Annotated in this window: 42 protein-coding genes, 1 tRNA gene and 2 pseudogenes; 23 read left to right on the forward strand and 22 right to left on the reverse strand. The window is 70.4% G+C overall.

Features of this window, described 5'->3' with window-relative positions; translation table 11 throughout:
* Positions 1-1,463, forward strand: a 1,463-nt coding sequence (locus ADK36_RS39075; protein ID WP_053200984.1) for a SidA/IucD/PvdA family monooxygenase, incomplete at its 5' end; no start/stop codon positions are given.
* A 26-nt stretch (positions 1,464-1,489) separates the two neighbouring features.
* Here the strand turns inward: ADK36_RS39075 and ADK36_RS39080 are convergent.
* Entirely contained in the window at positions 1,490-3,295 is a 1,806-nt protein-coding gene (locus tag ADK36_RS39080) for a bifunctional metallophosphatase/5'-nucleotidase (RefSeq protein ID WP_048585768.1), read from the reverse strand.
* Between the two features lie 140 nt (positions 3,296-3,435).
* Between ADK36_RS39080 and ADK36_RS39085 the strand changes: the two genes are divergently transcribed.
* The gene (locus tag ADK36_RS39085; protein ID WP_048585767.1) at positions 3,436-4,152 is read left to right on the forward strand and encodes an SIMPL domain-containing protein; all 717 of its coding nucleotides are present in this window, start codon (positions 3,436-3,438) and stop codon (positions 4,150-4,152) included.
* Between the two features lie 176 nt (positions 4,153-4,328).
* Positions 4,329-5,765 (forward strand): pyruvate kinase, encoded by a 1,437-nt coding sequence (pyk, locus tag ADK36_RS39090; RefSeq protein WP_053200986.1) that lies wholly within the window; start codon positions 4,329-4,331, stop codon positions 5,763-5,765.
* A 53-nt stretch (positions 5,766-5,818) separates the two neighbouring features.
* Here pyk and ADK36_RS39095 read toward each other — a convergent pair.
* Both ADK36_RS39095 and ADK36_RS39100 read right to left on the reverse strand, forming a co-directional pair.
* Positions 5,819-6,584: pseudogene (locus ADK36_RS39095) on the reverse strand (transcriptional regulator).
* Between the two features lie 106 nt (positions 6,585-6,690).
* Positions 6,691-6,763: transfer RNA gene (locus ADK36_RS39100), tRNA-Leu, on the reverse strand.
* A gap of 101 nt (positions 6,764-6,864) precedes the next feature.
* Here ADK36_RS39100 and ADK36_RS39105 point away from each other — a divergent pair.
* Positions 6,865-7,521, forward strand: coding sequence for an ANTAR domain-containing response regulator (locus ADK36_RS39105; RefSeq protein WP_048585764.1), 657 nt, complete (start codon positions 6,865-6,867; stop codon positions 7,519-7,521).
* 99 nt (positions 7,522-7,620) lie between these two features.
* Here the strand turns inward: ADK36_RS39105 and ADK36_RS39110 are convergent, their stop codons facing one another.
* The 7 genes from ADK36_RS39110 to ADK36_RS39140 form a co-directional block, all read right to left on the reverse strand.
* The gene (locus tag ADK36_RS39110; protein ID WP_048585763.1) at positions 7,621-8,337 is read right to left on the reverse strand and encodes an ABC transporter ATP-binding protein; all 717 of its coding nucleotides are present in this window, start codon (positions 8,335-8,337) and stop codon (positions 7,621-7,623) included.
* Entirely contained in the window at positions 8,334-9,206 is an 873-nt protein-coding gene (locus ADK36_RS39115; protein WP_048585762.1) for an ABC transporter ATP-binding protein, read from the reverse strand. Before ADK36_RS39115 ends, ADK36_RS39110 begins: the two co-directional genes overlap by 4 nt.
* Before the next feature lie 5 nt (positions 9,207-9,211).
* Entirely contained in the window at positions 9,212-11,023 is a 1,812-nt protein-coding gene (locus tag ADK36_RS39120; protein ID WP_048585773.1) for a branched-chain amino acid ABC transporter permease, read from the reverse strand.
* A gap of 23 nt (positions 11,024-11,046) precedes the next feature.
* Positions 11,047-11,976: a branched-chain amino acid ABC transporter permease gene (locus ADK36_RS39125; protein ID WP_048585761.1), complete on the reverse strand. Its 930-nt coding sequence runs from the start codon at positions 11,974-11,976 to the stop codon at positions 11,047-11,049.
* A gap of 113 nt (positions 11,977-12,089) precedes the next feature.
* Positions 12,090-13,319 (reverse strand): branched-chain amino acid ABC transporter substrate-binding protein, encoded by a 1,230-nt coding sequence (locus tag ADK36_RS39130; protein WP_425315353.1) that lies wholly within the window; start codon positions 13,317-13,319, stop codon positions 12,090-12,092.
* An 849-nt stretch (positions 13,320-14,168) separates the two neighbouring features.
* Complete coding sequence (locus tag ADK36_RS39135) at positions 14,169-14,660, reverse strand: hotdog fold thioesterase (protein ID WP_048585760.1); 492 nt, start codon at positions 14,658-14,660, stop codon at positions 14,169-14,171.
* Positions 14,661-14,745: 85 nt separating this feature from the next.
* Positions 14,746-17,025, reverse strand: coding sequence for an FdhF/YdeP family oxidoreductase (locus ADK36_RS39140; protein WP_053200988.1), 2,280 nt, complete (start codon positions 17,023-17,025; stop codon positions 14,746-14,748).
* A gap of 136 nt (positions 17,026-17,161) precedes the next feature.
* Here ADK36_RS39140 and polA point away from each other — a divergent pair, with 136 nt between their 5' ends.
* Positions 17,162-19,888: a DNA polymerase I gene (gene polA, locus ADK36_RS39145; protein WP_053200990.1), complete on the forward strand. Its 2,727-nt coding sequence runs from the start codon at positions 17,162-17,164 to the stop codon at positions 19,886-19,888.
* A 353-nt stretch (positions 19,889-20,241) separates the two neighbouring features.
* Here polA and ADK36_RS39150 read toward each other — a convergent pair whose 3' ends face one another.
* The gene (locus ADK36_RS39150) at positions 20,242-21,102 is read right to left on the reverse strand and encodes a DUF4184 family protein (RefSeq protein ID WP_053200992.1); all 861 of its coding nucleotides are present in this window, start codon (positions 21,100-21,102) and stop codon (positions 20,242-20,244) included.
* A gap of 377 nt (positions 21,103-21,479) precedes the next feature.
* On the opposite strand from ADK36_RS39150, the gene ADK36_RS39155 reads away from it, so the two are divergent.
* The 3 genes from ADK36_RS39155 to ADK36_RS39160 all read left to right on the forward strand — a co-directional run bounded on the left by ADK36_RS39155 (position 21,480) and on the right by ADK36_RS39160 (position 24,556).
* Positions 21,480-23,234, forward strand: a complete 1,755-nt coding sequence (locus ADK36_RS39155) for a lytic transglycosylase domain-containing protein (RefSeq protein WP_053200994.1) — start codon at positions 21,480-21,482, stop codon at positions 23,232-23,234.
* A gap of 158 nt (positions 23,235-23,392) precedes the next feature.
* Positions 23,393-23,527, forward strand: coding sequence for an SPW_0924 family protein (locus ADK36_RS48465; RefSeq protein WP_107083905.1), 135 nt, complete (start codon positions 23,393-23,395; stop codon positions 23,525-23,527).
* A 36-nt stretch (positions 23,528-23,563) separates the two neighbouring features.
* On the forward strand, positions 23,564-24,556 hold the full coding sequence (locus ADK36_RS39160; RefSeq protein ID WP_048585755.1) for a DUF3068 domain-containing protein: 993 nt from the start codon (positions 23,564-23,566) through the stop codon (positions 24,554-24,556).
* On the opposite strand, the gene hrpB is transcribed toward ADK36_RS39160, so the two are convergent.
* Together hrpB and ADK36_RS39170 are read right to left on the reverse strand one after the other, a co-directional pair.
* The gene (gene hrpB, locus ADK36_RS39165; protein WP_053200996.1) at positions 24,546-27,023 is read right to left on the reverse strand and encodes an ATP-dependent helicase HrpB; all 2,478 of its coding nucleotides are present in this window, start codon (positions 27,021-27,023) and stop codon (positions 24,546-24,548) included. The two genes, ADK36_RS39160 and hrpB, sit on opposite strands and share 11 nt — an antisense overlap.
* A gap of 4 nt (positions 27,024-27,027) precedes the next feature.
* A complete protein-coding gene (locus tag ADK36_RS39170; RefSeq protein ID WP_048585753.1) occupies positions 27,028-27,861 on the reverse strand; it encodes a class I SAM-dependent methyltransferase in 834 nt (277 codons plus the stop codon).
* Positions 27,862-28,269: 408 nt separating this feature from the next.
* Here ADK36_RS39170 and rpsA point away from each other — a divergent pair, with 408 nt between their 5' ends.
* From rpsA to ADK36_RS39190, 4 genes are all read left to right on the forward strand, one after another.
* On the forward strand, positions 28,270-29,766 hold the full coding sequence (gene rpsA, locus ADK36_RS39175) for a 30S ribosomal protein S1 (RefSeq protein WP_048585752.1): 1,497 nt from the start codon (positions 28,270-28,272) through the stop codon (positions 29,764-29,766).
* A 266-nt stretch (positions 29,767-30,032) separates the two neighbouring features.
* Positions 30,033-30,971, forward strand: a complete 939-nt coding sequence (locus tag ADK36_RS39180) for a PAC2 family protein (RefSeq protein ID WP_048585751.1) — start codon at positions 30,033-30,035, stop codon at positions 30,969-30,971.
* Positions 30,972-31,027: 56 nt separating this feature from the next.
* Positions 31,028-31,657, forward strand: a complete 630-nt coding sequence (coaE, locus tag ADK36_RS39185; protein WP_053200998.1) for a dephospho-CoA kinase — start codon at positions 31,028-31,030, stop codon at positions 31,655-31,657.
* An 81-nt stretch (positions 31,658-31,738) separates the two neighbouring features.
* Positions 31,739-32,119 carry a tetratricopeptide repeat protein gene (locus ADK36_RS39190; protein WP_030052524.1) on the forward strand — a complete coding sequence of 127 codons (381 nt, stop codon included), beginning with the start codon at positions 31,739-31,741 and terminating at the stop codon, positions 32,117-32,119.
* Between the two features lie 66 nt (positions 32,120-32,185).
* On the opposite strand, the gene ADK36_RS39195 is transcribed toward ADK36_RS39190, so the two are convergent.
* Positions 32,186-32,479 (reverse strand): DUF6343 family protein, encoded by a 294-nt coding sequence (locus tag ADK36_RS39195; protein WP_199830347.1) that lies wholly within the window; start codon positions 32,477-32,479, stop codon positions 32,186-32,188.
* Positions 32,480-32,534: 55 nt separating this feature from the next.
* Between ADK36_RS39195 and ADK36_RS39200 the strand changes: the two genes are divergently transcribed.
* Together ADK36_RS39200 and ADK36_RS39205 are read left to right on the forward strand one after the other, a co-directional pair.
* The gene (locus ADK36_RS39200) at positions 32,535-33,482 is read left to right on the forward strand and encodes an acyltransferase domain-containing protein (RefSeq protein WP_053201000.1); all 948 of its coding nucleotides are present in this window, start codon (positions 32,535-32,537) and stop codon (positions 33,480-33,482) included.
* 87 nt (positions 33,483-33,569) lie between these two features.
* On the forward strand, positions 33,570-34,025 hold the full coding sequence (locus ADK36_RS39205) for a DoxX family protein (RefSeq protein ID WP_053201002.1): 456 nt from the start codon (positions 33,570-33,572) through the stop codon (positions 34,023-34,025).
* Positions 34,026-34,145: 120 nt separating this feature from the next.
* Here ADK36_RS39205 and ADK36_RS39210 read toward each other — a convergent pair whose 3' ends face one another.
* Positions 34,146-34,598 carry an RNA-binding S4 domain-containing protein gene (locus tag ADK36_RS39210; protein WP_048585746.1) on the reverse strand — a complete coding sequence of 151 codons (453 nt, stop codon included), beginning with the start codon at positions 34,596-34,598 and terminating at the stop codon, positions 34,146-34,148.
* 68 nt (positions 34,599-34,666) lie between these two features.
* Between ADK36_RS39210 and ADK36_RS39215 the strand changes: the two genes are divergently transcribed.
* Positions 34,667-35,371: a uracil-DNA glycosylase gene (locus ADK36_RS39215; protein WP_048585745.1), complete on the forward strand. Its 705-nt coding sequence runs from the start codon at positions 34,667-34,669 to the stop codon at positions 35,369-35,371.
* An 86-nt stretch (positions 35,372-35,457) separates the two neighbouring features.
* Here ADK36_RS39215 and ADK36_RS39220 read toward each other — a convergent pair whose 3' ends face one another.
* Complete coding sequence (locus tag ADK36_RS39220) at positions 35,458-36,120, reverse strand: GntR family transcriptional regulator (RefSeq protein ID WP_053201004.1); 663 nt, start codon at positions 36,118-36,120, stop codon at positions 35,458-35,460.
* A gap of 151 nt (positions 36,121-36,271) precedes the next feature.
* On the opposite strand from ADK36_RS39220, the gene ADK36_RS39225 reads away from it, so the two are divergent.
* Together ADK36_RS39225 and ADK36_RS39230 are read left to right on the forward strand one after the other, a co-directional pair.
* Positions 36,272-37,756: an NCS1 family nucleobase:cation symporter-1 gene (locus ADK36_RS39225; protein WP_053201006.1), complete on the forward strand. Its 1,485-nt coding sequence runs from the start codon at positions 36,272-36,274 to the stop codon at positions 37,754-37,756.
* Between the two features lie 5 nt (positions 37,757-37,761).
* Positions 37,762-38,499: an aspartate/glutamate racemase family protein gene (locus ADK36_RS39230; RefSeq protein WP_048585742.1), complete on the forward strand. Its 738-nt coding sequence runs from the start codon at positions 37,762-37,764 to the stop codon at positions 38,497-38,499.
* A gap of 84 nt (positions 38,500-38,583) precedes the next feature.
* Here ADK36_RS39230 and ADK36_RS39235 read toward each other — a convergent pair.
* The 3 genes and pseudogenes from ADK36_RS39235 to ADK36_RS39245 form a co-directional block, all read right to left on the reverse strand.
* A pseudogene (locus ADK36_RS39235) lies at positions 38,584-39,030 on the reverse strand (GNAT family N-acetyltransferase); the annotation flags it as partial.
* Positions 39,027-39,452, reverse strand: a complete 426-nt coding sequence (locus tag ADK36_RS39240; protein ID WP_048585741.1) for a RidA family protein — start codon at positions 39,450-39,452, stop codon at positions 39,027-39,029. The pseudogene ADK36_RS39235 and the gene ADK36_RS39240, both read right to left, overlap by 4 nt.
* 169 nt (positions 39,453-39,621) lie before the next feature.
* Positions 39,622-40,308, reverse strand: coding sequence for a hypothetical protein (locus ADK36_RS39245; protein ID WP_234330045.1), 687 nt, complete (start codon positions 40,306-40,308; stop codon positions 39,622-39,624).
* An 83-nt stretch (positions 40,309-40,391) separates the two neighbouring features.
* Between ADK36_RS39245 and ADK36_RS39250 the strand changes: the two genes are divergently transcribed.
* Both ADK36_RS39250 and ADK36_RS39255 read left to right on the forward strand, forming a co-directional pair.
* Positions 40,392-41,207: a nucleotidyltransferase domain-containing protein gene (locus ADK36_RS39250; protein ID WP_048585739.1), complete on the forward strand. Its 816-nt coding sequence runs from the start codon at positions 40,392-40,394 to the stop codon at positions 41,205-41,207.
* Between the two features lie 268 nt (positions 41,208-41,475).
* Positions 41,476-42,435 (forward strand): serine/threonine-protein kinase, encoded by a 960-nt coding sequence (locus tag ADK36_RS39255; protein ID WP_234330046.1) that lies wholly within the window; start codon positions 41,476-41,478, stop codon positions 42,433-42,435.
* Positions 42,436-42,772: 337 nt separating this feature from the next.
* On the opposite strand, the gene ADK36_RS49260 is transcribed toward ADK36_RS39255, so the two are convergent.
* The gene (locus ADK36_RS49260) at positions 42,773-43,429 is read right to left on the reverse strand and encodes a hypothetical protein (protein ID WP_159391253.1); all 657 of its coding nucleotides are present in this window, start codon (positions 43,427-43,429) and stop codon (positions 42,773-42,775) included.
* 723 nt (positions 43,430-44,152) lie between these two features.
* Complete coding sequence (locus tag ADK36_RS39265) at positions 44,153-46,594, reverse strand: SpoIIE family protein phosphatase (protein ID WP_078916617.1); 2,442 nt, start codon at positions 46,592-46,594, stop codon at positions 44,153-44,155.
* Positions 46,595-46,923: 329 nt separating this feature from the next.
* On the opposite strand from ADK36_RS39265, the gene ADK36_RS39270 reads away from it, so the two are divergent.
* The 4 genes from ADK36_RS39270 (at position 46,924) to ADK36_RS39285 (ending at position 51,472) form a co-directional block, all read left to right on the forward strand.
* Positions 46,924-48,882, forward strand: a complete 1,959-nt coding sequence (locus ADK36_RS39270; RefSeq protein WP_053201012.1) for an FUSC family protein — start codon at positions 46,924-46,926, stop codon at positions 48,880-48,882.
* A 61-nt stretch (positions 48,883-48,943) separates the two neighbouring features.
* Positions 48,944-50,308 (forward strand): amidohydrolase, encoded by a 1,365-nt coding sequence (locus ADK36_RS39275; RefSeq protein ID WP_048585735.1) that lies wholly within the window; start codon positions 48,944-48,946, stop codon positions 50,306-50,308.
* A 134-nt stretch (positions 50,309-50,442) separates the two neighbouring features.
* Positions 50,443-51,132 (forward strand): DUF899 domain-containing protein, encoded by a 690-nt coding sequence (locus tag ADK36_RS39280; RefSeq protein WP_048585734.1) that lies wholly within the window; start codon positions 50,443-50,445, stop codon positions 51,130-51,132.
* 154 nt (positions 51,133-51,286) lie between these two features.
* On the forward strand, positions 51,287-51,472 hold the full coding sequence (locus tag ADK36_RS39285; protein WP_048585733.1) for a hypothetical protein: 186 nt from the start codon (positions 51,287-51,289) through the stop codon (positions 51,470-51,472).
* A 26-nt stretch (positions 51,473-51,498) separates the two neighbouring features.
* Here ADK36_RS39285 and ADK36_RS39290 read toward each other — a convergent pair whose 3' ends face one another.
* Positions 51,499-53,442 (reverse strand): ABC transporter ATP-binding protein, encoded by a 1,944-nt coding sequence (locus ADK36_RS39290; protein WP_048585732.1) that lies wholly within the window; start codon positions 53,440-53,442, stop codon positions 51,499-51,501.
* Positions 53,443-53,460: the final 18 nt, after the last annotated feature.

Here is a 53,460-nt window from a genome sequence, read left to right on the forward strand (position 1 = left end):
CCTCCCGCCTCAGCCCTGCTCACGTCACCCGTTCACAACCCAACCCCTCACCCTCGCCCCACGACCCCGACACCCCCCGCGACCTCGTCGGCATCGGCATCGGGCCCTTCAACCTCTCCCTCGCCGCCCTGGCCCAGCCCCTCGCCGGACTCGACGCCGTCTTCTATGAGCAGCGGCCCGCCTTCTCCTGGCATCCCGGGCTCCTTATCGAGGGCGCCCGCATCCAGGTCCCCTTCCTCGCCGACCTGGTGACGCTCGCCGACCCCGCCAGCCCGTGGTCGTTCCTCAGCTACCTCAAGACCCGCGACCGGCTCTTCCCCTTCTACTTCGCCGAGCGCTTCCACATCCAGCGCGCCGAGTACGACGCCTACTGCCGCTGGGTCTGCGAGAACCTCCCCGGGCTGTCCTTCGGCCACCAGGTCGACGCGGTCCGCTTCAACCCCGAACGCGATGTCTTCGAGGTCGACTACACCCAGCTCGACCCCGGCGGGGACGCACAGGCCGTCGGCCGTACGTACGCGAAGAACATCGTCCTCGGCATCGGCACCGAACCGGACGTCCCCGACCCGCTCAGGCCCCTCGTCGACGCGCCCGCCGTCCCCGTCATCCACGCCGCCGACTACCTCGACCACCGCGAGACGCTCCTCGCCGCCGAGCACATCACCGTCATCGGCTCCGGACAGTCCGGCGCCGAGATCTTCCTCGACCTGCTCCGCCGCCGCCCCGCCGGACGCGAGCGGATGCACTGGCTCGGCCGTACCGAGGCCTTCGCACCCATGGAGTACTCCAAGCTCGGCCTGGAGCACTTCACCCCCGACTACACCCGCTACTTCCAGGCCCTGGCCGAACCGGTCCGCGACAAGCTCGTCGCCTCGCAGTGGCAGCTCCACAAAGGCATCGACGCCGACACCCTGGCCGCCATCCACGACGAGCTCTACCGCCGCACCCTGGACGGCGGCTGGCCCGACACCGTCCTCACCCCCGGCGTCCAGGTCCGCACAGCCGGCCGGATCGCCACGACCAAGGTCGAACTGCACCTGGAGCACATCCACCAGAACACCCGCTCACGCCTGACCACCGACGCGGTCGTCCTCGCCACCGGCTACCGCGAACGCCCCCTGGGCCGCATCCTCGCCGGCCTCGACCCCTACCTGCGCCGCGACAACCAGGAGCGCCCACGCATCGACGACCAGTACCGCCTGGTCATGGACCCGTCCGTCACGGGCTCCGGCTGCAACGTCTACGTCCAGAACGCCGAACGCCACACCCACGGCGTCGGCACCCCCGACCTCGGCCTCGCGGCATTGCGCAGCGCCAGCATCCTCAACTCCGTCACCGGCAAGGAGACCTACCCCCTGCCCACCCGTACGGCGTTCACCACCTTCGGCCTCGAACAGCAGGAGCCCCGGATCCCGAGGGCGCGTCAGCCGATCGCGCTGACACCGCTCCTGGACGGGATCTGAGGCTCCTGACCGGGACGACGCCGGTCCTAGAACACCGGCGTGCCGTTCCGCGTGAGCTTCCAGTCCACCGACGCGAAGTCCTTCGGGTCCAGTACGCCCTTCGCGGTCACCCACTCCGCGATCCGGGTGCGGATCTCCGTCGACTCGGACCACAACTCCTGAGCCGACGCGACATGCGGGAACGCGCCGCCGCCGTTGGCCCGGTAGTTGTTCACCGCGAACACGAACCGCTGCGCGTCGTCCAGCGCGGCACCGTTGTAGGCCAGGTTCTTGATCCGCGACCCCGCCGCCTGCGCGATGTCGATCTCGTACGACAGCCCCGACACATAGTCGTAGTTGTAGTCGGGGCGGTTGCCCGCGTTCGTCAGCTTGTCCACGTCGACGGCCGCGTCGGCGGCGGTCTGCACGAAGTACTGCGCCGAGTACTCCAGGTACGCCTTGATCTGCGCGCCCGTCATCAGCTTGGCGACCAGCGTGTTGTCGTAGACGTACAGGCTCGACAGATCCCGGATGGTCACGTCGCCGGCCGGGATCTCCGAGGTACGGGAGAAGGGGGAGGCCTGCGAGATGACGGGCAGCGCCGCGTGCTCCGTGCCCGCCAGCGCCGCCTTGACGACATCCTCCTGGACCTTGGTGATCAGGTCGATGATCGGGGCGTCCTTGTAACGCGCCTCGACCGTCGTCAGCTTCTCCGTGGCCGTGCCGACCACCTGGTTGACGTACTCCACCACGATGTCGTGGTCGTCCTTCAGCAGCTTGGTGATCTTCGGGTCGTCGGCGACCGTCTTCGAGTCACGCACCGTCGCCTTCACCGACTCGACCGTCCAGCGGCCCTTGTCGAAGACCAGCTCGAAGTCGAACAGGGTCAGCCGCTGCGCGTAGCACAGCGGCTCCGACAGCACGACCTTCTTGCCCGTCTTCTCGTTCGTGACCAGCAGCTCCGCGATCTCCGTGTGCGCGTGCCCGACGAGGATCGCGTCGATACCCGGCACCTGCTGGGCCACCAGCGCCGCCGAGTTCTCGATGTACGGCAACTGGTCACCGTACGACGACGTTCCCGACGAACCGGAGTGCGCGGACACCACCACCACGTCCGCACCCATCGAGCGCAGCTTCGGCACCCACTTCGCGGCCTGCTCCTCCAGACCCGGGAACACCATCTTGCCCTCGACGTACGCCTTGTCCCAGATCGCGATGCCCGGATTGGTCAGACCGAGGACCGCGACCTTCACTGGCGGGGCGCCCGGCACACAGAACTTCTTGATGAAGTACGGCGGGAAAGCGGGCTTCAGCGTCTTCGCGTCCAGCGCGTTCGCGCCCAGCAGCGGAAAGTGGCACTGGTCCTCGAACTTGCGCAGCGTCTCGATGCCGTAGTTGAACTCGTGGTTGCCGAGGGCCACCGCGTCGTACCCGATCGCGTTCATCGCCGCCGCCATCGGGTGGACCGGACCACCCTTCGCGGTGATCGGATCTACCTTCGCGTAGTAGTACGTCAGCGGGGTGCCCTGGATGGTGTCGCCCGCGTCGATGAGCAGCGTGTTACGGCGGCCCTTCTCCGCACGGACCTGGTTCACCAGCGTCGAGACCCGCGCCAGGCCCTTGGCGTTGCCCTGCGCGTCCGCGTACTCCGCGTCCTTGAAGTAGTCCCAGTTGAAAATGTTGCCGTGCAGGTCGGTCGTGCCCATCACCGTCAGCGCGTACCGCTTCTTCGGCCGGGACCCCTTCGCCGTCTCCGCGGCCTGCGCCGCCGGGGCGGCCACCGCACCGGCCACCGCCACCCCCGCTCCGGTCACGGCGGACTTGGTCAGAAACTTCCGACGGTTCAACGGCATGAGGGCTTCTCCCGGGCGAAAATGGTCAACAACGCGCGTAGATTCTGACCTGGTCATGGCGAGCAGCAACAGACCCCACAGGTTTCGATCTGATGACTCACCGGGTCCGTAACCCAGCAAGCAATGACAGAGTGGGACGTATGACCACCCCTTCAGAGGAACCTCAGCCCGCCGCCCCCTATGGCACCCCCGACGCCCCCCGCATCGCCGTCCGCGGCGAGGCTCACCTCGAAGTCGACCCCGAGATCGCCCGCATCGGCGTCACCGTGGCCTCCCGCGGCAAGGACCGCCGCGCCGCACTGGACGACCTGACCCGCCGCAACACCGGCGTCCTCGACCTGATCAAGACCTACGGCGACGCGGTCGAGCGACTGGAGACCGGCACCTTCTCCATCAGCCCCGAGCTGAAGGAAAAGGGCCGCGGCGAGCGCATCCACGCCTACCACGGCCGCGTCCACATCACGGCCGACCTCACCGACTTCACCGCCCTCGGTGAACTCACCACGCGCCTGGCCGACTTGGACCTCACCCGGGTGGACGGCCCCTGGTGGGCCCTGCGCCCCGACTCACCGGCCCACCGGGAGGCCCGACAGCAGGCCGTACGGGAAGCCGTACAGCGAGCCCGGGAGTACGCAGAAGCCCTCGGGACCTCGCTGGCCGCCCTGGTGGAACTCGCGGACATCGGCGCGGAGAACACCCCGCCCCCCTACCCGCAGGCCCGCGGCGGCCGCATGCGCTCCATGGCCTACGCCACCGAAGAGGAATCCACCGCCGCCCCCCTCGACCTCGAACCCCAGCGTCAGCACGTCCACGCCGAGGTCAACGCACGCTTCACCATGGCGCCACCGCGCCTGTGAAATGGCCCTCTTTTGTGAAAGAGCCTCCGTGAAACAGCCCTTCCGGGGTTCTTCGAACGCTCATCGGAGCACCCGGCCGCGCAATTCAACACTTGTCAACACCCCTTCACGCAAAGGTTGTTGAGTCGTCATGCGCGGCCAATTCACTACCCACCGGTAAGTCATAGAGTCGAAACATGCGCCGAGCGAAAATCGTCTGCACCCTGGGCCCCGCCACCGACTCCTACGACCAGATAAAGGCACTGGTCGACGCCGGAATGGACGTCGCCCGATTCAACCTCAGCCACGGCAGCCACGCCGATCACGAGGAGCGCTACGAACGGGTACGGAAGGCCTCCGACGAGACCGGCCGCAGCGTCGGCGTCCTCGCCGACCTTCAGGGCCCGAAGATCCGCCTCGGCCGCTTCACCGAAGGACCCGTACTCCTTGAACGCGGAGACACCTTCACCATCACCGTCGAGGAGGACGCGGAGGGCGACCGCCAACAGTGCGGCACCACCTACTCCGGCCTGGCCGACGACGTCACCCCCGGCGAACGCATCCTCGTCGACGACGGCAAAGTCTGCCTGGAGGTCACCTCGGTCGACGGCCCCCGCGTCCACACCAGCGTCGTCGAGGGCGGCATGGTCTCCGACAACAAGGGCCTGAACCTCCCGGGCGTCGCGGTATCGGTGCCCGCGCTGTCGGAGAAGGACGAGGCCGACCTGCGCTGGGCCCTGCGCACCGGCTTCGACGTCATCGCGCTGTCCTTCGTCCGCTCCGGCCGGGACATCGCGGACGTGCACAGGATCATGGACGAAGAGGGCCGTAGGCTTCCCGTCATCGCCAAGGTGGAGAAGCCGCAGGCCGTCGACGCGATCGACGACATCGTCGCCGCCTTCGACGGCATCATGGTCGCGCGAGGAGACCTCGGCGTCGAAATGCCCCTGGAACAGGTCCCGATCGTCCAGAAGCGCGCGATCAAGCTGGCCAAGCGCAACGCCAAGCCGGTCATCGTCGCCACCCAGATGCTCGACTCGATGATCGACAACTCCCGCCCCACGAGGGCCGAGGCGAGCGATGTCGCGAACGCGGTGATCGACGGCACGGACGCGGTGATGCTGTCCGGCGAGACGAGCGTCGGCAAGTACCCGATCGAGACGGTCCGCACGATGGCGAAGATCGTCGAGGCGGCCGAGGAGGACATCCTGGCCAAGGGTCTCCCGCCTCTGACGGAGCGGAACAAGCCCCGCACCCAGGCCGGCGCGGTGGCCCGCGCGGCAGCCGAGATCGGCGACTTCCTCGGCGCCCGCTTCCTGGTCGCCTTCACCCAGTCCGGCGACACCGCTCGGCGGTTGTCCCGCTACCGCTCACCGATCCCCCTGCTTGCCTTCACTCCGGAACCGGCGACGCGCTCGCAGCTGAATCTGACGTGGGGTGTGGAGACGTTCCTGGGGCCGCATGTGGAGTCGACGGACGCGATGGTCGACCAGGTGGATGAGCTCTTGTTGAAGTACGGCCGCTGCAAGAAGGGCGACACGGTCGTCATCACTGCCGGATCGCCCCCCGGGGTGTCGGGGTCGACGAACATGGTGCGGGTGCATCACATCGGGGAGGACGACAGTCCGAAGTAGCAGGCGCAGGGCCCCTCTTCAGTTCTTGAGGAGGGGCCCTTTGCTGTGTGGGGTCAGTGCTTGGGGCCTACGTGGGCGTCCATGAGGGCTACGGAGGCTTTGCGGGCGATGGAGATGTTGAACGGGTCGCTGCCGCGCGCGAGGGTGGTCCACTGGACCCCGAACTTGTCGAGGGCGTTAGTGAAGAGCTTCCTGATGTCGTCCGACTTGTTGGTGAAGAAGTAGCGCGGGTACTCGTAGCGCTTGCGCTCACCGGCTACGAGGCGCGTCGTCCAGTTGGTGATGCGGCAGCCGTCGGAGTGGATGAGGCCGCGGATGAACCCCCAAGGGTGGGCGTCGACGATTTCCTGCTGCCACGGTTCGAGGGCGATGGTGCGCTCGTGCTTCTTGCCGGGACCGTGCTGGGGGAGCAGGCAGACCCAGTGTTTGGTGTAGGACTTTACGTCGACGCAGCCTGCCCGCTGGAGACGACTGATACTGGGCTCTGGTAGGACCTTGCGCATGGCGTCCTCGGCAGCATCGACGAGCCCGGGCCAGGAAGCCGTGCACGTGATCATGAGATAGTGCTGCCTCGGCTTGGAGATGATGTAGCCGTCGCCCAGGTAGAGACCCAGTAGATAGGCGTACGCCGCAAGGTCATCGGGGATCTCTGGTGTGTCTTGGCATCGGTTACAGGGCGAAGTTCGAGATAGAGGCTCAAGTCGACTAAGCCAACACGTGATTGCGTGCCGGGATGCCCATCTCTTTACTGACGGAGTTGAGGCTGCGCCCCTGTGCCACTAGAGCCAGTGCTTGCTTGCGTGTGCTGATGTCGTACATACGAACACCCTGTGAGAGTGATCGCGACGACACGCAGCAAAAAGCGGATGTTCACGAGAACGTGGACATCCGCTTTCTTGCAGTGACCTTGGAAACCAAGGAAAAGTGCCCCGAGTCGGATTCGAACCGACGCTGTATGGGTTTTGAATCCATTGCCTCTTCCGCTGGGCTACCGGGGCCCCTTCAATGTGAAGGTTGGTGGTTACCCGCCGTGCCCCACCTTACCGCAGCTAGGTAGGCTCTTGTCAGCAGCACCCCTGCCCCTGAACGAGGAGCCCCCGTGACCGCCCCCGAGTCGCCCCAGCCCGTAGACGCGCCCGACGACGACAAGTCGCACGTGCCTCCGCTGACGACCCGTGTCGTCATCGCCGAGGACGAGGCACTGATCCGGCTCGATCTCAAAGAGATGCTCGAAGAAGAGGGGTACAGCGTCGTCGGTGAGGCCGGAGACGGTGAGGAGGCCGTCGAACTGGCCCGCGAGCACCGGCCCGACCTCGTCATCCTCGATGTGAAGATGCCGAAGCTGGACGGCATCTCCGCGGCCGAGAAGATCGCCGAGGAGAGCATCGCCCCGGTGCTGATGCTGACCGCGTTCTCGCAGCGTGACCTGGTCGAGCGGGCCCGGGATGCCGGTGCCATGGCGTACCTGGTGAAGCCGTTCAGCAAGAGCGACGTCGTGCCGGCGATCGAGATGGCCGTGTCCCGCTTCACGGAGCTGAAGGAGCTGGAGAAGGAGGTCGCCGACCTCACTCTGCGCCTGGAGACGCGGAAGCTGGTGGACCGGGCGAAGTCCATCCTGCAGACCGAGTACGGGTTGACGGAGCCCGCCGCGTTCCGCTGGATCCAGAAGACCTCCATGGACCGCCGGATGTCGATGCAGCAGGTCGCCGAGGCCGTCATCCAGGATGCCGACGAGAAGAAGGCCGCGAAGGGCTGACCCGCCTCAGCAGCGCATACGCGCATACGAACGAGGCCCGCGCCCCCTCATCAGGGGACGCGGGCCTCGCCGTATGCGTGTGACCGCATGGGCGGTCGATCAGTCCTCGCCCAGGTATGCCTTCCGCACGGACTCGTCGTGCAGGAGGTCCTGGCCGGATCCGGAGAGGACGATCTTGCCGACCTCCATGACATGGCCGTGGTCGGCGAGGGAGAGCGCGGCCTGGGCGTTCTGCTCGATGAGCAGGATGGTGGTGCCCTGGGACTTGAGCTCCTGGATGGTCGCCATGATCTTCTGCATCATGATCGGGGAGAGGCCCATGCTGGGCTCGTCGAGCATGAGCAGTTTCGGGCGGGACATCAGCGCCCGCCCCATGGCGAGCATTTGCTGCTCGCCGCCGGAGAGGGTGCCCGCGGCCTGCTTCCTGCGCTCCCCGAGGATGGGGAAGAGGTCGTAGGCGCGCTGGATGTCCTTCTCGATGGCTTCCTTGTCGTTGCGCAGGAACGCGCCGAGTCGGAGGTTGTCCTCGATCGTCATGCGGGGGAAGATGTGCCGCCCCTCGGGGGAGTGGGCGAGTCCCAGTGAGACGACCTTGTGGGCGGGGATCTTCTTCAGCGACTTTCCGTCGAACCTGATGTCGCCGGACACGGGCTGGAGGAGGCCGGACAGGGTGCGCAGGGTGGTGGTCTTGCCGGCGCCGTTGGTGCCGATGAGGGTGACGACCTCGCCCGCGTTCACCTTGAACGAGATGCCCTTGACGGCCTCGATCTTGCCGTAAGCGACCCTGAGGTCCTCGACCTCGAGCAGTGCGGTCACTTGTCGTCCCCTTCCGTGGTGCTCTGCGCCTCGGCCTCCGCAGCCTCGACTTCGGCGGCCTCCGCCTCGCCCGGCGCCCCCTCGAAGGGCGTGCCGAGGTAGGCGGCGATGACGCGTTCGTCGGACTGGACGACGTCGGCGGGGCCCTCGACGATCTTCTCGCCCTGGACGAGCACGGCGACCCGGTCGCAGAGGTTCATGATGAACCGGATGTCGTGCTCGATGACGAGGACGGCGATGCCCTTGTCCCGGATGGCGAAGATGAGTTCCTCGGCCGCCCGGGTCTCCTGCGGGTTCATGCCGGCGGTGGGCTCGTCGAGGAGGAGCAGACCGGGCTCGCTCGCCAGGGCCCGGGCGATCTCCAGCTTGCGCTGTTCGCCGTAGGGCAGGTTGCGGGCGAGGTGGTCGGCCTTGGCGGCGAGGCCGGTGAACTCCAGGAGTTCCATGGCCCGGGCGCGGGAGGCATCCTCGGCCTTCTTGAAGCCGGGCAGGCGCAGGAGGGCCGACCAGAGGCCCTCCTTGGTCCGGGTGTGCCGTCCGACCAGGACGTTTTCCAGAACGGTCATGTTGGCGAAGAGTCGGATGTTCTGGAAGGTGCGGGCGATGCCGGCCTGGGTGACCAGGTGCGGCTTGGGCGGCAGAACGGTGCCCTTGTAGGCGACCTTGCCCTCGGTCGGCACGTACAGGCCGGTGAGGCAGTTGAAGAAGGTCGTCTTGCCGGCGCCGTTGGGGCCGATGAGGCCGACGATCTCGCCGGTGTTCACGGTGAGGTTCACGTCGCGTACGGCGGTCAGGCCGCCGAAGCGCATCGTGACGCCGCTGGCGTCGAGCACGGTCGTGCTGGTGGGTGCGGTCGTGGTGGTGGTCATGGCCGTCACGCCCCTGCCTTGGCGACGCCGGTCGCGCCGTCGGGCAGCGACTTGTCCTCCGGTACGTCGAGCTGTCCGGTCTCGTGGAATTCGAGCTGCTTCCTGCGGTCGGCGACCAGGCCCTCGGGGCGGAAGCGCATCAGCAGCATCAGCGCGACGCCGAAGAGGAGCAGCTGGTACTCCGCCATGAACTGGAGCTTGGCCGGGATGAGGTAGAGCAGCGCGGCGCCGATCAGCGGGCCGCTGATGGTGCCCATGCCGCCGAGGATGACGGCGGCGAGCAGGAAGGCCGAGTTCGGCGGCACGGGGCCGGCGAACTCGTACTGCTCGGGGGTGACGCTGTAGGACACGTGCGCCTGGACGGTGCCGGCCAGGCCGGCGAGGGAGGCGCCGAGGGCGAAGGCGAGGAGCTTGAGGCGGAAGCCGTTGATGCCCATGGCGGTGGCGGCGGTCTCGTCCTCGCGGATGGCGACCCAGGCACGGCCGATGCGGGACTCCGCCGAGCGGCGGAAGACCATGACGACGATCGCCGTGAACAGCAGCATCAGCAGGTAGTAGTTGCCGGAGCGGGTGAGCTCGTGGCCGAGGACGTTGTGCGGCAGGCCCAGGTTGAACCCGAAGATCTCCAGGTCGGGGATGTTCGGGATGCCGTTGGCGCCGTTGGTGACGTCCGGTCCGCTGTTGCCGTTGAGGTTGTTCATGGTGATGCGGAAGATCTCACCGAAGCCGAGCGTCACGATGGCGAGGTAGTCGCCGCGCAGTCGCAGGGTCGGAGCGCCGATCACCACGCCGAAGATCAGTGAGGCGGCGGCGCCGGTGAGGACGGCTGCCCAGAAGGGGAAGTGGACGCCGATGCTCGACTGGGGGGAGCCGGAGACCAGGGCGGCGGCGTAGGCGCCGACGCCGAGGAAGGCGACGTATCCGAGGTCGAGGAGGCCGGCGAGGCCGACGACGACGTTGAGGCCCAGGGCGACCGTGGCGAAGATCAGGATGTTGGCGCCGATGAGCGCGAACTGGTCATTGGTCTGGGTGAAGGGGAAGCAGATCGCCGCGACGAACGCCGCCGCCATGGCGACGTTGCGGTGCTTGGCGGTGAGGGCCGACAGGCGCTTGAGGAGTCCCGCGCGGGTGACGGCGGTGAAGCCGAACGCCGCGATGATCAGGAAGCCGATGAACAGCTCGGAGTACTCGGTGCCGATGCCGAACGCGAACACGTACAGGCCGACGCCGAAGCCCGCGGCGATGATCAGGATTTCCGCCCAGGAGGGCAGTTCCTTGGCGCGGCCGGGTTCGGGGGCGGTGAGGGAGTGGCGGATCCGGCCCCAGAGGTTGGGGTTCGGGTCCTCGGCGCCATAGGGCTGGTCGACCGGGAGGCCGAGGGCGCCGATCAGGGCGACGAGGGCGCCGATGCCGGAGACCCAGGCGCCGGGCTCCAGGTTGACGAGGCCGCCGAGTTCCTGGCTGATCGCGCCCATGGCGTAGCCCGTGGTGCCGAACACGCCGAGGGCGGCGAGCAGGACGGGGCTGTTCTTGCCGCCGGGAGTGAGCCAGCCGAGGCCGCGGATGCCGTAGCCGGAGAGGGTGAACAGCAGGGTCAGTGCGGAGCCGACGAGAGTGAGGACCTGAAGGCCGCCCGGGTAGCCGGTGACGGTCAGGTTGCCCGGGAACTCCCTGGTCCAGGTCCAGGCGAGGAAGGTGCCTATGAGGGCGAGGGCGGAGCCGGCGACGGTCAGCGCGCGTGCCGCGGCGTGCGGCAGCGGGACGATCGGCGTGGCCTGTGCGGTGGACACCTTCGTGGTGTCGGTGGTCTTGTCCATGGGGATCTCGGTGGTCATGGGTATCACGCCCGATCCGCGACGCGTTCGCCGAGCAGGCCCTGTGGCCTGAACAGGAGGACGAGGATGAGGAGGGCGAACGCCCATACGTCCTTCCAGGCGCCGCCGCCGAAGAGGTCCATCCCGGGGATGTCGCCGATGTAGCCGGTGGCGAGGGACTCGGCCACGCCGAGGACGATGCCGCCGAGCATGGCGCCGTAGATGTTGCCGATGCCGCCGAGTACAGCGGCGGTGAAGGCCTTGAGGCCCATCAGGAAGCCCATTTGGAAGCCGACCTGGCCGTTCTTCAGGCCGTAGGCGACCGCGGCGATGGCGGCGAACGCGGCACCGATGGCGAAGGCCATGACGATGATGCGGTCGGTGTTGATGCCCATCAGCTTGGCCGTGTCGGGGTCCTGGGCGGTGGCCTGCATGCCGCGGCCGGAGCGCGTCTTGGTGACGAAGAGGCCGAGGGCGAGCATGCACAGCGGGGCGGCGATCAGGACGAAGAGGTCGCCGCGCTGGACGTTGGCGCCCAGGATGTCGATGGGGCCGCCTTCGAACTGCGGGAAGGTTTGGTCCTTCTTCGCGTCCGGGTACCACATCCACACGGCCTGCTGGAGGACGATGGACAGGCCGATGGCGGTGATGAGGGGTGCCAGGCGTGGCGCCGTGCGCAGGGGCCGGTAGGCGAAGCGTTCCGCCGCGGTGGCGACGGCGACCGAGACGATGACGCCGGCGAGGATCATGAGGGGGATCGCGGCGCCGAGGGCGAAGCCTTCGGGGAGTACCAACCAGACGGTGAGGGCCCCGAAGCCCCCGACCATGAATATCTCGCCGTGGGCGAAGTTGATGAGCTGGACGATGCCGTAGACCATCGTGTAGCCGATCGCGATGAGTCCGTACATCGCGCCGAGGATGAGTCCATTGGCCAGCTGTTGCGGCAGTTCGTTCACCGCAGGGCCTCCGTGGAGTGGTTCGGATATGGCGCCGCGCGGGAGCGCTGATGGGTGCTCCCGCGCGGCCTGGATCAATGTGTGATGGGGGAGTGTTCTCTACTCGTCCTCTGCTAGCCCAGCTTGGGTTCGCCGCTGAACTCGGGCGCCCACGCGTTGTCCTTGACCTTGTACGCGGTCATCGTGTGGTTGGTGGTGTCACCGAACTCGTCGAAGGAGATGGTGCCGGTGACGCCGTCGAACTTGACCTTGGCCATGGCGTCCAGGACCGCCTTGCGGCCGTCGGACGGGACTTCGCCGTTGTTGCCCTCGACCGCCAGCTTGACGGCCTCGATGATGGCCCAGGTGGCGTCGTAGGTGAGGCCGCCGTAGGCCTCGTAGTCGTCCTCGTAGCCGGCCGCCTCGTAGTCCTTGATGAAGGTCTTGGCGGAGTCGAGCTGCTCGACCGGCTTGCCCACGGAGGTGGCGAGGTCGCCGTTGGCCTTCTTGTTCAGCTTCGGGAACTCGGCGGAGTAGATGCCGTCGCCGCCCATGAGCGGGATGTTCTGGCCGCTGTCCTTGAGCTGCTGGCTCAGCGGGGCGGCCGCCGGGTACTCGCCGCCGTAGTAGAGGGCTTCGGCGCCGGTCTTCTTGATCTTGGCGACGACGGCGTTGAAGTCGCGGTCGTCGGGGTTGATGTGGTCGCTGCCGACGATCTGGCCGCCGAACTTGGTGAAGTTCGTCTTGAAGGACGCGGCGAGGCCCGCGCCGTAGGTCTTCTGGTCGTCGATCAGGTAGACCTTCTTGATCTTGGCCTGGTTGTAGAGGTAGTCGGCCGCGAAGGCACCCTGGATCTCGTCCGTGGTGGCCGTACGGAAGAAGGTCTTGAACTGGCGGACCGAGTCGCCGGTCTTCCAGCCGTCGCCCTGGGTCAGCTCCGTACCGGTGTTGGCCGGGGAGACCTGGGTCAGGCCGGCGTCGTTGAACGGCTTCTGCATCTGCTGCGAGACGCTGGAGTTCAGCGGGCCGACGACGCCGAGGACGTCCTTGTTGCTGATGAACTTCTGGGCGTTCTGCTGGCCGACGGAGGGCTGCGCCTGGTCGTCGAGGGCCTCGATCTTGAACTCGACGCCCTTGACGTACTCCTTCTTGTTGGCCGTCTTGGCGGCCAGGTCGGCGGAGTTCTTGATGCCGAGGCCGAGCGCGGACAGGTCGCCGGTCAGCGGAGCGTCGACGCCGATCACCACAGTGGTCTTGTCGCCGTTGCTGCTGTTGCCGCCCTCGTCACGCGACCCACAAGCCGTGAGTGTCAGCGATCCCGCCGCGAGCGCGGCGGTTATGGCGATGATCGAACGTTGACGCACGAATCAGGTCCTTTCCCTGGCACGGCGGGCCCCCCATGGAGCGCGCCGAGTCGAGCGCTGGGCCGAAGTGACTTCGAATCCGGTGGCTCGGTGACTGGCGGTGACTCTAAGCGGGTGAAGGGAACATGGAGGAGGCTCTGACCAAGGCTGTGACGCTCTTGTTATGACACGGGGTAACACAGAGCGGTACTCGGTGGGGGGAAGAGAGGATTTCCGGCCGATTCGCCCTGTCCACATAGTGAGAACTCGCAGGGTTCGCGCGTAGCTCTTTCACGAGTGTTCACTGGTTTTGGTGATTACCTCGGGCGTTGTCGAAGGTTACCCGGGGGCGTCTGTGGACTTGCGGGAAGGGTGCTCGCGGCGGGAGATCTCTGGGCCTGTATTGCAGTTGTATTACGCAGAGTTACAGCCGGGAAAGGGTTTTCGGCGTTCCGCCGCCCTTTTCGTGTATGGGGCACGAAAGTAGAATCCGGGATTTCGTCACTCGGGCCATGGCCCTCCGGCCGGCTCGCCGTTTCGGTATGGATCTCGTACTGCCCATTGGGCAGGCCCGTCGACCGGTGGTCGGGTGGGAGTCGCCGCCGGGGAGGGGGCGGAGGGGGGCGACTCGGCGCCGGTCCGGGGTCCGGTCGCGTCCCTCCGGGCGCCCGCGTCCCCATGCCCGGCGGTCGGCAGGGCGAGTCCGAGCGCTCCGCCCATCCCGGGGGCTCCTCCCGACGTCATGCCTCGACGGTATGCCGCCGGGCGCCCGGGTTCAACGGTGGGAAGGTGTACGAGCGTTGTTCATAAGGGGCGTGCGCTGTGAGGGAGTTGGCGTGGTTGTCGGGGCAAGGAGAAGCGGCGTCGGCGTCAGCCCGCTGCCGTCCGGAGGTGCTCCCCGTCGCCCGGGTTCACGTCCCGCAGCAGACACGTCAGCCGCGCGCTGCACACCCGCCGCCCCGCCTCGTCACTGATCACGATCTCGTACGTCGCCGTCGAGCGGCCCTGGTGCAGGGGCGTGGCCACGCCGGTGACGAGGCCGGCGCGCACGCCGCGGTGGTGGGTGCAGTTGAGGTCGACGCCGACCGCGATCTTGGAGCTGCCGGCGTGCAGCATCGAACCCACCGATCCGAGCGTCTCGGCGAGCACCGCGGAGGCGCCGCCGTGCAGCAGCCCGTACGGCTGGGTGTTCCCCTCCACCGGCATGGTCCCCACGACCCGCTCCGCGGACGCCTCCACGATCTCGACGCCCATGCGCGTCCCGAGGTGCCCGGCGGAGAACAGGGCCGGCAGGTCGACGCCGAGCGCGGCGTACTCGTCGATGACCTCTTGCGGGAACTTCACGTGCTGCTGCTCGCCCATGGGGCCCGGCTCCGTTCGTCGTGATCAGTCGGTGTCGTGATCAGCGGTGGTGTGATCAACGGTGTGACATCGACTGAGCAAACGCTCAGTCGGTCGCCGATTGTTCCAGACGTACGACGACGGACTTGCTGGCCGGGGTGTTGCTGGTGTCCGCGGTGGCGTCCAGCGGGACGAGGACGTTGGTCTCCGGGTAGTAGGCGGCCGCGCAGCCCAGCGCCGTCGGGTAGTGCACGACGCGGAAGCCGGGCGCCCGCCGCTCGACGCCGTCCTTCCACTCGCTCACCAGGTCGACGTACGACCCGTCGGCGACACCGAGGCGCCGCGCGTCCTCGGGGTTGATCATGACGACCCGGCGGCCGTTCCTGATCCCCCGGTAGCGGTCGTCGAGGCCGTAGATCGTGGTGTTGTACTGGTCGTGCGAGCGCAGGGTCTGGAGCAGCAGTCGGCCCTCGGGAAGCTCCGGGTACTCGACGGGGGCCGCCGTGAAGTTGGCCTTGCCCGTCGCCGTCGGGAAACGGCGCTCGTCGCGCGGGGCGTGCGGGAGCGTGAAGCCGCCGGGGCGGGCCACGCGCGCGTTGAAGTCCTCGAAGCCGGGGATCACCCGGGCGATACGGTCCCGGATCGTCGCGTAGTCCTTCTCGAACTCCTCCCAGGGCGTGCGGCTGCTCTCGCCCAGCACGCGGCGTGCCAGGCGGCAGACGATGGCCGGCTCCGACAGCAGGTGCGCGCTCGCGGGCTCCAGGCGGCCCCGGGAGGCGTGCACCATGCCCATGGAGTCCTCGACGGTCACGAACTGCTCGCCGCTGCCCTGGAGATCGCGCTCGGTGCGGCCGAGGGTCGGCAGGATCAGCGCGCGGGCCCCCGTGACCGCGTGGCTGCGGTTGAGCTTGGTCGACACGTGCACGGTGAGCCGGGCCCGCCGCATGGCCGCCTCGGTGACGTCCGTGTCGGGCGTGGCGGCGACGAAGTTGCCGCCCATCGCGAAGAAGACCTTCGCCTTGCCGTCGCGCAGCGCGTGGATGGCCCGTACGACGTCGTAGCCGTGCTCGCGCGGCGGGGTGAAGCCGAACTCCTTCTCCAAGGCGTCCAGGAAGGCCGGGGCGGGCCGCTCGAAGATGCCCATCGTGCGGTCGCCCTGCACGTTGGAGTGACCGCGCACCGGGCACACGCCCGCGCCCGGGCGGCCGATGTTGCCACGCAGCAGAAGGAAGTTGACGACTTCGCGGATGGTCGGCACGGAGTGCTTGTGCTGGGTGAGGCCCATGGCCCAGCAGACGATGGTGCGCTGCGAGGCCAGGACCATTTCCATGGCCTTCTCGATATCCGCGCGCGTGAGGCCGGTCGCGGTCAGCGTCTCGTCCCAGTCGGCGGCGCGGGCGGCCGCGGCGAACTCCTCGTAGCCGTGGGTGTGTTCGCCGATGAACTCCTCGTCGACGGCGCCCTGGGTCTCGAGGATCAGCTTGTTGAGGAGGCGGAAGAGGGCCTGGTCGCCGCCGATGCGGATCTGGAGGAACAGGTCGGTGAGCGCGGCGCCCTTGAGCATGCCTTGCGGGGTCTGCGGGTTCTTGAACCGCTCCAGGCCGGCCTCGGGCAGTGGATTGACGCTGATGATCTTCGCGCCGTTGGCCTTGGCCTTCTCCAGCGCGGAGAGCATGCGGGGGTGGTTCGTCCCCGGGTTCTGGCCGGCGACGATGATCAGGTCGGCCTTGTAGAGGTCCTCCAGCAGGACGCTGCCCTTGCCGATGCCGATGGTCTCGGAGAGCGCCGACCCCGAGGACTCGTGGCACATGTTCGAGCAGTCCGGCAGGTTGTTGGTGCCGAGCTCGCGCGCGAAGAGCTGGTAGAGGAACGCGGCCTCGTTGCTGGTGCGGCCGGAGGTGTAGAAGACGGACTCGTCGGGGGAGTCGCAGGCGGCGATCTCCTCGCCGATGATGTCGAAGGCGCGCTCCCAGCTCACCGGCTCGTAGTGCGTGCCGCCTTCGGGGAGGAACACGGGGTGGGTGAGCCGCCCCTGCTGCCCCAGCCAGTAACCGCTCCGCGTCGCGAGGTCGGCGACGGAGTGCGCGGCGAAGAACTCCGGGGTGACCCGGCGCAGGGTGGCCTCCTCGGCCACCGCCTTCGCGCCGTTCTCACAGAACTCCGCCTTGTGCCGGTGGTCCGGCTCCGGCCAGGCGCAGCCCGGGCAGTCGAAGCCGTTCTTCTGGTTGACGCTGAGCAGCGTCAGCATGGTCCGCTTCACGCCCATCTGCTGCTGGGCGATGCGCAAGGTGTGCCCGATGGCCGGCAACCCCGCCGCCGCGTGCTGCGGCTCCGCGACCTGGGGCGCGTCCTGGACCGGATCACCCTTGGGCGGCTTGGTGGCCATCGCGCACTCTCCCTTTGTGTACACGTGTGAGGTACATCTCCGATCCTCGCACGCGGCACCGACAACGGGGGCGGGGGCCCGGGGAGGGTATGCGGAGGGGGACCGACTGTCAGTGGGGCGTGGCAGGATCGGGGGCGTGGCAGAGACAGCAGCGAAGCAGACCGACAACAACCCCGGCGGCGGCCGGCCGCGCCTGATGCTCATGGACGGGCACTCGCTGGCCTACCGTGCGTTCTTCGCGCTGCCCGCGGAGAACTTCACGACCGCGACGGGCCAGCCGACGAACGCGATCTACGGCTTCGCGTCCATGCTGGCCAACACGCTGCGCGACGAGGCGCCCACGCACTTCGCGGTGGCCTTCGACGTGTCCCGCAAGACCTGGCGCTCCGCGGAGTTCACCGAGTACAAGGCGAACCGCTCCAAGACCCCGGACGAGTTCAAGGGCCAGGTCGAGCTGATCGGCGAGCTGCTCGACGCCATGCACGTCTCGCGGTTCGCGATCGACGGCTTCGAGGCCGACGACGTGATCGCCACGCTCGCCACCCAGGCCGAGGCCGACGGCTTCGAGGTGCTGATCGTCACCGGCGACCGGGACTCCTTCCAGTTGGTCAGCGAGCACACGACGGTGCTGTACCCGACGAAGGGCGTCTCCGAGCTGACCCGCTTCACCCCGGAGAAGGTCTTCGAGAAGTACGGACTGACGCCCGCCCAGTACCCCGACTTCGCGGCCCTGCGCGGCGACCCGTCCGACAACCTGCCGGGCATCCCGGGCGTCGGCGAGAAGACGGCCGCGAAGTGGATCAACCAGTTCGGTTCGTTCGCCGAGCTGGTCGAGCGCGTCGAGGAGGTCAAGGGCAAGGCCGGGCAGAACCTCCGCGACCACCTGGAGTCCGTCAAGCTCAACCGCCGCCTGACCGAGCTGGAGCGCCAGGTCGAGCTGCCCAAGACCGTCGCCGACGTCGCGCGCGTGCCGTACGACCGCAAGGCCGTCGCGATGATCCTGGACACCCTGGAGATCCGTAACCCCTCGCTGCGCGAGCGACTCTTCGGCGTCGACCCCGGTGCCGAGGAGGCCGAGACCACCCCGATCTCGACCGAGGGCGTGGAGCTGGACGGCTCGGTGCTCGGCACCGGTGAGCTGGCCCCCTGGCTGGCCGAGCACGCGGGCGAGCTCCTCGGCGTGGCCACCGTCGACACCTGGGCGCTGGGCACCGGCTCGGTCGCCGAGATCGCGCTCGCCGCGGCCGACGGCACGGCCGGCTGGTTCGACCCGTCGCAGCTGGACGAGGCCGACGAGAAGGCGTTCGCGGCCTGGCTGGCCGACGCCGGCAGGCCGAAGGTCTTCCACAACGCCAAGGGCGCGATGCGGGTCTTCGCCGAGCACGGCTGGAGCATCGCCGGCGTCCGCATGGACACCGCGCTCGCCGCCTACCTGGTCAAGCCGGGCCGCCGTTCCTTCGACCTGGACGCGCTGTCCCTGGAGTACCTCCACCGCGAGCTGGCCCCCGCCGCCGCGGCCGACGGCCAGCTTGCCTTCGGCGCGGACGACGGCGCCGAGGCCGAGGCGCTGATGATCCAGGCCCGCGCGGTCCTCGACCTGGGCGAGGCGTTCGAGAGCCGCCTGGAAGAGGTCGGAGCCGCGGACCTGCTCCGTGACATGGAGCTGCCGACCTCCGCCCTGCTGGCCCGGATGGAGCGGCACGGCATCGCGGCCGACCGGGCGCACCTGGAGGCCATGGAGCAGATGTTCGCGGGCGCCGTGCAGCAGGCGGTGAAGGAGGCGCACGCGGCGGCCGGGCACGAGTTCAACCTGGGCTCGCCCAAGCAGCTCCAGGAGGTCCTCTTCGGCGAGCTCGCCCTGCCCAAGACGAAGAAGACGAAGACCGGCTACACCACGGACGCCGACGCCCTGGCCTGGCTCGCCACCCAGACCGACAACGAACTGCCGGTCATCATGCTCCGCCACCGCGAGCAGGCGAAGCTCCGCGTCACCGTCGAGGGTCTGATCAAGACGATCGCGGCGGACGGCCGTATCCACACGACCTTCAACCAGACGGTCGCGGCGACCGGCCGCCTCTCCTCGACCGACCCGAACCTGCAGAACATCCCGGTCCGCACGGACGAGGGTAGGGCGATCCGCCGGGGCTTCGTGGTCGGGGAGGGCTTCGAGTCCCTGATGACCGCGGACTACAGCCAGATCGAACTGCGCGTGATGGCCCATCTGTCCGAGGACGAGGGCCTGATCGAGGCCTTCACCTCGGGTGAGGACCTGCACACCACGGCCGCCTCACAGGTGTTCGCCGTGGAACCCGCCGCGGTGGACGCGGAGATGCGCCGCAAGATCAAGGCGATGTCGTACGGCCTGGCCTACGGTCTGTCGGCCTTCGGGCTCTCCCAGCAGCTGAACATCGACGCCGGCGAGGCCCGCGCCCTGATGGACGCCTACTTCGAGCGCTTCGGCGGCGTACGGGACTATCTGCGCCGCGCGGTCGACGAGGCCCGGGCGACGGGCTACACGGCGACACTCTTCGGCCGCCGCCGCTACCTCCCCGACCTCAACAGCGACAACCGGCAGCGCCGGGAGGCCGCCGAGCGCATGGCCCTCAACGCCCCCATCCAGGGCACGGCGGCGGACATCGTCAAGATCGCCATGCTCAACGTGGACCGCGCCCTGCGCGAGGAGAACCTCACCTCCCGCATGCTCCTCCAGGTCCACGACGAAATCGTCCTGGAGATCGCCCCGGGCGAGCGAGCGGCCGCGGAGGAACTGGTCCGCCGGGAGATGTCCAACGCCGTCCACCTCACGGTCCCCCTCGGCGTCTCGGTGGGCGCGGGCCCGGACTGGGAATCGGCGGCGCACTAGCCCGGGTGCTCCTGGGGGGGCGCTACAGCGCGCCCCCAGGGGCGGGGGAGCCCCCGGAGGGACCGTCACTCGCGTGGCCCCCGCAAAAGCGCCCCCACTGACCGGCGCCCGTAAGGATGCGGTCATGGGTATACGCACGCTCCACCGCCGGACAGCCCCGGCATCGGCGAACGTGAACACCGAAGGCGCCCACTCCAAGGCACCGCCCTCGGTCCCGCCCTTAGCCCCCGGCGCAAGCAGCGCCCGCATCCCCGCCGACCTGATGGGACCCCTGCGGCGCAGGGCGACGACCCTCCGCGGTTACCTGGCCCTCGCCCGCACCGCGCTCCCACGGCCCCACCCCGGAGCGGCCGTCATCGAGCCGCCGGACGGCTCGGCTCCCTCCCGGCCCCATCCGAACCCGCACTGTCAGGCCCCGGAACCGGACGCCACACCCTGACCCCCACGGCGTACAGCAGCAGCCCCAGGCAGAGCCCCGCGCCCGCCCCGAAGCACAGCGTCGGAATCAGCTCCCAGTACTTCGCGGTGGACCCCCAGTAAGCCCACCAGCGCGACGCCCGCTGCACCGCCGCCACCGCGGCCAACCCGCCGATCACCGCGCCGGCCAGCCACCGGTCCCGTACCGAGAGCACCGGAACACCGACCGGGGCAGCGGCAGGAGACCGCCGTAGTGCCACGGTCACGAACGCGGCGATGACGACCGCGGCGACCGCCGAACCGCCGTACTGGAGGTACCAGTACAGCGGCGACCCCGCGATCTCCTCGCCCAGGACGGGGAACAGCCGCATTCCCCAGCGGTCGAGATGGGTGAACGCGTCCCACACGACATGCGTCAGTGCGCCGAGCGCGGCCGACAGGTACCAGCGCGCCGCCAGTGACGGCCCTACACGCGCGCGTGGCGACCCGCAGCGCAGCAGCGTGGCAAGCCGCCCCTGCCGCCGGGCCGGCAGGAGTGCCACCAGGGGCTCGCGCAGCAGGAGCCACAGGCCCACCAGCGCCCAGGCGACCACCACGTCGACGGTGAACACGCCCGCGAACGAGTGCGTGACGTCGCCGAACGCCATCGCCTCCGGCAGGACACTCGCCACGTAGTAGGTCATGTCGGGAGAGAAGGAGCCCGCCACCAACATGGCCGGTATGAGCCCTTTTCGGCCGGTTCCGTCGGTGCGTACGGCGGGCAGTACGGCCGCCGCATGGCTGAGCGTGAACGGCAACGGGGCTCCTTGAGCGGGATGTTGAAGGGGCGGATGGCCCGGTTCGTCGGGGAAGTCAGTATGCGGGACGGTGCCGGCCGGCCCGAGTCGCGGGCCGCGGGACCGGGGCGCGGGACCGGGGCGCGGGACGGGGTGCGGACCCGTGTGGCCAACTGGTAAAAATCGGGCGCCAACGGGTGCCCCCGCAAAGGAAGTTGTCGTAGGGTCGCCTGGGTCGCCGTGCCGGGGGATGCGGTCGAACAAGTGAACAGCGACCGAAATCGTGCCGCGAGGGCAACTGTCGCGGCTGGTCGATCGTCACAACAGGGGCGGGCTCGGCATGGCGAGCCCCGCAGACAGCGTCGGGCGCCCGGGCGTCCGCAGGAGGGGTCCACTACATGGCGGCGCAATTCGGCAGGCTGCGCAAGGGGGCGCTGAACACCACCGTGGCCGCGGTCGCGGTCGCGGCGCTGGCCGCGTCCCAGGCTCCGGGCGTGACGACCGACGACGCCGGCAGACGGATCGCCACCGGAACCCAGCCCTCACCGGACGCGGCCGCCGAGGACAGCGCCACCGGCAACTCGCCGTACTACACGGACCTGCCGCCGCTCAACAGCCCCAACCCCTCGCCGTCCGCCGACACCCCCGTCACCCCGGGCACCGGCGAGGCGGGCATCCCCGCGACCGTCCTCGACGCCTACAAGAAGGCCGCGACCGCGCTCCAGGAGGCCAAGCCCGGCTGCAACCTGCCGTGGGAACTCCTCGCCGCCATCGGCAAGGTCGAGTCGGGCCAGGCCCGCGGCGGCCGCGTCGACGCGAACGGCACCACGCTCACCCCGATCCTCGGCCCGCAGCTCAACGGCAACGGCTTCGCGAACATCAGCGACACCGACAACGGCGCCTACGACGGGGACAGCTCGTACGACCGTGCCGTAGGCCCCATGCAGTTCATCCCCTCCACCTGGGAATGGGCCGGCCGCGACGGCAACGGCGACGGCAAGAAGGATCCCAACAACGTCTACGACGCCGCCCTCGCCGCCGGCCACTACCTGTGCCGCTTCGGCTGGGACCTGTCCACCCAGGGCGACCTCGACCGCGCGATCCTCAGCTACAACAACTCGCGGGACTACCTCAACCTGGTCATGAGGTGGCTGGAGTACTACCGCAAGGGCACCCACGAGATCCCGGACGGCACCGGCTCCCTCCCGTCCGGCCGCAGCGACGACTCGGCGGGCGCGAGCCCGACACCGACGGCTCCCGCCACCCCCGGCACGCCCAGCACACCCACCACACCGACAGCGCCGGGCGGCACCGAGCCCGACGGCAACGGCGGTGGCTCCACCCCCCCCAAGCCGACCCCGCCGGGCCCCACCCCGCCCGGCACGACGCCGCCCACGGCCACCGACACGGTGCACCACCTGGAGGACGCGGACACCGCGAAGCTCACCGCGATGGCGGGCGACACCTTCACCGAGAAGATCAGTACCCGCGCCGAGACCAAGGCGGGCAAGGCCGTCGCCAAGGTCCGGGTCCGCTTCACCATCACCGGCACCACCGACGCCACCTTCAGCACCGGCGAGAAGTACGCCGCCGCCCTCACCGACAGCGCGGGCGAGGCCGTGGCGCCCGCGCTGAAGGCGGGCGAGGACACGGGCGAGTTCGTGGTCCGCGCCACCGTCGTCGGCCGTGCGATCGCCGGCCTCGACTACACGGCCACCGTCACCGAACGCGCCGCCGACACCCTGACCCGCACCAGCGACACCGCGCTGACCTGCACCCCGGGCGGCGAGTTCGCCGACCAGGTCGAGGTGAAGGCGACGTACAAGGGCGCCGTGGCGGACAAGGTCGCGGCCACCGCCACGCTCATCAAGTCGGCGGACGACCCGGCCGAGAACGACAAGGGCCCCTACTTCAAGGACGCCGACGGCAAGACCGTGCGCACGCTGACCGGTCTGACGACGGACGAGAAGGGTCTGCTCAAGCTGCCGAAGCTGTACGCCGACGACGCCGCCGGCACGTATCTGCTCCGTATCAACACCGCGGGCGGCGCGACGCTGACCGTCGAACTGAAGGTGGCGGCGGCCGAGACGTCGCCCAGCCCGACCCCGTCGGAGTCGGCATCCGGGTCGGCGTCGGCGAGCCCGACCGCGTAGCCCTCGCGAGATCCGAACGAGGGGCGCCCTTCCGCCACGGCGGACGGGGCGCCCCTCGTCCCTGTGCGCAACGTGTTCTCATCTCGCCCGCCCGTTGCTACGGTGCCAAACCTGACGATGTATCAGATGTCATGGCTCCGGGATCCCGGGAGGCCCGTATGCGCGCCCTGATCGCCGCCGCGACCGGTCTCGCCGTCGCGCTCGTCCTGGTGTTCACCATCACCGCCCTCGGCAGCCCGGCCGGTGAGACATCCCCCAAGCCGCTGCTGACGACGGTGCCCGCACACCCGTAACCGCCCGTCCACGAACCGTTCGGGAGGGAGGCCGAGATGCGCCGCAAGGCCGGCCTGGTCCTGCTCGCCCTCGCCGTGTTCTTCGCGGCACTGTCCCCGCTGCTGCGCTGGTACGCCTTCCCACGCCTGGCCAAGATCCCGGCGAACCAGTACCAGGACATGGTCCTGGAGGCGAAGGACGCGACCCTCCTCGACTACGGCACGATGAAGGCCCGCAAGGTCCCCGAGGTCACCATCGTGCAGACGCTGAAGGGCAACGTCGAGGAGTCGGAGAAGATCGAGAAGACGGCCGGGCGGGACGTCGTCGTCTGGGACGGCCTGTCGTACGTCGTCGGCCCCGACGGCAAGATGGTCTCCAAGATCCCCGAGCGCTACATCTTCGACGCCCACACCCAGGAACCCGTCCACGCCACCGGCGAGATGGTCGACGGCGACCCGGTGAAACGGCAGGGCATCGAGTTCAAGTGGCCTTTCCTGACGGAGAAACGGGACTACGAGTACTTCGACGCCCAGGCACGCGTCACCGCCCCCATCCACTACAAGGGGACGCAGAACTTCCGCGGGGTCGACGTCTACTACTTCGAGCAGACCATCCCGTGGACCAAGGTCAGGTTCCCCAAGACCATGCCGGTCGAGGGCATCACCCCGGAGTCGGTGGCCAAGACCGGCACGACCCGCTGGTACACCACCGTCCGCAAGTTCTGGGTCGAACCCCTCACCGGCGCCCCTGTCTACGGCGAGGAGATCCACAAGGAGGAACTGCGCGGCGGCACCCTGCTCGGCGGCCGCGAGAAGGTGACGGCGTTCGCCGGCCACGTGAAGATGCGCGAGGACTACATCGACTCCACGGTGGCCCTGGTCAAGTCCAACCGCACCCTGGTCCTGCTGATGACGTCGTACCTCCCGTGGGGCTTCCTGGCCCTGGCCCTGGTGCTCCTCTCCCTCTCCCTCTACCTGGAGGCACGGGGCCGCCGCCCCGGCGACCCGAGGCCGACGAAGGACGCCGAGCCGGAGCCGGTCAACGCCTGAGCCGGGCGTTGGTGTGCCGGGTCGGCTCGGCGGTGGCGGGATCCTCGGGCCACGGATGCTTCGGATAGCGACCGCGCAGCTCCGCCCGTACGCCGTTGTAGCCGTCCTTCCAGAAGGAGGCCAGGTCGGCGGTGACGGCGGCCGGGCGCCCGGCGGGGGAGAGCAGATGGACGAGCAGCGGCACCCCGGCGACGGACGGCGACTCGTGGAGGCCGAACATCTCCTGCAACTTCACGGCGAGGACGGGTTGTTCGGGGTTGTCGTAGTCGATCCGGATTCTGGACCCACTCGGTACGGCGATCCGCTCCGGTGCCAGCTCGTCGAGCCGCCCGGCCTCCCCGGAGGCCCACGGCAGCAGCCTGGTGAGCGCCTCCCCGGCGTCGATCCGCGCCAGATCGGCCCGCCGCCGGGCGCGCCCCAGCTCGGGCTCCAACCACTCGTCCACGCGCGCGTGGAGCGCATCGTCGGAGACGTCGGGCCAGGGATCACCGAGGTGCAGACGGAGAAAGGCGAGCCGCCGACGCAGTACGCCGGCTTCCGGCGACCAGCGCAACAGGCCGAGCCCGTCCTGCCGGAGACCTTCGAGCAGCGCGTTCCGTACGAGGTCGGGGGCGGCGTCGCGCAACGGGCGCGCCGCGAGTTCGATCGCCCCCAGCCGCTCCACCCGCCGGGCGACGACGTCCCCGTCGGCCCAGTGGACCTCCTGGCCCTCGGAGTACAGGGAGGCCGCTGCCGACCGGGCCATGTCCTCGTCCACCGCGGCGGCGAGCTGCACGCGCGCGTGCCCCTTGCCGACAGGGCGGTCCGCGACGGCCACGGCGAGCCACGGAGCACCGCGCAGAGGGCTGCCCTCGGCGAGCTCGGCGCGGGTGCCGGAGGCCATGAGGTAGGAGCCGCCGTCGGCCCTGGCGACCCGCTCGGGGAAGGCGAGGGCGGCGACGAGGCCCACCGTGCGGTCGTCCGCGTCGCCCGCCGGCGCGCTCTCGCCGCCCGAACGCAGCCGCCGCACCTCCGCACGCCACCGCCCCGCATAGGCGTCACCACCCCGCCGAGCCGCCCGCAGCGCGGCGGCCAGGTCGTCGCCGTACTCTCTCGGCGCCTCCTCGCTCAGCAGCGCGACCACCTCGGCGCCCGCACCGGACGTGTCCAGCAGCGCCCGCCCCAACCGGGGGTGCAACCCCAGCCGGGCCAACGCGGTGCCCCGCGCCGTTGCCCGCCCGCCGGAGTCCACCGCGCCGACGGCCGTCAGTACGCTCCTCGCCGCCGCCATCGCCCCGCCCGGCGGCCGGTCCAGCAACGCCAGCCCGGCCGCGTCCGGATCGCCCCAGCAGGACACCTGCAACGCGAACGCCGTCAGGTCGGCCACCTTGATCTCCGGCGACGGGAACCGCGGCAGACGCGCGTCCTCGGCCTCCGCCCAGCACCGGTACACCGCCCCGGGCGCCTCCCGCCCGGCACGCCCCGCCCGCTGCCGCCCGGCGGCCTGCGAGGCCCGTACCGTCGTCAACGCGCTCAGCCCGCGCGCGTGGTCGACGCGAGGCTCCCGCGCCAGCCCGGAGTCGACCACCACCCGCACCCCGGGAACCGTCAGCGACGACTCCGCCACCGACGTCGCCAGCACCACCCGGCGCCGCTCACCACCGGTCAGGACGGCGTCCTGCACGGCCGCCGACGCCCGCCCGTGCACCTGGAGCACCTCGACGTCCCCGAGCTCCCTCAGCTGCCCGGCCACGCGCGCGATCTCGCCCACGCCCGGCAGGAAACACAGCACGTCCCCGGCCCGCTCGGCCAGCGCCCTGCGTACCACCGACGCCACATGCGTCAGCAGCGCCGGGTCGACACGCATGCCGTGCGGCGGCCGTACGGGACGCGTCGGCGGCGACCAGACCACCTCCACCGGATGCGAGGCGCCCTCGGCCTCGACCACGGGCGCGTCGCCCAGCAGCCGCGCCCACCCCTGCGCGTCCGTCGTCGCCGACGCGGCCACCAGCCGCAGCTCCGGCCGCAGCGCCTGCCGTACGTCCCACAGGAACGCCGCCACCGTGTCCGCGTCCAGATGCCGCTCGTGGCACTCGTCGAGGACCACCACGTCCACGCCCGCCAGCTCCTCGTCGCGCTGCAACCGCTGGAGGAGCACACCTGTCGTGACGACCTCCACACGCGCGTGGCGCCCGACGACGCGTTCCCCGCGCACGGTGTACCCGACGCTCCCGCCGACCTTCTCGCCCAGCAGCCACGCCATCCGCCGCGCGGCGGCCCGAGCGGCGATCCGCCGTGGCTCGGCCACGACGACCCGCCGCGCCGGTCCCGCGCCGAGCAGCCCCGCCAGGACCAGCGGCACCAGGGTCGTCTTGCCGGTGCCGGGCGGCGCGACGAGCACCGCGGTGCCCTGCGCCTCCAGGGCGTCATCCAGACCGGGCAGGGCGCTGCGCACCGGCAGCGCGTCCAGGGCGTCGTAACGGATCACGCGCTCAGTCCCGTACGCACACGAAGATCGCCGTCCCCGGGATCAGGTTCCCGCGCAGCGGCGACCAGCCTCCCCACTCCGAGGAGTTCCAGGCCGGCCACTCCGGCTCGACCAGGTCCACCAGCCGGAACCCCGCCGCCACGACGTCCCGCACCCGGTCGCCGACCGTCCGGTGATGTTCGACGTAGACCGCGCGGCCCTCCTCGTCCTGCTCGACGTACGGAGTGCGGTCGAAGTACGAGGCCGAGACGGACAGGCCCGCCGGGCCGGGCTCGTCCGGGAACGCCCAGCGGATGGGGTGGGTGACGGAGAAGACGAAGCGCCCGCCCGGCCGCAGCACCCGCCGCACCTCCCGCAGTACCTGCACCGGGTCGGCGACGAACGGCAGCGCCCCGTACGCCGAGCACGCCAGGTCGAAGGAGGCGTCGGCGAAAGGGAGGGCGCCCGCGTCGGCGCACACCAGGGGGAACGCGCCCCCGATGCGCAGGGCGTGCTGGAGCTGGCGGTGGGAGATGTCCAGGGCGACCGGGCGGGCGCCCTGCGCGGTCAGCCAGCGCGAGCACTGGGCCGCGCCGGCGCCGATCTCCAGGACGTCCTTCCCCTTGAGGTCCTCCGGCGGGCCGAGCAGCTCGGCCTCCACCTCGTCCAGGCCCTCGGGGCCCCATACGAAGCGGTCGTCACCGAGGAACGTGCCGTGCTCGATCTGGTACTCGTCCGCGTTGCGGTCCCACCAGCCCCGGTTGGCGCGGGAACTCTCCGCGACACCGGCGTCGCGCCGGGTGGCCTCCGGATCGAAGGCGGCGTCGGGCGATGCGTCGGGCGACGCGCCGGACGTGATCTCGGACGATACGGGCTCTTGGATGATGGGCTCCCTCGTCGTACTCTTCCGTCACCTGAATGGCGCGGCCCCTCCCGGCGGTGTCACGCGAGGGGTGCTCCAAGGCCTGCGTGGCCTCTCGAGACAGGTTTTGTGCCGGGTATGCGGCGATCCGCCCCGGGTGTGCGGCTTCGCGCATTGACCCTGTCCGGCTGCCCCCGTATGCTACAAGTTGCGCTGCGGGCCTGCGCACCTCAGACGTAGCAGGCTGCGCTCGCATCTGTTGTATGTCCCCTCGGTTTTCGAGGCGCCATCACCAGTTTTTCTCGGTGGGGTGCTTCCTTGGCTGTCCGGCTTCTTCAGAGCGATACGGGCTCCCGGCGTAGCAGTACCTACGACTTCAATGTCCGTACCGGAGCCCTTTCCCACATGACGAGCAGCACCGAGACCACCGCCACCACCCCGCAGGTAGCGGTCAACGACATCGGTAACGAGGAAGCCTTCCTCGCCGCGATCGACGAGACGATCAAGTACTTCAACGACGGCGACATCGTCGACGGCGTCATCGTGAAGGTCGACCGGGACGAGGTCCTGCTCGACATCGGTTACAAGACCGAAGGCGTTATCCCGAGCCGCGAGCTCTCCATCAAGCACGACGTCGACCCCAACGAGGTCGTCGCCGTCGGTGACGAGATCGAGGCCCTTGTTCTCCAGAAGGAGGACAAGGAAGGCCGCCTGATCCTCTCGAAGAAGCGCGCCCAGTACGAGCGTGCCTGGGGCACCATCGAGAAGATCAAGGAAGAGGACGGGATCGTCACCGGTACCGTCATCGAGGTCGTCAAGGGTGGTCTCATCCTCGACATCGGCCTCCGTGGCTTCCTCCCGGCCTCCCTGGTCGAGATGCGCCGCGTTCGCGACCTCCAGCCCTACGTGGGCAAGGAGCTCGAGGCCAAGATCATCGAGCTGGACAAGAACCGCAACAACGTGGTCCTGTCCCGCCGTGCCTGGCTGGAGCAGACCCAGTCCGAGGTCCGCCAGACGTTCCTCACCACCCTCCAGAAGGGTCAGGTCCGTTCCGGCGTCGTCTCCTCGATCGTCAACTTCGGTGCCTTCGTGGACCTGGGTGGCGTCGACGGTCTGGTCCACGTCTCCGAGCTCTCCTGGAAGCACATCGACCACCCCTCCGAGGTTGTCGAGGTCGGCCAGGAAGTCACCGTCGAGGTTCTCGACGTCGACATGGACCGCGAGCGTGTCTCCCTGTCGCTGAAGGCGACGCAGGAAGACCCGTGGCAGCAGTTCGCCCGGACCCACCAGATCGGCCAGGTCGTCCCGGGTAAGGTCACCAAGCTGGTTCCGTTCGGTGCGTTCGTCCGCGTGGACGAGGGCATCGAGGGTCTGGTCCACATCTCCGAGCTGGCCGAGCGCCACGTGGAGATCCCGGAGCAGGTCGTCCAGGTCAACGACGAGATCTTCGTCAAGGTCATCGACATCGACCTCGAGCGCCGCCGCATCAGCCTCTCGCTGAAGCAGGCCAACGAGGCCTTCGGTGCCGACCCGGCCACGGTCGAGTTCGACCCGACCCTGTACGGCATGGCCGCGTCCTACGACGACCAGGGCAACTACATCTACCCCGAGGGCTTCGACCCCGAGACCAACGACTGGCTCGAGGGCTACGAGACCCAGCGCGAGGCGTGGGAGCACCAGTACGCCGAGGCGCAGACCCGCTTCGAGCAGCACCAGCAGCAGGTCATCAAGAGCCGCGAGGCCGACGCTGCCGCTGCCGCCGAGGGTGGCGACACCGCGGGTGCGGCTCCGGCCGCGGGTGGCGGTTCGTACTCCTCCGAGGGTGCGGACACCTCCGGTGCGCTGGCTTCGGACGAGGCGCTTGCCGCGCTGCGTGAGAAGCTGGCCGGGGGCCAGAGCTGATCGCTGCCGCTGAGGCTTAGCCGGTAACTGAGGGGCCGTACCTTTCGAGGTACGGCCCCTCAGCGTTGCCCTGGGGCGGGGCGGGGCGCGTTTCGGCTGCGGGCCGGTGGGGGCTTGTCGCGCCCACGCGGCCGAGCCGCATATCGACACAGCCCCGCGCCCCTCAGGGACATGGTCCCACCCGGCATGATCACTGATCCCTCCTCTGGGAATGCCCCCGCCCGTAAGGGTGTTGTGATGTACGGACACGAGGAGGAGCGGTCACAGTGCTTGATCCGCAGGGTTTGTACGCATGGGAGCCGAAGGGGCTGGCCGTCGTCGACATGGCGCTCGCCCAGGAGTCGGCCGGCCTTGTCATGCTCTACCACTTCGACGGATACATCGACGCGGGCGAGACCGGCGACCAGATCGTCGACCGGATTCTCGACTCGCTGCCCCACCAGGTCGTCGCCCGCTTCGACCACGACCGGCTCGTGGACTACCGTGCCCGTCGCCCGCTGCTGACGTTCAAGCGCGACCGCTGGAGCGAGTACGAGGATCCCGCCATCGAGGTGCGGCTTGTGCAGGACGCGACCGGGGCGCCCTTCCTGCTGCTGTCCGGGCCCGAGCCGGACGTGGAGTGGGAGCGCTTCGCCGCGGCCGTCAAGGAGATCGTGGAGCGTCTCGGGGTGCGCCTGTCGGTGAACTTCCACGGCATTCCCATGGGCGTCCCGCACACCCGCCCGGTCGGCCTCACGCCGCACGGCAACCGCACCGACCTCGTCCCGGGCCACAGCAGCCCCTTCGACGAGGCGCAGGTGCCCGGCAGCGCCGAGTCCCTGGTCGAGTACCGGCTGATGGAGGCCGGCCACGACGTCCTGGGCGTCGCCGCGCATGTCCCGCACTACATCGCCCGGTCCCCGTACCCGGACGCGGCCCTGACCGTCCTGGAGGCCGTCACCGCGGCCACCGGACTCGTCCTGCCCGCCGTCGCGCACTCCCTGCGCACGGAGGCCCACCGCACGCAGAACGAGATCGACCGTCAGATCCGTGAGGGCGACGACGAGCTCACCAACCTCGTCGAGGGCCTTGAGCACCAGTACGACGCCGTGGCCGGGGCCGAGAGTCGCGGCAACATGCTCGCCGAGCCGGCGGACATCCCGTCGGCGGACGAGATCGGGCGCGAGTTCGAGCGGTTCCTGGCGGAGCGGGAAGGCGACAACTGAGGGCGGACCTGGCCTGCCGGGTGTTGATGTCAGTGGCAGGGCCTAAGCTGCGGCTCATGTTGAAGGTGGGGCTGACCGGCGGCATCGGGGCCGGCAAGAGCGAGGTGTCGCGGCTGCTCGTGGAGCACGGAGCCGTGCTGATCGACGCGGACCGCATCGCGCGCGAGGTCGTCGCGCCCGGTACGCCCGGTCTGGCGGCCGTCGTCGAGGCGTTCGGCGAGGAAGTGCTCGCCGAGGACGGCAGCCTCGACCGGCCCAAGCTGGGCTCGATCGTCTTCGCGGACGCGGACCGGCTCGCCGTACTGAACTCGATCGTGCACCCCCTCGTCGGCGCCCGCTCCCGTGAGCTCGAAGAGGCCGCCGCCGGGGACGCCGTCGTCGTGCATGACGTCCCGCTCCTCACCGAGAACGGTCTCGCGCCGCTGTACGACGTCGTGGTCGTCGTCGACGCCGCCCCCGAGACCCAGCTCGACCGGCTCGTCCGGCTGCGCGGCATGACCGAGGAGGACGCACGCGCGCGTATGGCCGCGCAGGCGACGCGTGAGACGCGCCGGGAGATCGCGGACATCGTCATCGACAACGACGTACCGCTGGATGAGCTGCGGCGTCGCGTGACGGAGGTGTGGGACGAGCTTGTGCGTCGGTCCCAGGGGGCGCGGTCCCAGGGGACACAGGGGAGCCGGTAGCCGCCGGTGGTCCCGCGTGGCTCAGGAATAGCCGCCGCCCGTTTGCGCGTTGAAGTCTTCCAGTGAGGGAAGGACTTTGCCGTGCCCGAGACCAGCGGTTCGACCGGACGTACTCCGGAGACGCATGTCATCGACTTCCGCGCCGCCGAGCAACTGCTCGCCGCGCGGGACCCGCGGGGCGCGGTGAAGCTGCTCGACGGGGTCATCGCCGTGCATCCGGAGAACACCGCCGCCCGGCTGCTGCGCGCGCGTGCCTTCTTCGCCGCCGCGCAACTGCGGCCCGCGGAGCTGGAGTTCACCATCGTCCTGGAGCGTGAGCCGGACAACGCGTTCGCGCACTTCGCGCTCGCCCGGACCTACGAGCGGCAGGGCCGGGGCGACCAGGCCAAGCGCCACTTCCGGCTGGCGGCCGCGCTCGATCCGAACCCGCAGTACCTGAAGGCGGCTCGGTTCGACGGGTGAGCGGCGGCTCGGGTGGCGGTTCTTCGGGGGCGACGGTCGAAACAGGCCCGACGGTCGCAACAGGCCCTAGGGGTGGCGGTTCTCGGGTGGTGGCCGGTACGGGCGGTTCTCGGGCGGGCGGTACGGCGGTATGCCGGGGCCCGGCTGGTAGTGCGGGCCCTGACGGATGTGCCTGAGGACCATGGCCATGTCGATCGTGATCACCAGCCACAGCACCCCGCAGGCCACCGCCCAACCGGGGCGGCCCGCGATCGCGAACGCGGCGGTGCCGAAGATCGCCCAGACCACGCCCCAGACGCACAGCCAGAAGCGGGCCCGCAGTGCACTGCGCGCTGTCGTCGGCTCACTGCCCGTACGCATCGGGATCACCACTCCTCCTTGAAACGTACTCCTCGCACTCCTCACAGGGGGCCTCGTGCTGCCGGACACCGATGAACTGGCCGAAGTGCTGCTCGACCTCGGAGTACCCCACGAGGACGTCAACGACGTCGTCCGCATGGCCCGGCGGGTGACGGACGACCCGGAGCTGCGCCAGGTCCTTCAGCGGTCCGTCGGCGAACTCGTCCGGGGCATGGGGGACGTCGGCGGGCCGGTCGACCTGCCTGACCTGGACTGGCCCTCGGGCGCCCTGCAGCGCTGCTTCCCCGTGTACGTGTTCGTCGCGGCGCTGCCGGCCACGCGCGCGTACCACCGTGAGCACGGCATCCCGGCCGACGTCACCCGGCGTACCCTCGCCGACCTCGGGCGGAACATGGCCCTGCACCGCAGGCGGTACGGCCGGGCGGGCGTGCAGGCTCCCCGGTGGCTCGTCCATCACTTCCGCGGCGAGCTGTACCAGCTGGGGCGGCTCCAGTTCGAGCGGGCGCGGCTCGGGCAACGGACCGGCACGCGGCTCGCGGCGGCCGGACTCGACGTCGGGCCGGACTCGCGCTGCCTCAACCTGCACATCCCCGACTTCTGCGGGCCGCTGTCCCCGGCCGCGGTCGACCGCTCCCTGGCGCTCGCCCGGGAGTTCTTCGCCCTGCACTTTCCGCAGGAGCGGTACCGGGCGGTGACCTGCCACTCCTGGCTGCTGGACCCGCAGCTCAGGAAATACCTTCCCGGGGACTCCAACATCGTCCGGTTCCAGGAGCGCTTCGGCGTCGCCCGCGAGGACCGGGAACCGGCCGACACCGAGCCGGTCCAGTTCGTCTTCGGCGACCCGGAGTTGCCGGTCGAGAGCCTGCCGCGCCGCACTGCCGTGGAGCGGGCCGTCGGGGACCATCTGCGGGCGGGCGGTCACTGGTACATCGGGCACGGGTGGCTGCCGTTCGACGCGGTAGACCCGATCGCCCCGACCAACCCGGTCGACGGGAGCGCGTGAAACTCCGTTCGTACGCCGATGAGTTCTGGGGCGACCCCCGGTCTACCTCTGTGACAGCACGACGGACCGCTTCACACGGGAGACCCCATGTCCGAGACCACCGCCTCCGCCACCGCCTCCGCGCCTGCCTCCGCCATCGCCGAGTCGGCGACGCCTCGCGGCCGCCGGGCCCGGATCGCCCTGCGCGGCCTGCAGATAGTGCTCGCCCTCTTCTACGCGGTCGCGAGTGCGCTGCCCAAGCTGATCGCGCACCCCTCGGCCTTGGAGGGCTTCGAGGAGATGGGCTGGGGCAGCGCGGGCATGTACGCCATCGGTGTCCTCGAACTGGCCGGTGCCATCGCCCTGCTGATCCCGGTGCTCCAGTCGGTGGCCGCGATCGCGCTGAGTGCGCTGATGATGGGCGCCTTCGTGGTCCAGCTGACCTACTTCGGCGGCGAGTACGCCGTCACACCGCTCATCCTGATCCTGCCCCTCGCCCTCATCGCGTGGGCGCGGCGAGGCTCGAACGCGGAGCTGCTGCGGTTGGTGCGACGACGGGACTGACCGCGGTGACATACGACGCGCCGTACAGCAACGTGGCGTCCGGCGGGCCGAGTGCCCGGACCGGACGCCACTGGCGTATGTCACGGCCGTCTGTCACGGCCGTTCGTCACAAGCCGGGTCTCACCGGCCGCGTGGTTGTTGTCCAGCCCCGCCGTCCATGAGCCCGCGCAGCCGTTCCATCTCGCGCCGGTCCCGCTTCGTCGGGCGGCCCGTGCCGCGGTCGCGGAGGCCGGCCGGGGCGACGGCCTCGCGCGGCGGGGGAGGGGGCGAGTTGTCGACGTAGCACTCGACCGCCGCCGGCGCGCCGACCCGCTTGCTGATGAGCCGCTTGACGATGACGATCCGCTCCCGGTTCTCCTGGCGCAGTCGTACCTCGTCGCCGACGCGCACCGAGTGGGAGGGCTTCACGTTGTGGCCGTTCACGCGCACATGCCCGCCCTTGCAGGCGGTGGCGCCCATGGAGCGGGTCTTGACCAGGCGTACGGACCAGATCCAGCTGTCGATCCGCACGCTTTCGCCGCTCTGCCCCGCGGCCGCGCCGCCGCCCGTCCCCTTGTCATTCCCGGAAGCCATGCCTCGACCTTAGCCCGCGTACGGAGCCGCGACGGCTGTACCGGTGCGACTGTGACTACGGTGGAACTGTGGATGCCCTCACTGACCTCGACCGGCGGATCGCGGGCTGCCGGGCCTGCCCGCGGCTGGTCGACTGGCGTGAGGAGGTGGCCCGCACCAAGCGCGCCGCCTTCGCCGACCAGACGTACTGGGGCCGCCCGGTGCCCGGATTCGGTCCGCCGGACGCCCGGCTGCTGATCGTCGGGCTGGCCCCGGCGGCCCATGGCGGCAACCGGACGGGCCGGATGTTCACCGGGGACCGCTCCGGTGACGTGCTGTACCAGGCCCTGTACGAGGTGGGTCTCGCCTCGCAGCCCACCTCGGTCGCCGTCGACGACGGCCTGGAGCTGTACGGCGTACGCGTCACGGCCCCCGTGCACTGCGCTCCGCCCGCCAACAAACCCACCCCCGGTGAGCGGGAGACCTGCCGGTCCTGGCTCGTGCGGGAGCTGGGGCTGCTGCGGCCGACGTTGCGGGCGATCGTCGTACTCGGCGCCTTCGGCTGGCAGGCGACGCTGCCCGCGCTGGTGGAGGCGGGGTGGAGCGTGCCCCGGCCGCGGCCCGCGTTCGCGCACGGGGCGCGGGTCGCGCTGGAGGGCGTCGGCGTTCTCGGCGGGCTCGACCTCTTCGGGTGCTTCCACGTCAGCCAGCGCAACACCTTCACCGGCAGGCTCACCCCCGCGATGCTGCGGGAGGTGCTCGGCACGGCGGCGCGGGCGGCCTCGCTCCGATGAGGCGACTCAACGAGGCGGGTCAGCGGGTCGGCGGGCCCCAAGGGGCCTCGGCGACGGCGATGGCAACGGACAAGGTACGCGGGACGCTAACCGGCTTCCTCCCCGAACAGCTGCCGCATCGTCGACCGGTAGTTGGTCTGCACGTGGGCCAGCGCGTGCGCCCGCGCCCGAGCCGGGTCGCCGGAGGCGATCGACTCGTACAACTCCCGGTGCTCCACGAGGAGTTGGGGCCACTCCTCGTTCCGCCGGGTCATCCAGCGCAGGCGCCCGGCGACCGGTTCCAGGGCCTCGATCAACAGGTTGTTGCCGGCCATGGCGATGATGCGGTCGTGCAGTCGGCTGTTGACGTCCGTGATGATCTCCGCGTCTCCCGCCTCGGTCGCGGCGGCCGCCTGGTCGAGGAGCCGCTCGACCTCGGCCAGGTTCTCCGGTGTCGCCCGTGACGCGGCGAGTCCGGCCGCGTACACCTCCAGCGCCTCGCGCAGTTCGAAGAGTTCCTTCACGTCGGCCGGGGTCAGCCGGCGCACGACGGTGCGGCGTGCCGACTCGAAGTGGACGAAGCCCTCGACGACCAGCGCCCGGATCGCTTCGCGGACCGGGACCCGCGAGACTCCGAGGCGCTCGGCCAGCTCCCGCTCGACCAGCCGGTCACCCGGCCGCAGGCGCCCCGCGATGATGTCCTGCCGGAGGGTCGCCAGGACGCGTTCCCGTACCGCGCCGATGGGTTCGATCTTCGTCGTGGAGCTCATGGGGCCATCTTCGCCGACTCCGGGTGTGTTTTACGGAGCGTTAACAAGAGCGACATCGGTCGGAATGGTTGACGGGAGGACCATGTCCGCAGTTTGGTATACCAAACACCCTCCACAAGCAGTCCTCCGTCCCCCGGCTCCTGGAGGCCCCGTGTCCCTCGCCGACCGTGCCGAAGTCACCGGCACACCAGCGTTCGTCCCCGATCCCAGGCTCACCAACGAAGACCTCGCGCCTGCCGGCAAGCGCAACTGGAAGGTCTTCGACCTCTTCGCCCTGTGGATGTCCGACGTCCACAACCTCGGCAACTACACGTTCGCGGCCGGTCTGCTGGTCCTCGGCATGAACGTGTGGCAGGTCTTCACATCCCTGCTCGTCGGCTTCGTGCTCATTTACATCGGCATGAACTGGATGGGGAAGATCGGCCAGCGCCACGGGGTCCCGTTCCCCGTCGTGAGCCGCATCAGCTTCGGCGTCTGGGGTGCCAACATCCCGGCGCTGATCAGGGCCGTGATCGCCATCATGTGGTATGGCATCCAGACCTACCTCGCGTCCGTCGCCGTCAACGTGATGCTGCTGGCCGCCTGGCCGGGTCTGGAGTCCTGGACGCACAGCTCCTTCCTGGGTCTGCACGCGCTCGGCTGGGTCTCCTTCCTCTCCCTCTGGCTCATCCAGGCGCTGATCATCAGCCAGGGCATGGAGTCGGTGCGGAAGTTCCAGGACTTCTGCGGTCCGGCGATCTGGGTGGTGATGATCGCGCTGGCGGTCTGGATCCTCGCCAAGGCCGGCTGGACGATCTCGCTCACGAGCACCCCGCACCCGGTCTCCGTCGGCGAGCAGTGGCGGCAGTGGTTCGGCGCGATCGGCCTGATCCTCGCCACGTACGGCACGCTGATGCTCAACTTCTGTGACTTCTCGCGCTTCGCACCCGACTACCGGACGGTCCGCAAGGGCAACTTCTGGGGCCTGCCCATCAACTCGACGGCGTTCGTGGTCGTCTCGGTGATCGTCACGGCCGGTTCGCTGGAGGTGTTCGGCGAGGCCATCACGGATCCGGCGGAGCTGGTGGCGAAGGTCGGCAACACCTGGATCCTGGTCCTGGCCGCCCTGACGTTCGCCATCGCCACGATGGGCGTCAACATCGTCGCCAACTTCGTCTCACCGGCGTACGACCTGGCCAACGTCTGGCCGCAGAAGATCACCTTCAAGGTCGGCGGCATGATCAGCACCGTGGCGGCGCTCGTCGTGACCCCCTGGAACCTCTTCTCGAACCCGACGGTCGTGAACTACTTCCTGGGCGGCCTGGGTGCCTTCCTGGGCCCGCTGTTCGGCGTGATCATGGTCGACTACTACCTCGTCAAGCACGGCCGGGTGGACATCGACGAGCTGTTCAACGCCGAGCCGGGCTCGCGCTACTACTACCGCAAGGGCGTCAACCCCAAGGCGCTGTGGGCGTTCCTGCCGGCGGCGGGTGTCGCGGCGGTGCTGGCGCTGGTGAAGACGTTCAGCGATGTGGCGCCGTACTCGTGGTTCATCGGGACGGCGATGGGGGCGGGGCTGTACCTGGTGCTGTGCCGCGGTGAGCGCGCCGAGTCCGCCGTCGAGTCGGCCACCGGGGCCGGGACGCGGGAGGTCTGAAGGACGTGCGGATCGTCGTCACCAACTGCAACACCACGCAGGAGATGACCGAGGAGATCGTACGAGGTGCCCGGGCCGCCGCAGGCCCGGGCACCACCGTGCTCGGACTGACCCCCGCCTGGGGGCCGGAGTCGGCGGAGGGCTGGCTCGACAGCTACCTCTCGGCGGCGGCCGTGATGGACGCGCTGCGGACGTACGAGGGCCCCGAGTACGACGCGGTCGTCATGGCCGGCTTCGGGGAGCACGGGCGGGAGGGCGTCCGGGAGCTGGTGGACGTACCCGTCGTCGACATCACGGAGGCAGCCGCGCATCTGGCCTGCCTGCTCGGGCGGCGGTACGGCGTGGTGACCACGCTGGAGCGGTCGTGCGGGCAGATCGAGGACAGCCTCGAAACGGCCGGCGTGCGTCGCAACTGCGTCGCCGTGGTCGGTACCGGGCTCGGCGTGCTGGAGCTGGAGGACGGCGAGCGCACCGAGTCCGCCTTCCTGGCGGCCGCCGAACGGGCGCGGGACGCGGGCGCCGAGGTCCTGGTGCTGGGCTGTGCGGGGATGACCGGGTTGCAGCGGACCGTGGGGGAGAAACTGGGGGTTCCGGTGGTCGACGGGGTGGGGGCGGCCGTCAAACTCGCCGAGTCGCTGGTGGGGTTGGGGCTGACGACGAGCCGGGCGGGCACCTATGCCAAACCGCTGCCGAAGCGGCGGGTGTGGGGCCGGCGATCAGGAGTGGTCCGGGGTGACGAGTGAGCGGTCCGGGGCGGCGAACGTGTGATCCGGGGTGACGAGGGCGTGGTCCGGGGTGACGAGGGTGTGGTCCGGGGTGACGACGGAGGGGTGCCAGACGTACCGCACGTCCGGCTCCTGCTCCTCGTTGCCGCTGCCGTCCGTGAACTCGACGGCGACGAAGCCGTGGCGCTCGTAGAAGCGGTGGGCGGGCTTGTTGACCTGGAAGGTCCACAAGCTCAGCCCGCCCGGTCTGCGTTGCTTGGCGAGGTCGACCAAGCGGTCACCGATGCCGCGGCCCCGCCAGTCGGGGTCGAGGTAGAGCTGGGAGAGCTGGTCGCGGTCGAGGACCATGAGGCCCACGACGCGGTCGGCGGCCTCGGCGACCCAGGTCTCCCTGAGCAGGACCACCACCTCCCGGAAGTAGGTCCGCACGTCGTCGTCGGAGCGCGGCCGGACGACCGTCGGCAGGGCGGCGGCGAAGGACCGCAGCCAGACGTCGGCGGCGGCCCCGGCGTCGGACGCGGTGGCGCGGCGGAGCGCGACGAGGGTCACGGCCGTGACTCTCGCGCCGGCTCGTCGGGAACGACGGCGGTGGCGGTGATCTCCACCAACTGCCCCGTGTAGCCGAGGCAGGCCACGCCCAGCAGCGTCGACGAGTGCGGGCCGACGCTCAGCCCCGACGCCTCGACGACCTCCCAGACGGCGGACAGCACCGCGGTGTCGCCACTCACGACGTACACATCGGTTGACAAGACATGCGCCAAGTCACTGCCGGCCACCCGCAGTTGTTCCTTGAGGTTGGCGATCACCTGCTCGGCCTGCCGTACGGGGTCTCCTTCGCCGACGAGGTTCCCGTCGCCGTCCAGGGGCACGGAACCGGCGAGGAAGGCGAGTCTCGTGCCGGCCTCGACGACGGAGGCGTGGGAGTAGGTGGGTGGAGGGAAGAGGGCGGGGGAGGTGACGCGCCGGATCATGGGGGCTCCTGGGGCTGTCCGAGGGGTCTTGAGTCGTGCGGCGACGACTTGTCGAGTCGTACGGCGACAACTCGCCGATCATCCGGGCCCTGACCCATGTACGCATCCGAATTTCCGAGGCGGCAGCGGACTGGCCGGGCCCGGCGTCCTGGGAGCTGCCCCCCGGATGTCATCCCGGCGGTGGCCCGAACCTCCGTTCACGCAGTCGGCGTTCGCACTCCCGGGCAAGGGCCGGGTACGCCTGGGAGATGGCCGCGTATATGCGGTGGCGCAGCAGTTCCTCGGCTGCCGCGCGGCCGGTACGGCCGGACAACTCGGCGAGGATCCCGTCGTACCGCGTCATTCGATGGCGTAGATAGTCGACCTTCCAGCGGTCGAGCGCGCGGGGCTCGGCACTGTCGACCGTGGCGGGATCCGCGACATGGCCCTTACGCCACAACGCCCGCTCCTCGTCCAGGCGGTTGCGGTGCTCGACGGCCAGTGCCGCGAGCCTGTCCGGGGCCGGCCGCGGCACCTCGATGGGCTCCGCCGCGATGCGCGCCAGCACCTCCCGCCGCCTGCGCAGAGCGGCAGCACGCGCGGCGGCGGACCGCCGCGCGGCAGCCGCCGAAGCGGCGCGGAACTCCTCGCTCCGCTCGACGGCCCGTACCCGCTCGATGCTGTAGAGGCGGGTCCGCGGGGCGGAGCGCAGGTGCGGGTTGGTGCGCAACAGGTCGGGTTCGCCGAGTAGTTGGCGCATCATGCCGGGCGTCCAGCCGCGGGACCGTAGTCCGGCTGCGGAGAGGTGTGTGCGGGTGGGCTGGGACGGTGCCTGGCTTCGCTCCTCTGGTTCTGGAGTCTTCTCGTGCGTCGCCATCAGTGCTTCCCCCGTCGTCGTTACGCTGAGTGACGACTTCATTGATAGCTTGCGCCACTGACAATGCGGCATACGCTGCGCCCATGCCTGCCCTCCCGGACTCCGGCCTCTCCGACCCCGCCCGCCCCGACCCCGTCTTCCTCGGTGCCACCGCGGACCGCCTGGCCTCCCTCCCCACTGTCCAGGCCGTCGCCCTCGGCGGCTCCCGGGCGCAGGGCACCCACAAGCCGGACAGCGACTGGGACCTGGCCGTCTACTACCGCGGCCCCTTCGAGCCGGACGACCTCCGCGCCCTCGGCTGGGAGGGCGAGGTGTCGGAGGTCGGTGGTTGGGGTGGCGGTGTCTTCAACGGGGGAGCGTGGCTGACGATCGAGGGGCGGCGGGTGGACGTCCACTATCGCGATCTCGACGTGGTGGAACGGGAGTTGGCCGAAGCGGAGGAGGGGCGGTTCCGGGTGGAGCCGTTGCTGTTCCATCTCGCGGGGATTCCCAGCTACCTGGTGGTGGCGGAGTTGGCGATCAACCAGGTGCTGCGGGGCGAGCTGCCGAGACCGGCCGTCTATCCCGAGGGGCTGCGGCGCACGGCGAGTGAGCGCTGGTACGGCACCGCCCGGGCGACCCTCGCCTACACGCGGGCCAGCCACGCTCCGGCGGGCCGTCTCACCGAGGTCGCGGGTGCCCTCGCCGTGGCGGCCGCGCAGACCGGGCACGCCGTGCTGGCGGCGCGCGGGGAATGGGTGACGAACGAGAAGCGGCTGCTGGAGCGGGCCGGGCTGCGGAGCATCGACGGCGTCATCGGGTCTCTCGGCACCCGCCGCGATGGGCTGGGCCCGGCGGTCACCGAAGCGGAGAGGCTCTTCGAGCAGGTGATCGAGGGGGCGGTGTCGCCTCCCGGGTGATGTCGCCTCGCGTGTGGCGTCCGCTGGCGTCCGGTGGCGTCCGGTGACCTTCAGGGCGGCCCACGGGCAGGCCCTGCCGGTGGGCCGCCCTGCCCACCAGACGTCCTGGCCGTCCTGGTCGCCGTGCACTGTCGTCCTGGAGGGATGTGGCCGGTCGAGCACGTCCGCAGGACAATTGTGGATGTATGGGTTTTTGTCGTTCGGGTGATGCGTCGCCCGTGAGGCGCCGGCCGCACGGTGGCCGGGGATGCGCGGATGGGGACAGGTGATGAGCGCGGGACTGGTCGGGGAGCGGATCGCCGGCTACGAGGTGGAGTGCGAGCTCGGTCGCGGGGGAATGGCCGTGGTCTACCGGGCAAGGGACCTGCGGCTGGAACGTACGGTGGCGCTGAAGCTGCTGACCCCTGACATGGTCCGCAACGACACCTTCCGCCGTCGTTTCGCGCACGAGCAGCGGGCGGCCGCGGCGCTCGACCACCCGCACATCGTGCCGATCTTCGAGGCCGGTGAGGCGAACGGTGTCCTGTACATCGCCATGCGGTACGTCCCGGGGCTGGATCTGCGGGCCCTGCTGGACCGGGACGGTCCCCTGCCCGTCAAGACCGCGCTGCGTATCGCCGCGCAGGTGGCCTCCGCCCTGGACGCGGCCCATGAGCACGATCTGGTGCACCGAGACGTCAAACCCGGCAATGTCCTGGTGGCCCGGGGTACGGACAGCGACCACCCCGAGCATGTCTATCTCACGGATTTCGGGCTGACGAAGAAATCGCTGTCGCTGACCGGGCTCACGTCCGTGGGGGAGTTCGTCGGCACCCTCGACTATGTGGCACCGGAGCAGATCGCGGGGCGCCCGGTGGATGGCAGGTGCGATCTGTACAGCCTCGCCTGCGTCGTCTACGAGGCCCTCGCGGGCGGGCCGCCCTTCCAGCGGGACGACAGCATGGAACTGCTCTGGGCGCACCAGTACGACCAGCCGCCCGCCCTGAGCGAGAGGCGGCCGGATGTGCCGCCTGCGATGGACGAGGTCGTGGCGCGAGCCCTGGCCAAGGTTCCCGAGGATCGTTACGACTCCTGTCTGGAGTTCGTGGCGGCGTTGCGCACCACGGCACAGGGGCCCGCACCGGAGCCGGCGGCCCATCCGCCGGCCCAGGCGGACCGGGCTGTTGGGGCGCTTCCCCATCCGCCCCTGTGGGCCCGGCCGGTCTTCGAACGCCGACCCGGTCACTGACGGGGGCGTACGGCGCCGTGGCCTGAACAAGGCGTGGCGCAAAGCTGCCTGACGGTGTGTCGGTTCCCTTCACGTTCGGCATACCAGTCCGCCGGCCGACCTCTGGTGCGGGGCGTTTCATCACCGATCGCGACTCGTCGGCCATCCCTCCTGTTGCCGCGCTCGCTCCCTTGTTCCGGGCAGGGTCGCCGCGCTTCTACCCGATGGTTTCGGATCCGTCAAGTCCCGAGCCCTCGGAACGTGACCCCGCTGGTCGGGGAGGGCCTACTGGAAGTGCGCCCCACCGGACAAACCGGAACGAAACGGGGCGGAAGGGCACCAACAAGTGCCGACCACTTCAGGAGGAATCATGAGCACTGTCACCCGCACTCGCGAGAACGTCCGTCCGAAGCGCCGGCTGGGTCTGGCCACGGCAGCGGTGTCGGCCGCGGTCGTCGCCGGAGGTGTCATCCTTCCGGCCACCGCCGCGACGGCGGCCCCGGCGTCCTCCAAGTCGGCGGCGACCATGGCGCCCCAGGGCAAGGGCAAGGACAAGGACAAGCACGAGAAGAACTACTGCTGGAGCGACGAGCACAAGAAGCATCTCAAGGACTACAAGGAGCACAAGGGCGACAAGGGCCACAAGAGCTTCCAGGGCCACACGGACGACAAGGACCACAAGGGCAAGGACAAGCACAAGGACAAGGACAAGGACCACAAGGGCAAGGGCAAGTGGGAGAAGGAGTACTACTGCTGGGCGGGCGGCCAGAAGTTCTACTGGGAGCAGAAGTACGAGTGCTACTTCGTAGTAATCAAGCACGTCAAGCGGTACTTCTGGGACAGCCATAAGGACTACTACTACTTCGAGAAGCACTACAACGACTGGAAGGTCGAGCACCACGACGACTTCTGGAAGGACAAGGACCACTGGAAGGACGAGGACGAGGTCAAGGACGAGCACGAGGAGGAAGGCAAGCACGAGGAGGAAGGCGAGCACGAGGAGGAAGGCGAGCACGAGGAGGGCACCGAGGCTGAGGGCACCGAGACCGAGGAGGGCACCGAGGCTGAAGGGACCGAGACGGAGGAGGGCACCGAGGCTGAGGGCACCGAGACCGAGGAAGGTACCGAGGCTGAAGGGACCGAGACGGAGGAGGGCCTGAAGGGACCGAGACGGAGGAGGGCACCGAGGCTGAGGGCACCGAGACCGAGGAGGGCACCGAGGCTGAAGGGACCGAGACGGAGGAGGGCACCGAGGCTGAAGGGACCGAGGCTGAAGGTACCGAGGCTGAGGGCACCGAGACCGAGGAGGGCACCGAGCCGGTGCAGCCCGACCCTGAGGCGCAGCTCGCGCCGGAGGCTCCGGTCGAGGAGCCGGCCCCGGCCGTGTAAGTCGCGGACGGCGGGCCGCAACACCCACCACGACGGGGTGAAGGCACAACAGCCTTCACCCCGTCACCCTTTCCCTCCGACCTCCCCCCTCCGAAAGGAACCAGCGCTCATGTCCACACTGACCTGGCAGCGTTCCCTCGCTCAGACGGCGCACCCCCGCACGATCACTCCCCGCACGACCACCCCGCGCACGACCGCCCCCAGCGCCACCTCTGCCCCCGCACCCTCCACCCGCCCCAACGCGGCGCCCGCAACCCGCCGACCGTACGGCCTGCACCTGGACGCACCCCGTCATCACCCCCGCGACCCCCCGGACGCGGGCCTTCCTCCTGGTGCGACGGCGGGCCTCTCAGCTCAGGGTGAGGAACTGCTCGGCCCAGACGGTCTTGCCGGTCGCCTCGTGCCGGGTGCCCCAGCGCTGGGCGAGCTGGCCGACCAGCAGCAGGCCCCGTCCGCCCTCGTCGAAGATCCGGGCGCGGCGCAGGTGCGGGGCGGTGCTGCTGGAGTCGAAGACCTCGCAGATGAGGGTGCGGCCTTCGTGGATCAGGCGCAGCCGGACGGGCCGGCGGCCGTAGCGCAGGGCGTTGGTGACCAGTTCGCTGACGACGAGTTCGGTGATGAACGCGGCCTCCTCCAGGTGCCAGACGGCCAGCTGCTCGGTGGCCAGTTGGCGGGCTCGGGCGACGACCGTGGGATCGAAGTCCAGGTCCCAGGTGGCGACCCGGTCGGCACCGAGGCAGCGGGTGCGGGCGGTGAGCAGGGCGATGTCGTCGTCCGGCGGGTGCGTCAGCATGGCGGCGAGGAGCCGGTCGCAGACCGTGTCCGGCGTCCGCGCGGGGCGGGCGAGGGTGGCGAACATCTTGTCCAGGGCCTCGTCGATGTCGTGGTCGCGGGCTTCGAGAAGACCGTCGGTGTACAGCGCGATCAGGCTGCCCTCCTCCAGCTCGGTCTCGACGGTCTCGAACGGCAGACCGCCGAGACCCAGGGGCGGGCCGGGCGGCACGTCGAGGAAGCGCACCGCGCCGTCGGGGGCGACCACGGCGGCCGGGGGGTGGCCGGCCCGGGCCATCGCCAGGCGGCGGGAGACGGGGTCGTAGACCGCGTACAGACAGGTGGTGCCGATCCCGGCGGCACCCTCCGCGGCCCCCTGCGGCCCGGCCTCCTCGGCGGACAGGTGCACCACGAGATCGTCGAGGTGGGTCAGCAGTTCGTCGGGCGGCAGATCGACGTCGGCCAGGGTGCGTACCGCGGTGCGTACCCTGCCCATGGTGGCCGACGCGCGCACGCCGTGACCGACCACATCGCCCACCACCAGAGCCACCCGGGCGCCCGACAGGGGGATCACGTCGAACCAGTCGCCGCCCACCCCGGCCCGGCCGCCGGCCGGCAGGTACCGGGTGGCGACGTCCAGGGCGTGCTGATCGGGCAGCGTCTGCGGTAGCAGGCTGCGCTGGAGGGTCATGGTGGTGGTGCGGTCCCGGCCACGCTGCCGGGCTCGGCGCATGGCCTCGGCCGCCGTGCCCGCCAGCTGCTCGGCCAGCCACACATCGTCCGCCGTGAAGGGCTCCCGGCGGCGGTGGCGGCCCAGCAGTACCGCACCGAACAGGCCGCTGCGGGTGCGCAACGGCACCACCATCACCGAACGCAGCCCCGCCCGGCCGATCCAGGCGGCCTGCGGGTCCTCCTCGATCCACCGGGCGACGGCCGGCTCGACCACCGAGTACGCGGTTGCCTGCCCCTCGACCAGGCACCGGGTCACCGGCGAACCGGCCGGATGGCGCACCGACTGCCCCGGCGCGACGAGAACGCCGCCGTCGTCGAGGACCGAGCGCACCGCGATACGGTTCAGGGTCACCCGCCCCGCCGACCCGGCCGGCAGGACGGGCTCCGTCTCGCCGCCGCGTCGAAACGTGTCCAGTACCTCGACGGCCACGAAGTCCGCCACGTCGGGCACGGCCACCTCGGTCAGCTCCTGTACCGTGCGCTCGGCGTCGTCGGTGGTGCCGATCCGCGGCTGGGCCTGAAGCAGCATCCGTTGCCGGGCCGGATCCCCGTCCGGCGTGTGGTACGCCACCAGGCACACCGCACGCACCTGGCCCTCCGCATCCTTCAGCGGGGCCAGCGACGCCGGCCAGCCGCCCTCCGCGCCCACACCCCCCGGGCCCAGCAAATCCGCGACATGCTGCACCTCACCCCCTTCCAGTACCCGTCGCATCGCCGCCTCGGCCCGTTCGCTCAACGGATGCGGTGCGAGCTCCGTCAGACGCCACCCGCGCATGTCCTGCGCGCTCAGCGACAGCGCACGTTCCAGACCGGCGTTCGCCCCCACCAGTCGCAGTTCCCCGTCGAAGACCCCGACGCTGCACGGCAGTTGGCGCAACACCCACTCCCCGAACGCCCCGTCCGTCGGCAGATCCGCCCCCGGTGACGACGACGGCCCCCCGGCCGCTCCCGCCACCACCAGCCACTCGGCTGCCGCACCGCCGGAAGGCCGCCGATGCGCCAGCAGCCGCCGCGGAAGGTGCCGGCCGTCCCGATGCCGCAGTACCGCCGAGCCGCTCCACTCCCGGCCTCCGGCGGCGACGCGTCGTACCCGCTCCCCGACGTCGTCGGCGAGCAGTCGCGCCGCCGGGCGCCCCACCACCTCCGCCGGCCCGTAGCCCAGGAGGCGCCCGGCCGCCTCGCTCCACCCCGTCACGATGCCGCGCTCATCCACCGTCGCCGTGCACGGCTCCCGCGGCGCGACACCCGCCCGTGCCCCCTCGCCGGAGGGGGAGGAAGGTCGCGCCATCACCGCTCCTCTCGCCGTTCACATCCGGCACCGCCCCCCTGACCAGCATGATCCCGGCGCACACCAACCACAACCGGAGACCGCATCCGAGCCAATTTCGACGTCAACACCACCGCGGAACTCACCCGCCTCGCCATGGCCCTCGGTCCGTAGGACGGCCCGGCGTAGTTGCGTTCATAAAGAACGTGGCCTTTCCAGGCATCGTCACATCCTCGAAATACGACCGTCCCATCCCCTCCAGGACTTGGACCTACGGTGGGCAGTACAGCCCGCCGCCCGGCCACCGTCGCCCGAAGGCACACCCCCGCCCTCGCCCCGACAGGAGCCCCGTGTCCCGCCCCGCACGCCCGGCCTTCGCACTCCCGCCCTGGCTCGCCCACGCCCTCCGCACCCAGCGCGGACCCGTCCCCTGGAGCGCGGTCGTCCGAGGAGCCCTGGCCGCCGGCCCCCTCCTCCTCGCCGCGGTCCTCGCCGACCGCACCTCCCTCGGTGTGGTGGCCGCCATCGCCGCCATGCTCGCCGGCATCAACGACCGCCCCGGCAGCCGCCGTGTCTCCGTCAACCGGATCGGGGTGCCCGCGCTGGCAGGGGCGGCCGGATTGCTGGTCGGAACGTATGCCGGGGAGCACTTCGGCGCCGTCCCGCTCACCCTCCTCCTCACCGGCCTCGGGCTCTTCGCGGGCGGCATCAGCGCCGTCGGGTCCGTCGCCTCCGGTGCCGGTACGCAAATCCTCGTCGCCTCCGCCATCGGGGCCGGGATGCCGTTGCCGGAGAGCGGGTGGCAGCGGGCGCTCGTCTATCTCGCCGGTGCCGCCTGGCTGCTCGGGCTACGGCTGGCCCTCCCCACCCCCGGCTCCCTCGTCGGAGACTTCCGGTTCGACGGAGAGCGCGACGCCGTCGCTGCCGTGTACGACGCCGTCGCGGACCTCCTCGACGCTGTCGGCACCCCCCACGCCGCCGCCCGCCGCAGCGCGCTCACCGCCGCCCTCGACCATGCGCAGGACGCCCTCACCGGGCCCCGGCTGCGGCGGTACGCCTCCTCGTCCGCCGAGCGACGACTGCACGCGCAGTACGCCGCCGCCCTGCCCCTCGCCGAGGCCGCCACCGCGCTGGCCTGGGCGGGGGAGGGCGTGGCCGAGCGGGCCTCCGAAGGGCCGCGCAGGCTCGCCGCGGCAGTGCGCGGCAACACCCACACCGGCCCCCTCCCCGCGCCCTCCCGCTCCGCACCCGCCCTGCGCGCGCTCGACGACGCCCTGCTGCATGCCGCCGAGGCGTTCGACCGGGGGAAGGGCAACAGCGACCTGCACACCCGGCGCCGTACGGCCAGGGACCGGGTCCGGGCCGTCTTCGGGGCCGGCGGACGGGAGTACGGGCTGCGCGTCGCCCTCAGCTTCGGAGCCAGCGCCGCCATCGCCCAGGCCCTGCACCACGCCCAGTGGTACGGGCAGCACGAACACTGGTACTGGCTCCCCGCCACCGCCGTCTTCCTCGTCAAGCCCGACCTCGGACCACTGGTGTCCCGGGTGCTGTGCCGGGCCGCCGGCACCGTGCTGGGAGCCCTGCTCTTCGCCGGGTTCGCGGCCGTACTGCCCCGCCCCGAGGGCCTGATCGCGCTGGTCGCCCTCAGCGGCGCCCTCATCCCCGTCGCCACCCGGCACTTCGCCGCCCAGACGGCCGTGGTGACCGTGCTCGTGCTCGCCCTGGTGATGGTGGGCGGCGAGCCGCAGGCCTCCGCGAGCCGGATCGGGGAGACGCTGCTGGCCTGCGCGATCGTGCTGGTCGTGGGGCATCTTCCGATGCCCGGGCAGCGGGGCGGAGGCGTCCGGGCCCGGCTCGGCGCGGCCAACCGGGCCGCGCACGCCTACCTCGCCCATGTACTGCGCGAGGCCGGCGGCGGCGTCGGCGACCCCACCCAAGCCCCGCGCGAATCCCCCGTCCATGACGTGCCGAACGGCCATGACCCGGCCCGTTCCGACGCCCGCGCGCTGCGCTGGACCCTGCGTCGCGAGGCCTACCGCGCGCTCGCCGAGGCCCGTACCGCCATCGCTCTCGCCGCCGCGGAACTCCCCGCGCTCGCCCGGCACACGGAGGGCGCGGACGACGTCGTCGGCACGCTCGAACGGCTCGTCGACACGACGACCGCGTGCGCCGTACACCTCGACGACTCGGGCCGCCTCACGGCCTGGCACACGGCCCGGCTCACCGAGCTGCTGGAAGAGCTCGCGGAGGAGCGCGACCGAGTCGGACTACGCGGCCCCGAGGCCCCCGAGGTGCCGCTGGCCGGCTGAGGAGCATGCCGATGCGCGATTCACCCCACGCGGTCCGACGACCGCGTCGTACGTTGGCGTGATGACGCCTTCTCCCGCGGAAGCTCCCGCCGACCTCGTCATCACCGGATGCACCGTTCTCCTGCACGACGACCAGGAGCGGATCGGGTTCCAGGAGAACGCCGCGATCGTCGTCCGAGGCGGAGTCGTCGAGAGCGTCACGACCGCCGACGCCGTACGCGACCGAGCCGCCGTCGAACGCCTCGACGCACCGGGCCAGGTCGCCCTCCCGGGGCTCGTCAACTGCCACACCCACGCCCCCATGGTCGCCCTGCGCGGGGTCGCGGAGGACCTGCCCACCGAGGAGTGGTTCAACGACGTCGTCTGGCCCGTCGAGTCCAACCTCACCGAGAAGGACGTGGAGTTGGGGGCGCGGCTCGCCTGCGCCGAGATGATCCGCGGCGGCGTCACCTGCTTCGCGGACCACTACTTCTCGATGGACGCCGTCGCCACGGTCGTCGAGGAGTGCGGGATCCGGGCCCACCTGGGGGAGGCCTACTTCTCCTCCCAGGGCCCCCAAGGACGGGAGCGGTCGCTGGAGTTCGCGCTACGGCACCGCGGCGGCGCCGACGGCCGTATCACCACCACCCTCGCCCCGCACGCCCCGTACACGGTCGACGACGCGGACCTGGCCGCCACCGCCGAACTCGCCGCCGAGCACGGCCTGCCCGTCCACCTCCACGCCGCCGAGAACCGCGACCAGGCCGAGACCAGCCTCGCCCGCCACGGCGTCACCCCCGTCGAGGTCCTCCGGCGCACCGGGATCCTCGACGTCGACGTCCTCATCGCGCACGGCACGGGCATCCTCGACCGCGACCTGCCGGTCCTGCGGAACGCCTCCGGCCGTACGGCCGTCGCCACCGCGCCCCGCGGCTACCTCAAGTTCGCCTGGCCCACCACCACACCCGTCCGCGCCCTGCACGACCTCGGCATCCCCGTCGGCCTCGCCACGGACGGCGCCGCCTCCAACAACTCCCTCGACGTCTGGGAGTCGATGGCCCTCACCGCCCTCCTCCAGAAGTCGACCACCGGCGACCCCCGCTGGCTGACATCCCGTCAGGCCCTGCACCACGCCACGCTCCAGAGCGCCCGCGCGATCGGACTCGGCGACACCCTCGGCACCCTCGCCCCCGGCCGCCGTGCCGACATCATCCTGGTCGACCTCACCGGCCCCCACACCCAGCCCGTACACGACCTCGCCGCCACCCTGGTCCACAGCGCCCGCTCCTCCGACGTCCGCACGACGATCGTGGACGGGCGGATCCTGATGCGCGACCGGCAGCTGCTGGCGATCGATGTGCCCACTGTCGTAAGGGAGTTGGGGGAGCGGATGCCGGCGCTCCTGGACCGGAGCCACGGCGGGCGGATCCAGGAATACGACACATAGTCCGAGATCCATGGGTCCGAGTACGGCGTGTCCCTCACCGGTGGCTGCTCCGAAAAAATCCGTGCCACGGCGATGAGTTCCGCCCCGCCCGCTGGTCACCACCCGGAACGGACCGTTGCACAGGAGGGGCGCCCATGTCGCTTCCGGAGATCGTCTCGCGCGAGCAGTGGCGCGCGGCACGTGAGGAACTGCTGGTCAAGGAGAAGGCGGCCACGCGCGCGCGTGACGCGCTCAACGCCGAGCGGCGCAGACTGCCCATGGTCGAGGTCGCGGAGGAGTACGTCTTCGAGGGCGGCGACGGCAAGGCCACCCTGCTCGACCTCTTCGAGGGGCGGCAGCAACTCGTCGTCTACCACTTCATGTTCGCCCCCGAATGGGACGCGGGGTGCCGCAGCTGCTCGGGGTTCCTGGACCAGATCGGGCATCCGGCGCACCTCAGGGCGCGCGGGACGACCCTCGTCGCCGTCTCCAGGGCGCCGTACACGAAGATCCTGCCGTTCAAGGCGCGCATGGGCTGGACGGTGCCCTGGTACTCGTCGTACGGCAGCGACTTCAACCACGACTTCGAGGTGACCCTGGAGCACGAGGGCGAGCCGGTGGAACGACCCGGTATCAGCTGCTTCCTGCGCGACCGGGACCGCGTCTTCCACACCTACTCGACGTATGAGCGCGGTCTGGACGGGCTGGGCTCGACCACCGGCTTCCTGGACCTCACCGCGCTGGGCCGGCAGGAGGAGTGGGAGGAGCCCAAGGGGCGCGCGTCGGCTCTCGGGGCGCCCGCGGGCAGTGAGCGCATCCGGTATCACGACGAGTACGAGGACTGACACGGGGCGTAGCGGTTGATCATCGAGGGTGAGCGGGCGCTCACACATCGCGGTGAACGAGTGTCAACTACGTCTCAGTCCCGTCACCGGGCGAGGCGTTTCACCTCCGGCAGGCGTTAACTCCTACAAGTACGACGCTGATCGGAGGTGCAGGATGGTGAACGGGCGAACAGTGCTCGAACGCTTTCCCGCGGGCGGGCCGCGGGGTTCGTGGCCGGCGGAGGAGTTCGCACACGCGCGGCGGATGGAAGGCCTGGCCGCCGAGGTCGTCATGGACCTCGCGACGGACGCCTTCCTGGTGATCGTCCGCGGTGACGTCGCGGTCGACGCCGCCGCGTGAGCGGGAGGGCGAGCCGACGGTGAGGGTCAGCCCGCCTTCGGTGTGACCACCCGCCCGGTGAACTGCTCCGCCTGGAGCGAGTACAGCTCCGCGTAGACGCCGCCCGAGGCCAGCAGTTCGTCGGGCGTGCCGGACTCCACGAGTCTGCCCTGGTCGAGGACGTGCACCAGATCGGCGTGGCGTACGGACGCCAGCCGGTGGGTGATGAGGACGACCGTCTGGCCGGTGGAGGCGAGCGCGCGGATCTTCTCGAAGACCTCCAGCTCGGCCCGTGCGTCCAGGGCCGCCGTCGGCTCGTCCACGATGAGAATGCGCCCGCGCCGGTACGCGGCCCGCGCGATGCCCAGCCGCTGCCACTGACCGCCGGACAGCTCGTGCCCGCCGCTGAACTGCCGGGCCAGCAGGGTGTCCAGACCGCGCGGCAGGTCGGCCACCACCTCCTCGGCCCCGGCCTCGGTGACCGAGGAGGCCAGCCGTTCCTCGGTGAGGGGCGCGGAGGAGCGGCCGACGGCGACGTTGACCCGGGCGGTGAACGGCCAGCGCTTGAAGTCCTGGGCCACCATGGCGATCCGCTCGGCGAGCTGGTGCCGGTCGGCGGTCGCCGCGTCGACGTCGTCCCACAGGACGCGCCCCCGGTCCGGCGTGTAGAGCCCCGCCAGCAGCTTCACCAGGGTGGTCTTCCCGGAGCCGTTCTCACCGACCAGCGCGACGATCCGGCCGAGGGGGAGGGCGAGCGTGATGTCGTCGAGGGCGGGGCGGGCGGATTCACCGGGGTAGCTGAAGCTCACGTTCTCGAAGCGGATCTCCTGCGGATCCTCGGGCAGTGCGGCGCCGCCCACCGGGATCGCCCGTTCGGCCGCCTCGACGTACAGCCGCTGGAGATCGCCCACGAACAGGGCCTCCTCATGAAGCGCGTTGACCTCCAGGACGAGGCTGTCGAGGCTCGACGAGCCGGTGCGGATCGCGATGACGGCCGTTCCCGCCACGGAGAGCGCCATGGCCCCGGCCAGCAGCAGCCCGCCCAGGGTGGCGTACGTCGCCACGGTCGCGAGCCCCGTCCACGCCGCCGCGATGAGCCCGGTACGTGCCGCCAGCCGGGCCAGCCGCGCCTGCTCCGCCTCCGCCGTCTCCGACATCGCCCGGTAGTGCCGCAGAAGGAAGGGCCCGACACCGTGGACGCGGATCTCGGGCGCGGCGGCGGGCTCGGTCAGCAGCCCGCTGATCAGATGCCCGGCGCGGGAGTGCTGCACCCAGGTGTGGAAGGACTCGTAGCGGCGCCGGGCGTTGGTGAGGGCGCTCCAGGCGCTGGGCAGTGTCATGGTGGCGAGGAGGGGCAGCAGGGCCGGGTGCAGCACGGTGAGCACGCTCGCCGCGGCGATCAGCGAGATGGCCGCGTTCACGACCCGTGTGCTGTACGCGATCATGCGGCGGGCGGATCCGGCGCCGTACTGCGCGGTGTCCAGCAGCTTGTGGAAGGCATGGTCCTCGATCGCGGCCAGCTCCACCGCCGCGGCACGCTCCAGATACAGCTCTGTCGCCACCCGTTCCACCTTCGGCTCCAGCCGCCCGGTGGCATACGTGGACGCGGCCCGCAGCAGCGTGGACACCACCATCACGGCGGCCATCGCGAGGAGGGCGGGCACGGCACCCCGTAACCGCTCCTCCAGGGCGCCGCCCCCGATCAGCCGCCCCAGCACGCTGTTCACGGCGAGCAGCCCGACCGCCTGCCCCAGCCCTCGCCCCACCTCGGCCACCAGCACGGTCCGCGCGGCCCGCCGGTCGGCCTGCCAGGCGAGCCGGAAGCTCGACGCCAACAGCGATGGCAGCCGCGTCACCATGGCCCGGAAGTTCAGCTCCAGAAAGGCGTCCCGATGCTGATTCCACCCCGTGTCGTACCGCAGCGGCCCTCCGAACAGCAGCCGCTCCGACTCGGAAACCCCGCCCTCACCAGCACCGTGCTTCTTCCCCACCACACACCCTCCCCCGAC

It is taken from the genome of Streptomyces viridochromogenes, assembly GCF_001270495.1.
Lineage (GTDB): Bacteria > Actinomycetota > Actinomycetes > Streptomycetales > Streptomycetaceae > Streptomyces > Streptomyces viridochromogenes_A.

What these genes read in the sequence shown, in the direction of transcription:
- ADK36_RS39240 (WP_048585741.1), bottom strand. Translation starts at nt 39,452, where the DNA reads ATGATCCGGCGCGTCACCTCCCCCGCCCTCTTCCCTCCACCCACCTAC.
- ADK36_RS39280 (WP_048585734.1), top strand. Translation starts at nt 50,443, where the DNA reads ATGTCGCTTCCGGAGATCGTCTCGCGCGAGCAGTGGCGCGCGGCACGT.
- ADK36_RS39115 (WP_048585762.1), bottom strand. Translation starts at nt 9,206, where the DNA reads ATGACCACCACCACGACCGCACCCACCAGCACGACCGTGCTCGACGCC.
- rpsA (WP_048585752.1), top strand. Translation starts at nt 28,270, where the DNA reads ATGACGAGCAGCACCGAGACCACCGCCACCACCCCGCAGGTAGCGGTC.
- ADK36_RS39210 (WP_048585746.1), bottom strand. Translation starts at nt 34,598, where the DNA reads ATGGCTTCCGGGAATGACAAGGGGACGGGCGGCGGCGCGGCCGCGGGG.
- ADK36_RS39285 (WP_048585733.1), top strand. Translation starts at nt 51,287, where the DNA reads ATGGTGAACGGGCGAACAGTGCTCGAACGCTTTCCCGCGGGCGGGCCG.
- ADK36_RS48465 (WP_107083905.1), top strand. Translation starts at nt 23,393, where the DNA reads ATGCGCGCCCTGATCGCCGCCGCGACCGGTCTCGCCGTCGCGCTCGTC.
- pyk (WP_053200986.1), top strand. Translation starts at nt 4,329, where the DNA reads ATGCGCCGAGCGAAAATCGTCTGCACCCTGGGCCCCGCCACCGACTCC.
- ADK36_RS39205 (WP_053201002.1), top strand. Translation starts at nt 33,570, where the DNA reads ATGTCCGAGACCACCGCCTCCGCCACCGCCTCCGCGCCTGCCTCCGCC.
- ADK36_RS39255 (WP_234330046.1), top strand. Translation starts at nt 41,476, where the DNA reads ATGAGCGCGGGACTGGTCGGGGAGCGGATCGCCGGCTACGAGGTGGAG.
- ADK36_RS39140 (WP_053200988.1), bottom strand. Translation starts at nt 17,025, where the DNA reads ATGGCCACCAAGCCGCCCAAGGGTGATCCGGTCCAGGACGCGCCCCAG.
- ADK36_RS39120 (WP_048585773.1), bottom strand. Translation starts at nt 11,023, where the DNA reads ATGGACAAGACCACCGACACCACGAAGGTGTCCACCGCACAGGCCACG.
- ADK36_RS39160 (WP_048585755.1), top strand. Translation starts at nt 23,564, where the DNA reads ATGCGCCGCAAGGCCGGCCTGGTCCTGCTCGCCCTCGCCGTGTTCTTC.
- ADK36_RS39080 (WP_048585768.1), bottom strand. Translation starts at nt 3,295, where the DNA reads ATGCCGTTGAACCGTCGGAAGTTTCTGACCAAGTCCGCCGTGACCGGA.
- ADK36_RS39155 (WP_053200994.1), top strand. Translation starts at nt 21,480, where the DNA reads ATGGCGGCGCAATTCGGCAGGCTGCGCAAGGGGGCGCTGAACACCACC.
- ADK36_RS39195 (WP_199830347.1), bottom strand. Translation starts at nt 32,479, where the DNA reads ATGCGTACGGGCAGTGAGCCGACGACAGCGCGCAGTGCACTGCGGGCC.
- ADK36_RS39245 (WP_234330045.1), bottom strand. Translation starts at nt 40,308, where the DNA reads ATGGCGACGCACGAGAAGACTCCAGAACCAGAGGAGCGAAGCCAGGCA.
- ADK36_RS39220 (WP_053201004.1), bottom strand. Translation starts at nt 36,120, where the DNA reads ATGAGCTCCACGACGAAGATCGAACCCATCGGCGCGGTACGGGAACGC.
- ADK36_RS39275 (WP_048585735.1), top strand. Translation starts at nt 48,944, where the DNA reads ATGACGCCTTCTCCCGCGGAAGCTCCCGCCGACCTCGTCATCACCGGA.
- ADK36_RS39250 (WP_048585739.1), top strand. Translation starts at nt 40,392, where the DNA reads ATGCCTGCCCTCCCGGACTCCGGCCTCTCCGACCCCGCCCGCCCCGAC.
- ADK36_RS39265 (WP_078916617.1), bottom strand. Translation starts at nt 46,594, where the DNA reads ATGGCGCGACCTTCCTCCCCCTCCGGCGAGGGGGCACGGGCGGGTGTC.
- ADK36_RS39135 (WP_048585760.1), bottom strand. Translation starts at nt 14,660, where the DNA reads ATGGGCGAGCAGCAGCACGTGAAGTTCCCGCAAGAGGTCATCGACGAG.
- ADK36_RS39085 (WP_048585767.1), top strand. Translation starts at nt 3,436, where the DNA reads ATGACCACCCCTTCAGAGGAACCTCAGCCCGCCGCCCCCTATGGCACC.
- coaE (WP_053200998.1), top strand. Translation starts at nt 31,028, where the DNA reads ATGTTGAAGGTGGGGCTGACCGGCGGCATCGGGGCCGGCAAGAGCGAG.